The sequence below is a fragment of the Brevibacillus sp. HB1.3 genome, from assembly GCF_013186635.1.
Lineage (GTDB): Bacteria > Bacillota > Bacilli > Brevibacillales > Brevibacillaceae > Brevibacillus > Brevibacillus brevis_D.
In genome coordinates, this window is record NZ_JABMIT010000002.1 from 519,042 (window position 1) to 576,712 (window position 57,671).

Consider the following 57,671-nt stretch of genomic DNA (forward strand, 5'->3'; position numbering starts at 1 on the left):
CAAGAAAACCGTTGATATCAACAAACTGCCCATCGTGCCCGTAACGGATGGCATTCGTCATGATGTTCTCGAAAACGCGTGCCAAGAGCTCACCATCCCCACAAACCGTCAATCGTGATGCCACATTCATTCTCGTTTCCAACTGATTTTTCTCCAAGGAAGGATATAGCTCCTCGTTTAACTGCATGAGCAGTTCACTCAGGTCTATCAAGTTCTGTTGGATGGTGAGCATGCCGTAGTTCATTCTCGTAATTTCGAAGAGCTCATCGATCAGCTTTTCCAAACGCTGCGACTTGGTAAAAGCAATATTCGTGTAATGTCGGGCTTGTTCCACCGTTAACTGCTCGTCCCGCAAAATGATGTCCAAATACCCTAAAACAGAAGTCAGTGGCGTCCGCAGGTCATGCGCCAGGTTTAAAACCAACTGATCCTTGCTGCTTTCGGCAAAATCTCCTCTTTGTACGGCTTCTTGCAACTTTTCACCCGCCAGATTGATGTCCTTGGCAATATCGCCAAACTCATCGTTCGACGGTATTTGAACATGATGGGTAAAGTCGCCGTTTGCAAGATGATGAATTCCTCTGGAAATCTCCTGAAAGTAGACGGCATACCGTTTGGTTAGCAGGAAGAAAAACAGTATGGCTAGTGGAGCAAAAATAATCAGAAAGAAGTAAATGTCCCCTATTTCTCGCATAAAATAGCGAATCGGCGTCAACAAGCTTTCAAACCTTACCTGTGTTCGATAGTAGAACTGTAGCGTTTTAAAGATCACATAGGTAACCGCACCAGATAGAAGCAGACTTAGGCCCAGTAGCTTGACCATTTGGAACCGAAAGCTCCGTATCATCTTAGCCATGAAAAGAATACCCTACTCCCCAGACCGTTTTGATCCACTTGTTTTTCGTTTTTTCTTCTCCCAGCTTCTTTCGCAAGGTGCGAATGTGCACCATGACTGTATTGCTACCTTCATAGTACGCTTCGCCCCACACCATCTGAAAAATATTGTCCGCACTAAACACCTTCTTTGGATATCTGGCCAGCAGGTAGAGAATATCAAACTCTTTCGGTGTTAACTCAATCGTTTCTCCGTACAGGCTCACAGTTCGCTGCTCTGGATAAATGACAAGTCCCCCTGCCTCTAAGACCTTGTTACTCGCTACTGCTACTGCTGGTTGATTCAGCTGCTTAAAGCGTCGCAGCTGGGCATTCACACGAGCGACCAATTCCATTGGATTGAATGGCTTGGTCATATAATCATCTGCGCCCATCACCAATCCCGAAATTTTATCCAGATCGGACGTCTTGGCACTCAAAAAGATAATCGGCATATTGTGCTGTTCACGAATGAGACGGGTGACCTCGTAGCCATCCAGTCCAGGCATCATAATATCGAGAATCGCCAAATCAATCGAATGCGTCTGCACCGCTTGGAGTGCTTCCTTTCCATCCGCTGCGATAATTGTGTGGTAACCTTCTTTTTTCACATGTAAGGCAACGAGCTCCGCAATCTCCGCTTCATCGTCGGCGATCAATATGGTGACGTGCTTCATCGTTTTCCCATCCCTTGTATACATTTCCTACCATTATAGCAGGTATAAAAAGACTTTTCTGTTATCTAACCATGATATCATTCATACAATTATGGATAATAATTACTTTCAGTTTGTTTTGACTTTGCAGACTTTTCTATATTACTATATTCATGTCCATATCATATCTAATATAAATATACTTGGGGGTCATTTATGAAAAAACTAATGTTTGCTGTGGTTTCTGGTTTGTTGGCGCTTACGGTAAGTGCGTGTGGCACTGGCACAGATCAGGCTACCTCAACATCCGGTGCAAAAAAGTACGTGTTTGGTACAGATGCAACATACCCACCCTTTGAGTTTGAAAAAGACGGAAAATACGTAGGAATTGACATCGACCTGATCAATGCAATCGCCAAAGAAGAGGGCTTTGAGGTAGAAATTAAGCCGATGGACTTCAAAGGAATCATTCCAGCTGTTCAAGCGAAGCAATTGGATGGTGCCATTGCGGGGATCAGCATCAATGATAAGCGCAAAGAAATTTTAGATTTCTCTGAACCCTACTATCAAGCAGGTCTTTCCTTGGTCGTACGTGAGGACAACACAACGATCAATGGAGAGGCAGATTTGGCTGGCAAAACGATTGCAATCAAAAAAGGCACGACTGGCGCGACCTTTGCTGATGAGCTCGGGCAAAAGTACGGAGCGACTGTCAAATACTTCGACGATAGCCCTTCCATGTTCCAAGAGGTTCAAAACGGCAACGCTGATTTAACCATCGAGGACTATCCAGTTATCTCTTATAAAATTACGGTAGACCCTGCTTCCAAGCTGAAAATTGTAGGTGATCGTCTCAATGGTGACCACTACGGCATCGCGGTTTTAAAAGGGAACAAAGAGCTGCAGGACAAGCTCAACTCCGGTCTGAAGAAGCTGAAAGAGAACGGGAAATACGACGAAATCATCAACACATACTTGAGCACGAAAAAGTAAAAGGCGCAAGACGCGCCTTTTTTTCACCCTAGAAAGAATGGAGTTGTCCAAATGAGCAGTAGTTGGGATGTCATTGCCGACGCACTTCCTGTCTTGGCCCAAGGCTCTGTGGTCACGTTAAAAATAACGATCATTTCCCTGTTTTTCGCTCTCTTGATCGGATTGCTTTTTGGCTTAATGAGCACCAGCCGCTCTAAAATACTCCGCGGCATTGCAACCGCTTACGTTGACTTTCTCCGCGGCACACCGCTGTTGGTTCAAATCTTCTTTATTTATTTTGGATTGCCGCCTGTCCTGGATATCAAAATTCCAGAGACAACCGCAGGTATTCTTGCGCTCAGCCTCAACGCCGGAGCGTATCTGGCTGAAATTTTTCGCGGAGGGATTCTCTCTATCGATAAAGGACAGATGGAAGCTGCTCGCTCCCTCGGACTATCCCACGGAAAAGCCATGCGCCTGGTTATCTTGCCTCAGGCTGTTCGCCGCATGATTCCTGCTTTCGTCAACCAATTCATCGTCACGCTAAAAGACACCTCGCTCTTAACGGTCATTGGTATCCGTGAGCTGATGAACAGTGGTGAGATTATCATTTCTAGCAACTTTCGCTCATTCGAAATTTGGGCTGTAGTAGCGGTCTTCTATTTCCTGATGATTTACATCCTCAGTCTGCTGTCCCGTTCCCTTGAGAGGAGGTTTGCGAAATGATTCATGTAGAGAATTTGAAAAAGAGCTTTGGCTCGTTGGAAGTTTTAAAAGACATCTCGACTACCATTAAAGAGCGTGAAGTTGTCTGTGTCATTGGTCCCTCCGGCTCGGGAAAAAGTACGTTTCTGCGCTGCCTGAACCAGTTGGAAGAAGTAACATCTGGCAAAGTCACTATTGAGGGCATGGAGGTTACTTCCCCCAAAGTGGACATCAACAAGCTGCGAGAGCGTGTCGGCATGGTGTTTCAGCGGTTCAATCTCTTCCCGCATCTCACTGTTTTGGAAAACATCATGCTCGCACCCAAGCACGTCAAAAATTCAGCGCGTCAGCAAAATGAACAAAAGGCGCTGCAACTCCTCAAAAAAGTAGACTTGGCGGACAAGCGAGACGTGTACCCTGATCGATTGTCTGGTGGTCAACAGCAGCGCGTAGCCATTACCCGTGCGCTCGCCATGGACCCTCACATCATGCTCTTCGACGAGCCTACCTCTGCACTCGACCCAGAAATGGTCGGAGAGGTTCTTCAGGTGATGAAGGATTTGGCCAAAGAAGGAATGACAATGGTCGTGGTTACACATGAGATGGGCTTTGCTCGTGAAGTAGCCGATCGGGTGATTTTCATGGATGGCGGATACATCGTCGAAGAAGGCACGCCTGCCGAGATTTTTGACAATCCCCAGCATGAGAGAACCAAGGCATTTCTCAGTAAAGTGCTATAGACAAGCAACGGGCATGATGCGATTTTCCATCCATCATGCCCTCTTGTTTTTCCTATAAAACTACCTTACACATACTCATGCGCCAGCATCAAAAACACGCTGGACGTCCACGTAAAGGCCCGGTCCCTTAGTCCATCTCCTGTCAGCGCATCGAAGTTTTCTGCCATGCCACTGCGCGCTGCCATTCGGCAAAAGCGTCTGGCAATCTCCTGAGAAAACGCTACTTCACCTGCTCGCCGCAATCCATCGACCAAGAGCATCGTCACTGGCGCCCAGATCGGGCCTAACCAGTAGCCATCAGGGCGGTAGAAGGAGCTGGTTGGACTCTCTGTAGCCAGTCCATTCTCTGTCAAAAATCGCTCCTGCAAGTCCGTAATCAGCTTGGCCCGGATGTCCTGCGGCAGCTTTTCGCCAAGCACGAGAGGCATATAACGAATCAAGCTGTCTCCTTGGGTGGGCTGGTCGCTGCCGGAGTGGGTCGCGAAGAAGTTTTCGCCATTCCAGTGCTTCTCCAGCAGTCGTTGCAGCGTCATTTCGGCCTTTTCCTGCCACCTCGCTGCCTCTTCGGGACGGCCCAGTCTACTCGCCAATTCCGCCAGCACATCCATTTGCAAAATCAAATACGCAGGTAGGTCCGGGCTTTCAATTGGCGCTCCATCGAGGAAAATCGTGCTGTTGTCCCAACCGCAGTCATAACCGTGATTGTACTGCGGAATCCCGTCCTGATCATCATCGCGGTAACGGAACCACCAGTCGGTCCAGCGACCAAGCGGCTCGTACATTTCTTCCAGCATCGCGTTTGTAATCGTATCGTTCCGATCCAGCATCCAGCGCAGCGTCCAGCCGTGAATCGGAGGCTTGCAGCAATTCCACAACGCATACCGATCATTGATAAAATCGGGGAAGACACCACTCTCATCCTGCCTGTCGATAAAAATCATGAGCTGATCCCACGCTAGCGGCAAGTTTGCTTGCGTCAGTGCCATCGCATTGAAGCAATGATCCCAGCTCCAGATATTCGTCATCCAGTTTTTGGACATGTACATCGCAGACCGTGGTAAATAACCTTCAGGTCTCACCACACAAGACCAGGTGATGTACGCCGCGAGTTCTCTTGCTTCATTCAAGCCTTCGCGATGCTCCTCAGATACAGAGAGTGTCCGTTCCAGCCACTCGTCGTACTCTTTTTTTACCTGTGCCCATCCATCGGCAAAGGCAGGGTAGCTGCGCTCCTTCCATACCGTGTGGAACTCCTCCAACACGCCTTCCAGTACACCCGTTTCCTCGTCGGGAAGAAAGGTTACGCCCACTTGCTGTTCACGCGATGCCTTCGTAGGGTTGACCACAAGTGATCCGGCAAGCGGAATCACTCTCAAGCGAATTTCCGTGGAAAAGTGATTGATTTCCCAACATCCGGCTCCAGCTTGAATCGCATAATCTGCCGCCATCGATTCGAGCACCAGTCGTAAACCAACGCCTTGACCACGTACCTGCACCAGCTGCGGCTCGCTCATGCACAGCTTCACTTCGCCTTTATCCCCGTACAGTCGCAGCAAGGTTGGTGTAGCCTCCGTCTCAAATGGAACTGCCACACCATCGGCTAACATTTCGATTCGAAAAATCGCGCCATCGTGGTTGTCTCCTCCACGAATATTGCGCAAATACAGCCCTTCTGCTCGCTTGGCGTTACCCAGTCGCGAGAGTACGAGATACGACCCGTATCGGCTAAAAGGAACCATTCCTAAATCAAACTGCATATGTCTCACCTCGAGGTTGCTTGGTCGATCGTTTATGATCGCGCTTTTCCAACAAACGACTCATTCTCGCGTTCATCCACCAGACAGGCAGGCTCGCCCCCAGCAAGATCGGCAAAACAGGAATCGCCAGCAAGAGAATCAAGAGAAGGAGCAAGCCTCCTAGCGTGACGAGCGAATGCAACGGAAAGGCCGCGACTAGCCAAAACGACTGCTTGAGCGTCTGCTTCACATCTGCATCCTTCCGAACAAGCAGGGAAAAAGCGTGGCAGGTGGTAGCCGCATGCAAGAATCCAATCCCCGCAAAAACAGCCGCGATCGAGAGCCCCCACAGAGAACCCATGCGAAGAAAAAACACCACATCGACCCACAGGATTGCCCCCGTTAGCACCGTTCCCCAGCCAAGCCATTGGCTCCTCCAGAAGTAGTGGCGAAAAGCATGCCAGAAGGCAGACGGAAGCCTACGGTCATTCCACTTGCCGCTAAGTACGTCGTACAGAGCCGCTGTCGCTGGAAAGATTCCAAAGACGATGCCTCCCATGAGCGTGCACACCACCCACATGAGATGCGCTACCGCCATCCGCAACAATCGCTCACCAAATTGATGAAATGACCATGCCCAGCCTTCCCACTTCGCCCGATTCCCCACTCTGGCTCCCTCCTTACTTGATAACTGCTTACTTAATAGCAACACCAGCTGAATTGTCTACGATATATCGTTGTGCGAGGAAAAAGAGGAGTAACGGCGGAAGCGAGATCAGGAGCGTTACCGCCATCAGCCCGGTAGCCTCTACTTCATACATCCCTTTAAATTGCGCCAGTCCCAGCGTCAGCGTGTACTGACTTTGGTCATTCAAGAAAATGAGTGGACCCAAATAGTCGTTCCAAGTGCCCAAGATGTTGAATACACTCACCAAAATCAGAGCAGGCATCATCAACGGCATAATAATCCGGGCATAAATCTGAAATGAACCCGCACCATCAATACGCGCCGCTTCATCCAGCTCACGAGGAATAGTCAAAATAAACTGTCGCATGAGGAAAATATAAAACGCTGATCCAAAGAACGAAGGGACAATCAACGGCTTGAGCGTGTTGATCCAGCCCAGATAGTTGAACTCCATGTACAACGGAATCATCGTCACTTCCCACGGAATCATCATCGTCGCCAGAACAACCATAAACAGAAAGTCTCTTCCTTTAAACGTGAACCGGGCAAAGCCGTACGCGACCAGCGAAGACGATATCAACTGCCCAATCGTAGTCAGGATCGTCACCGTCAACGAGTTTTCCAAATACAGATTAAACGGCTGCGACATCCACGCATTCCCGAAGTTCTCCCAATGCAGCACATCCGGAATCCATTTGGGTGGATACTGCAAAATCTCAGCGTCCGACTTGAGCGCAGTAGAGATCATCCAGTAAAACGGTGCGAGAAACAGGAAAGAGAAAAAGATCAAGCTCGCATAAGCGATTGTTTTGCGTATCAAGCTTCTTCCCCTCCCCTGCGGTTATCGCCCTCGTAATACACCCATTTGCCGGACGTTTTAAATACGAGGAAGGTCAATATCAAAATGATCGCAAACATAAACCAGGAGTTCGCCGAAGCATACCCCATCTTGAAGTATTTGAAGGCATTGTCATACGCGTACATGGCATAGAAATACGTGGACTGCAACGGTCCGCCTCCCGTGAGCAAGAGTGCTAGACTCAGCTGCTGGAACGCACTAATGATCGTCATAATCAGGTTGAACAAAATTGTGGGGCTGACCATCGGCAGTGTAATGCGGAAAAACTTTTGCACCGCCCCTGCCCCATCAATCGAAGCCGCTTCATACAAGCTCTCCGGGATGCTTTTGAGCCCCGCCAGGAAAATCAATACCATGGAGCCCTGCCCCCACAGACTGGCGATTACCATGGCAACGAGTGCCCACGACGTATCGTTTAGCCAATCTGGACCTGTAATCCCAACCAGACTGAGCAAATAGTTGAAAATACCGTATTCCCCGTCGTATACCCACGCCCAGATCATCGCCAGCGCCACACCGGAAATCACGCTCGGCAAGTAAAACACTGTGCGGAAAAAGCCGCTGCCTTTCACCTTCTGATTCAGCATCATGGCCAAAAACAACGCGATGAACAAATTCAACGGGACAAACAACAGCGCAAATTTAATCGTGACCCAGAGCGATTGCCAAAACAATGGATCATCCGTAAACATATTGATGTAATTGTCCAAGCCGACAAACGTAACCTCACCAACGACAGGCCAATCAAAAAAGCTCATGACCAGCGAAAACAGCATCGGTCCCAGCGTAAAAGCGAGAAAGCCGAGAATCCAAGGCAAGATAAAAAGATAGGGCGTAAGAAACGCCCTTCCCCCCAGTTTTTTCGGTTGAACGGTCATGGCAGGCTGTTTGTGTGTCACAACACTCTCTGTATTCAATTTCCTGACCCCTTCCCGTTATTTCAAGAATTTCTGGGAGTCTTTGACTGCCTTATTCAGTAATTCCTCGGCGTTTTGTCCCATCATGATCGCATTAACCGCTGCGGAAAGGTTCCGATTGATTTCGTTCCAATGCGGATTCAACAGGAAGGCTGGCGTGTCAGTCGATTGCTCCAATGTCTTATAGAACGGCGCGTAGAGCGGGTCCTGATCGAGCTTCTTCTCTTGTACGACGCTAATACGCACAGGCAAATCAGATGTACGCATCTTGATCGCATCGCTGGAAACGAAGAACTTCAAAAACTCCCAAGCCAGTTCTTTGTTTTTGGAATCCTTGGCGATCGATACGGAGGAGGTTGCAATGACTCCCTTGCCAGGCTTACCAGGGAATTGCGGCATCACGACCGTACCAAAATCGACATTCGCCTTCTTGTACGACTCGAGCGACCATACGCCGTTGTCATACATTGCGAGCTTGCTTGCTTTGAACAAGTCGTTGCCACTTTGCTGGTTTTTGCCACCGACGAGCAAAGCGCTCTTGTCCTTCGCCAAATCACTGAAAATTTGCAGGGCTTCTGCTGTTTCCTTGCTGTTCATGTAGCCTTCGATGGCTTTTCCATCGGGGCTGATGAAGCTGCTGCCGTTGCTCCACACGAACTGCTGCAAATCGTACGTATCCGGCTCCGACCGAACAGCGAAGCCGTACTGCTTCTTCTCACGAACCGTCAGTTGTTTGGCTGCCGATTTGAAATCCTCCCACGTCCAGTCGTCTGTCGGGAGTGGTACATTTGCTTCGTTAAACAGCTTTTTGTTGTAGAAGACGACCCGCGTCGAGAAGCCCGCTGGGAGTCCGAACAATTTTCCATCGAATCGATTATAGTTTAAGAGGCCTTGGTAAAAGTCGGCGATTGCCACTGATGGGTCCTTCTTTACGTACTCATCCAATGGCTCGAGCGAGGCGTTGTACGTGGGGAAATCCCACATGTACATGACATCCGGTGGGTTTTTCGCTCCGAATGCCGCTACCAGCTTCTGATCAAAACCATCTGCATATGCCTCGACTTGTACCTTCACACCCGGATTTTTCTGTTCGAATTGTTTCGCGATATCTTGTTGGATCTTCAGCATTTGGTCCGTATCCCATGTCGCGAAACGCAATGTAACCGTTTCCTTTTTATCAGACGACGCTGGCGTTGTCGTACCTGTGCTACTAGACGTGCCGTCTGTTCCTGCTGGCTGGGCTTGTGAACAACCAGCTACGATGGCCAAAAGAAGTGCCATGCCAGTTGCCATCCATTTTGACGCAACCTTCTTCATCTGTGATCCCCCCTAGATTTACCCCACATTTTTCTTTATTTTAATGAAGGGGAAAAAACGGTGAAACCGCTAATTGTTCGCAATAGTGTGTGAATTTGTTTCCTTTTTTTCGTTCTGATCAGGTTTGCGCGGTGGAGTGGACGATTGTTCGACTGGACTCCTCCTTTTGTTTGAAACGGTAGTGGCTGGGGGTCATCCCTGTATATTTTTTAAACCATTTGCTGAAGTATTTCGGGTCAGGAAGACCGACTCGCTCAGCTACCTCCTGAATGGACAGGGTTGTTTCATTCAGCATCGCTTGGGCCATTTTTACCCGGCGCTTATCGAGGAACTCCCCAAAGCTCTCACCCACTCCCTTTTTAAACATCACGCTAAAATGACTGCGGCTCAGTCCCACCTGTGAGGCTACCTCACTAACGGTCAATGGCGTATCCAGACGATCGAGTGCGTAATGAACAGCCTGCTTGATCGGTTCCTGCCACGGGTCTTGAATGACGCCGTACTTGCGCGCCCGCTGCGTGCGCTGGTAGAGCATCCGTATCGTCTGAATCCAAGGTTCGAGACCAGCTAACGGGCTTGCAGTCTCCCAGCTCGTCACCTTTCCAGCCAGCTTCCACTCCACGAGCAAGGATTCTACCTGCCTGCCAGTACTTGCGGGGGTCAGCAAAAAACGAATATCACCACATGCAAGCCATTCCCATTCGCCTTCCAGCTCACTTGCTACCCATGCCCGCTCCTGTTCCTCCTGGTTCGCACTGCCCATCCCTTCCAAGAGCCAAACACGCATGGAATCGTTCATCCACGACCAGTGTGTTTGCAGGAGGAAAGACAAGCTTTGCTCGAAATCCCGGCTTAAGCCAGTCAACCACGCACCGAATTCCCGCTTCCATTCATCCGGGCGTTCACGAACGTTTTCAGGTCGCGCACTCTCGCCTGCCAGCTCAGTCCGCAGCTTTTCCAACAACGTACCCCATTCCTCATCCTGGAACTCCGTCTTCAACAAATATCCGGACACCCCGAGAGAGATTCCCTGCTGGGCAAAAGAAAAATCGCGGTGACAGCTGAGCAGAAGCACCTTTGTTTGTGGTGCGTGCTCCTTCACCCGCCTGCACAGCTCAAGCCCATCCATTTCTGGCATCACGATGTCCGTAATCACCAGCTCGGGCTGTATTTGCAGGAAAGCCTCCCAGCCTTTCCGACCATTCGGTGCATCTGCTACCACTTCCATCCCATAGCGACTCCATGGCACCATTGCCTTCAATCCTCTTCGCACCAGCACTTCGTCATCCACAATCATTACCTTGATGTTCATCAGGAATATCCTCCCTTTTCGGCCACGTGATTTGAATTGTGGTTCCTTCTCCTCTGACAGATGAAATCTTCATGCCGTGCTCCATACGGAAATGAAGCTTGAACTTCTGATCGACGTTGTACACGCCGAGTCCCCGTTTACTAGAACGCTCCAGATCAGGATCGAGAAGTCTGGCCAATCTCTCCGGCACAATTCCTGCACCGTCATCTTGCAACAGCAGCGTCACAAGCCCTTCTTTTTCACTAACACTGATCCGGATCGTTCCGTGCCCGTCTTCGAATGCGTGGAAAAAGATATTTTCCAAAAGCGGCTGAAGAGTCATTCGCGGGATCAAATAGCGGCGGCAAGCCTCTACTCCGGTCTGTTCAAATTGAAAAACAGGTCCGTACCGCAGCTCTTGGATTTGCAGAAAATGCTCGACGGTTTGCAGCTCCTTTTCCAACGGGACGAGCTCCTGCGTGATATCGAGGTTACCCTCTAGCACTTTGATGAGATGATAGAGCATATTGCCGATTTCATTGGCACCAGATAATCTCGCTTTCCACTGGATAGAATTGAGTGTATTGAACAACAGATGTGGATTGATTTGGTAGTGAACGGCACGCAGCTCTGCTTCCTTTTTCAACTGCTCGGTTCGACTCACCTCGGCGATTAGCGTCTGAATCCGCCTCACCATTTGGTTGAAGCTCACCCCTAACCGCCCCAGCTCGTCTTCTGTATCTACCTCTGCGCGAGTTTGTAGCTCGCCTGTTCCTACCAGCCGCATTGTTTCTTGCAGACGCTTGATTTTTCCTGTAATTCGTCTGGAAAATAAATACGCCAAAAGAAGGGCCAGCACTGCCGAAAGAATCAGCGCCGCGATAAAGAAGGATTGAATCACTTCCGCAGAGCGGTTCATTTGTTCGTACGGTAAGCGCACCTGAATCATCCAGTTGTTGGACTCCAGCGGTTTGTTCCAGACGATATCGCTCTCTTGCTGGACGAACGTACCCGCAGTCTGGTAAATCAGCTCGCCATTTTTGGCAGTGATCGTCACATGCGCACTCATGTCCTTTTCCAACTGGGAAAACAATTGAAACAGCTTGCCTGCTTTCATCTCGATCAAAATCCGGCTGTCCTTCAACACGCCATAACCGCTGAGAACGGGAACGACCAGACCGAGTACCTTCTCCTGATTGCGCAGCTCCGCCTCATCCTGAAACCCGACATAATGCCTGGGCGTGTAAAAACCGATCCATCGCTCTTCATCCAGCTTGGCGGGCAGCCCCTTCCACCACCATTCCCGCATCAGATCCTTTCCATTGATCACATTTTCCCCGAAAAAGTAACCGGAGGGCGTCACGATAAAAATGCCCTTTGTATCAAGGTTGCGGTGCGCCCCCAGGTATCGCTCGAAGTTTTTCTGTTCCAGGAAGCCCGTGTAGGTCTTCGGTTGTTCCTCCCGCATAACGACCAATGTCGGGTCTGACACGTACGTATTGATGTCATAGGCCATGTATCTCATTTGACTCAGGTAGTTGTCGATCTGGATTTGCAGCTGTGTCGCGATATACTCGCCTGACTTGCTAAATTGCTCGCGAACGACCATCGACGATTTCCAATACGCCATACTCCCCAGAGTAATCAGCGGAATAATGGCTGCAATCAGCATAAAAGCGAGCAGCTTGGCATGAATGCTTCTGCGCGGGAAGAGCGACCATGACTTCATGTGACAAACCACCACCGTATTTCGATTAGTTGCACTATTCTATCTTCAACTAGATTGTACAACGTTTCGGCGATGCCTTCGAGAGCAATCAGCGGTTAGTTACTCAAATTGAAATTCCGCTTATACAGATGAACCGGAGAAATCGTATCCTTCGAAAAAGGCGTTAGCCTCATCTGGAACTGGAACTCCTCTGGACGCAAGGCATGCTGCTCGGATTGCTTAGGTCCGCAGCTATTGCTACCCAGCCCGTTTTGTCGATAATCGAGATGCAGTGTAACATACTCTCGTTTTACGAGATCTGTCGTGTGCTTTGCTTGCTCCAGATCGTCCGTATCATAGCGAAGTGCGCTAAATTCCAATGTCGGTTGACCCATCGCGAAAAGTCCAATGCCCCGCTGATCCGTGATCGACATCCATTTGACGTCCGTACGATTGCCATTTTCCTGTGGGAACACGTACGGCGTGTACAGTTCATCTACGCTCGCGTGATAAACCCCGAAGCGATTGGCTTCCTTGCTGTCGATATACGCCTCTCCCGGGCCGCGACCATACCACGAGACGCGCTCCATATCTTTGGCGACCAATAGCTTCAAGCCGATTCGTGGCAGCATTGCTGGCGGGGTACCTTTGGGTGTGCCTAGAACCTCTACCTGCACTTCGCCATTTCCGAATACGGTATATGTGTAGCGACATGCAAAACCCCAGTCGTATACAGGCGGAGCAATCCGTACATCGCAGGTAATGACCACACGATCTTCTCGATCCTGCTGGATGCTTACATGCTCCACCCGGTTTTGCAAACGATCGAGGTACACCTTGCGCCACTCTTCCACTACGTACATGTCATTGTCAATCGGAGCACGCCAAAACGTGAGGCGAGGTCCTGCCACCAACAGCTCCTTGCCTGCAAACACCCAGCTCGTCGGCACCCCGCTCACTTTGTCAAAAACGAACTGAAAATCTGCTCCTGTAAGGGTCACGTCCGTTTTCGTTTCATTCGCATCTACTCTGCCAAACACAGGCTGGTAGGGAGCGACCGTAACCTGCTGGGCAGCGGTCACTGGCAAGGAAAATTGTGCCCAAGCCAGCTCATGTCCAGCCTGCACCCAGCTCTCATCTTGATCCAGCACAAAGGAGAGCGTCAGCCAGTAGTCGGTTCGATCCTGCACCTGCGCAGGCAAGGTATACGGAACAGCTACATTGGTACGACTTCCTGCTTCTGTATGTGGCAGAGACAGTGTTCCGCTCTGCACCACTTGTCCGTCTGCTGTCACACTCCAGACCATTCTCACGTGCGCAAGCGTACGGAAATCATAGCGATTTGTAATGGTGACAAGTCCGCTTTCTAGATCAGTTGCTTCTACGACGATCGGCTCTATCACTTTTTTGTATTCGAGCAGCCCTGGGGATGGGGAGCGATCCGGACGAATCAGTCCATCGATGACGAAATTGCCATTCGTCGGGTAGTCCCCGAAGTCGCCTCCGTAGGCATAATACTCTCGCCCATCCGGCGTATATTGGCGCAAGCCGTGATCAATCCATTCCCACACAAAGCCGCCCTGCAAGCGTTGATATTTGTCAAACACATTGGCGTAGTCGCGCAAGCCACCGGGTCCATTTCCCATGGCATGAGCATACTCGCACATAATATGCGGCTTTTGCAGATGTTCATTTTCACCATGCTGGATCATTTTTTCAACCGAGGAGTACATAGTGGAAAATACGTCGCACACTTCTGCTTCGCGATCCTCTTCATAGTGGATGAGTCGAGTCGGGTCCGCTTGTCGGCACCAAGCGGCCATTGCCCGGAAATTGCAGCCAAAGCCGGATTCGTTGCCAAGCGACCACATGATGATCGACGGATGGTTTTTGTCGCGCTCCACCATGCGCTCCATGCGCTCTACGTATGTCTGCTCCCACTCTGGATCATCGCTTAGCTGACTGATGTTGCCCGTCAACTGGAAGCCATGCGTCTCCAAATCGGTTTCGTCCATGACATACAATCCGTACTGGTCGCACAAATCGTAAAAACGCGGATCATTCGGATAATGTGCGGTACGAACAGCGTTGATGTTGTGACGCTTCATCATGAGCACATCTTCACGCATCGTTTCATACGGGACAGCACGCCCGAGATCAGGATGATGATCATGGCGATTCACGCCGTTCAGGCGAATCGCTACACCGTTCACGTAAAAGTTGTTTCCCTTTACTTCGATTCGTCGGAAGCCCACGCGAATCGGGATGACTTCTGTCTTTTCGCCCGACTCCTGCTCAATCGCAAGCAACAGGTGATACAGGTTCGGCTCCTCCGCCGACCATTTTTTCGGCTCCTGCACCGGAAGCTCCAAGGTCACGACCTTTTCCTGTCCGGCTGCCAGCTCGCCTGTTTCGGTGTTGGTTAGCGAAGCGATAAACGTGTAGGATTGATCCAGCAGCTTTGCGGTCACGCTCACCCTGTCATAGGCAACAGTGGAACTGTTTTCTACATGGACACGTACGCGCAGCACACCATGGCGGAATTCCTCATCCAGATCAGTCACGACTGCCAGATCTCTCACATGCAGCTTCGGTCTGGCAATCAAGGAAACATCCCGGAAAATTCCGCTCAAGTACCACATATCCTGATCCTCTACATATGTACCGTCCGACCATTGGTACACTTGAACAGCCAAGCGATTCCCGCCTTCCTGCAACAGCTCCGTCACATCAAACTCAGATGGCAAGCGGCTTCCTTGGCTATAGCCGACTTCCTTTCCGTTCAGCCACACATGAAAAGCGCTGTCGACCCCTTCAAACCGCAGGATTACCTGCTGATCTTTCCACCCAGATGCTACGGTAAACTCTCGCAAATAGCAGCCTGTCGGGTTATCTGACGGCACATGCGGCGGATCGACTGGAAACGGATAGTACAAGTCCGTGTAATGCGGTTTCCCGTACCCTTGCAGCTGCCAATGCCCCGGCACCTGAATTCGCGCCCACTCCGTCGCATCATAATTAGTGGCAAAAAAGTTTTCCGGCACACGCAATGGTGATTCTGCGTAAGCAAACTGCCAATGCCCATTCAACAATTGAAACCACGGTGTCGCGCCTCTTTCATACGTCATTGCTCCCGATTCTTCCGGGTAAGACAAAAAGTAAGCCCGCGCCGCCAAGCGATTTCGCTCTAGCAGCTGATGATTTGCCCAGTCATACCGTTGCTGCATCGATGTACACTCCTCTTTTTACAATTTCACGGGTCCTTGTTCCTTACTCGTTGCTTGCAGGGCCAAGGCGCCAGCACCGAGCATGCCCGCATCTGCACCGAGCTCGGCCAAGACGATCTTTGTCTGTTGGTGTACGACATCCATGGCGTACTTTTGTACACTCGCTTGTACGGGGGAGAGTAAAAGCTCCCCAGCCCGGCAGACGCCACCGCCGATCACTACCAGTTGTGGGTTGCATACGTTCACCAACACAGACAGAGCCCAGCCCGTTACTTCACACGCTTCGTTCCATGCACAGGTCGCCACCGCATCACCTTTTTCCACTGCCATAGCAACCTGCTCAGCCGTAATCCGCTCAAGCTGCCCATCACACAGAGTAAACAGAGGAGAGGCTTTTGCTTGCCGCGGATTTGCATCGAGCTCCTTGTCCAAGTGTTCACGGGCCAATCTGGCAATACCTGTAGCAGATGCGACCGTCTCCACACAACCGAGCTTGCCGCAATTGCATGGAGCAGTCAGCCCTGGATAACGCACATGACCAATCTCTCCCGCGAATCCGTGACTGCCCCGAACCAGCTTGCCTTCGTTTACAATCCCTGCCCCCACCCCTGTACCAAGCGGCACGAAAATGAGGTGACTTACCTTCCGACCCGCACCGAATGTGGCTTCTCCGAGCGCCGCTGTCCGTAAATCGTTTTCAAAAAAAAGCGGCAGCTCCACCAGCTTCGTGAGCGGTGTCCGCAAGTCTGCCTGATGCAATTGAAAGTTGGGCGAGTGAACCGATATCCCATTTTCCGCATCAAAAGGACCAGGAAATCCGATCCCTACTGACTCTATGGGAACGGGTGATTGATCCCGCAGTTCCTTAATCAAGGCAGCCATTCGCTCGATCAAGATAGGCAAGTTGTTATGGACTTTGGTCTCCTTGGCAGCCTGGAGGAGAATTCGCCCATTCTCGTCCATGACCGCCCCTTTCATTGTCGTACCACCGACATCGAGGCCAATTACATGGCGCATGCTACTCCCCCCTTCTGAACCAGCTATTTTACTCGACTCGCTCCACATGCATCGGTTGACTTCTCAACCTCTGCACATCGTCGGGCGCGATCATACCCGCTCCAAACGACCGTGTATTCGCGGCGCCGCATGCCATCCCCAGCCAAATCGCATCTGGCCAAGCCAAGCCTCGCAGCCTTCCGACAAGGACACCCGCAAGCATGGAATCACCGCAGCCCACTGTATTTTTCACTTCGGCATCTGCTAACGGGATCGCGGAAATACGCCACGTCTCCTTACCATCACCAAACCACGCGCCCTCCTCGCCTAATGAGAGAAGGACTCGCTGGGCACCGCGCTCACGCAGCTCGGATATCGCTCTACAACGTGCCTCCTCGCTATCCAGCGTAAATCCGAGAATCGCTTCCGCTTCTGGTCGATTGGGCTTGATGAGCGCGGGTGTAGCTTTTAATCCTTCCAGTAGGGCCGGGCCGCTCGTATCGAGCACGCATGCGGTTCCTTTCTCGACGACACCTCGGATGAGCGCAGCGTATGTTTCTGCTGGAACGCCACCTGGCAAGCTTCCGGAAAAAACCATGTACTGTGCCTGATCCGCCAGCTCGATCAAACGCGTTTGCAAGCGACCGATCTCTTCTTCGCTGGGCGCAGGACCTTGTTCAAGCACTTCTGTCACCGTTTTCTCCTGATCGTCGAGAAAAGCGAGACACAGCCGGGATTCTCCGCTCGTTTCAATAAAGGAGGACGTAATCCCCTCACGTTCGCAGCCTTCCACAATGAACCTCCCGTTGTGACCAGCGACAAAACCGCTTGCGACAACATCCTGCCCCAATGCTTTTGCTACACGCGCTACATTTATCCCTTTTCCGCCCGGCAAGCTCAGTACATCAGCCGTGCGATGCAGCTCTCCAGAACGAAAATGCGAGAGGCGATACGTCTTATCGATGGCCGCGTTCAGTGTTACCGTTACGAGCATGCTATCTCACCTGCACAGTAACGAGCGGCTGCCCCATTTTTTGTTTAAACAAATTGATCACTTCTACCGGGGTTGGATCAACACCGCGAATCAAAGCAGCGTAGAGCGACACGAAGTCAGCCAAGTACACGATAGAAAACAAACGAGCCATTCGAGACACGCCGTGGGAATGAACCACCCTTACCCCACCAGCACGCTCACGTAAAATATCAGCGCTGATCTCTACACGTTGTGTCGTCTTCTCGCTGTCCTCCTGATCGCGAATGAGTGTAAAATGAACGCCCTTCAGCAACGCGGACGGGGAATCCCAACCCACAGCCTCGTCGTGGTGAAGGCTCGGTATGGCGTTCCAAAATGCCATCAGCTTGCTGTTTTCCCCGAGCTGGTTTTTCCAACGCCATGCAGGAGCATCGAAAAACGGAAGCGTTCCGTACACGACAGGTACCAATCCATCCATCTCGATGGCGATTTGTTTGGCTGCATTTTTCTCGATCGGAGAATCGGTTCCATAGATGTGCTTCCACTCCTCGAACAGGGCTATCGTCTCTTCGACCTCCGCGCGCTTGTCGGAAATCAGCCCGAGCTTCGTCAGGATGGCGAGAATCGGCAAAAAAATGTAGCCAAGTACAATTCGCGGCATCATTCCACCCGGCACAAGCAAGCACGCATGATTGTGTTCACGAGCCATCTCCAACACTTTTCCGCCCGCCGTAATGACAGCGATCTGTGCTCCTTTGGCGATAGCCGCTTCGTAGCCGCTGACGACTTCTTCTGTATTGCCGGAGTGGCTAACGACAATGACAAGCGTTTTCGCATCCACAAAAGCCGGAATGGTGTAGCCTTGATTTAACTGAAGTGGCACTTGCAGCTCGTCAAACAAATACGACTTGATCAAATTGACGCTCGCAGCCGAACCGCCACCAGTGCCAAGCACGACAATATTTTCGATTTTAACAGAAATATTCGATACATCTAAACTATCAGATAATTTTAGACCTGTTTTAAACTGTTCATCGTAGCTTTCCGTATCTTGCAGGGCAGAAATCGTGTCCAGTTCGCGCAACGCTTTGGCATCATCGAGGTTTATACGCATGTAAAATCGTCCCTTCCTATTCTTTTTGGATTAACGTACATTCGCTTTTCCGATACAACCACACATCTCCATCTTGGCGAGTGCGACTTCTTTGACTGCCTGCTTGGCCTGCTTCATATAGGTGCGCGGGTCGTTTTCCTGCGGGTTGTTGTCAAAAACGCTCTTGATCGCCTGTGAAAACGCGATACGCAGCTCTGTCGCTACGTTCATTTTTGCCATGCCGAGCTGAACTGCCCGCTTCACCTGCTCCTCGGGAATTCCTGAGCCCCCGTGCAACACGAGTGGCACAGAAACACGACGGGCAATCTCTTCGATGCGAGCAAAATCAATGCGCGGCTCCCCCTTGTAAATCCCGTGAGCCGTACCAATCGCGGGTGCCAACGTATCTACGCCAGTCAACTCGATAAATCTCTCGCACTCGATTGGGTCAGCTAGTGCAGCATCTGCATCATCGACGACGAGATCGTCCTCCACGCCCCCGACCTTGCCGAGCTCTGCCTCCACATTGACACCGCGCTCCCGAGCCAGCTCCACTACACGCCGCGTCATCTCCGCATTTTCCGCAAAAGGATGCATCGACGCATCGATCATGACCGATGTATAACCCGCTTCGATACATCGCATGATCAATTCCTCTTCATGACAATGATCCAAATGCAGAGCAATCGGCACCCGGGCCTCCTCTGAGGCTACCCGGGCAATTGCTGCTACATACTCCGGTCCGAGATGCCGGACCGTACCGACTGTCGTCTGTAAAATGAGCGGTGCGTTTGCTTCGCAAGCCGCCTCCACTACTGCTTGGAGCATTTCCATCGTGTGCACGTTGAATGCCCCCACACAATACCCCTGCTCCCTTGCAGTGCGCAGCATCTGTGTCGATGATACCAACGCCATATTGATCCCTCCGTTTCCTTTCTGATCTGGTAGTTTACCTGGTTACGCCCTGCAAGCTCGCCAGCTCCAGGTTGATGCCCAGCTCCGCATACTTACTGACAAGATGCTGTGCCGCCGCATCCGTAATAATCCGATCGACATCGGACACCCCGGCGAACTTCGCCAAATGCGTCTCTCCGAACTTGCTGTGGTCAGCCAGCACGTAGACTTTTCTGGCGCGTTCCATCATGACTTGGTTAATTTGCGCTTCGGCCAGATTGAGCGTTGTTAGCCCATTTTCCGGATGAATTCCATCTGCTCCGATAAAGCATTTGAAGACAGAAAGTCCTCGCAAATTGTCCGCTGCGACAGAACCAACGAGAGCAAAGGATTTGTGGCGCATCTCTCCACCGATCAAGATGACGTGATGCTTACCTTGACTGTTCAGCTCCATTGCGATGTTGACCGCATTCGTCACGACCGTCAGCTCATTCAAGCCGCGCAGCAGCTTGGCGAGCTCCATCATCGTGGTCCCTGCCCCGAGAATAACCGTGTCCCCCGGCTGTATGTGCGATAGCGCCTGATGGGCAATTGCTTGCTTCTCTTCGCTTCTCTCTTCCAGCTTCTCTGTAAAACTGCGCTCCAATGGCAAGAAATTCGTAATCGTCGCACCTCCGTGAATGCGCGTCAACAGACCATCGTTTTCGAGCTTGATCAAATCTTTTCGGATCGTTACTTCCGACACATCCAGCGCCAGACTCAATTGGCTGACGGTTACGCTCTGTTCTGCCTTCAATTGTTCGAGGATTTTGCTGTGCCGTTCGGCTGCCAGCATATGACTTCACTTCCTTACGATCTTAAATTGTATCGTTTCGTTTTGTTTCTGTTTACCTTTCGTTTACTTTCATTTCGATCTTAGCATTGAAGAAAAACGAATGTCAATTAAGTTATGTACTTTTCAGAAATTTATCCAAACGGTCATGCAATGAAAACGTTTTGCCGATTTTACATCAAAAGGGAATTGCACGAAAAATCCGTACAACTCCCTTTTTTCTTACTTTCTAATTTTTTTCATCCACCGATTGTGCTTTTATTAACTCAGCGACAATATCTTGTTGCTGTGGAATGTCTTCAATAAACGTTACCTTGTAGCACAAATCATTCTCTACCCAAAAATAACTGATATTGTCGTGCTCGTCTGGTGAACTCAATGCTTCATCTATTTTATATTTTTCTGTTTTAAATACTTCCTTCCCCTCTAGTTGCAGACGATTTGCTTTCACGTTGAATGTTTGACCATCGATTCTCTCGAAAGTAGCACTGCCGTTCTTTTTGATCGCTTGAAACATGCTGGTGTCCTTATCTTGATCAAGATAGAAGCTTTCTTTAAATTTTGCTTGCTTATTGGTTCTTTCATAACGTACGAAGAACCCCTTTGATGTATGGTCCGTATCTCTGTAGTATACATCGGCACCTATCGCTTTAAATGTCCCAAGCAGTTGCAATGGCAGCTTAGGAGCAAATCCGAGCGAATCTTGAGCGTAGCGCAAATCCTCTGTGTCATAGACAGGCGTTTTGAACAGGTCATCCGTTTTGTATCGTTTTAACATGTTTTTATCCGGGAATTTCATGGAAGAAATCACGTTTAGCATTTCTTGCTGTGAATTAGATGCAGGACCATCAAGCTTATACTGAAGGCCTTGTTCCTCCCAGAAATATACAGACCGCGAGAACGAATCTTCATTATCCGTTAGTTTTAGGATTTTCAATCCATTCAGGTTCAGGGTTTCCTTCTTGATTTCTGAGGATTGTCTCTGAGTCCATATGATGTCGTTATGCTCAACTCCACTTGGGATAACCACGACATCAAAATAAGTCATTGCATCCCTTCTAAAGTCCATTGCCACCCCGGAAAACTTTTTACCCGTTAAATCTAGACGAACTGCTTTAAGCTTTAACTCTGGCAAATCGGGCACTTTAAACGCAGTAGGAGATACCTTAACCGCTTTCTCCAAATTGTTATAGACTCGGTGAGAGGAATCAAAGAGAATTTGGTCTCCTCCCGTTTGTGCAGCACTGTCAGAACTGCTTGCCGGATCCGACGTGGCAGCGTTGGTTAACGTCGCTGCACCCAGACCGATCATGCAGACAATCGCGAGCGCAGAAAATTTATACGAACCCTTTTTAAATGCTTTTATCATGGTGATTCTCCTTACCATTTCATTTTGGTTGGTTGTTCTCCCGAAATACAGCAGCTGGGGGTGTGCGGATTTGGACGCAAACAGCTTCAAAAAATCAATCATCGTCAATCCATAAGGAGTAGCTTCATTTTCTCCGAGAACATCCAGCACGTAGGCGTCGCATGCGATCTCCCTGTCGGCTTTCATTCTCTTTATACTTATCCAAACAATCGGGTTCATCCAGTGAATCGCCAGGACAAAGGAACTGAGCGCATTCCACCACGTATCTTTTCTTTTCAAATGGGCCAGCTCGTGCGAAAAAATATGCAGCAGCTGAGTGGAGGTCAGCTCTTTTACGACCGCCTCAGGAATAAATATCCACGGATGAATCAATCCGAAAATACAAGGGCTTTTTGCATAGTCACCTGTATATAGCGGGACTGGCTTTTTGATGTCGAATTTCCTTTGACATTCTTCCAAGACTGACAAGATCCGTGGGTCTGTTACAGGAGTGAGCCTTTTTGCTCGCTTTCTCATCCTCAAAAGATAGGAGCACAAATAGGTGATAAACGTAACTGTCCCACCAAACCATATTGTCGATATGATTGGCAAGACTAACGGATATTGATCGGAAAAGGAGAGGAGTGGTTGCGCTCCTTCCTGCACTGATAACGTTTCAGGCATGGCATGATTTTTTTCAGTTGCCATGTTAAGATCATTTTGTTGTATTTTTTTCTCTTCGCTGTTTCGAGAGATTTCATTTGATGAGTGGTATTCATCCAAATGAATGATCGAAACGGCATTTTTTATGTGTAAAGCAATATTAAATATACTTGCAGAGCTGTTGGGTAAATCAGGGAAAAGCAGTCTGACCAACACAATGAGCCACAGCGCATGCTGAAGGCGTGCACTCAAATGATGATGAAACAATTTTTGAATGGTCATCACTAGCAGGGCAACGGTACTCGCCGCTAGTGTAGAATAGAAAAACCATAAAAAAATGTTGCATAGGATCTCCATGTTTGTTTACCTCTAACGATGGACTCTGGGAGGTTGCAATCTATGTAGCTGCTATCGTTTTTCTTCCTTTTTTTCTTCCAGTATCTTCTGTAGTTGCTCAATCTCCTTCTTGGACCAATCCACCTCTTCCAAAAAGTTGGTTACCATCAGCTTTGAGGCTCCGCCAAACACTCGGTTTAAAAACGATTTGCTTTCCGCTTTGACACAATCTTTTTCGGAAACCAGCGGGTAGTACAGGTAGCTTCTTCCCGACCGCTCAAACCTGATCGCCTTTTTTTTCAACAGTCTGTTCAGAAAAGTACGGACCGTCTGATCGCTCCATTCGATATCAGTCGGCAGTTGAACAGCGATTTGCTCAGCGGTACTCGGATTTTGCTTCCAAATCACCTTCATAATTTCCCACTCAGAATCGGATATTCTCGGAATATTGGACATTGTCTTCACCTCCAATCACTAGGCAATTTTGATTTACAAATGTAAATACAAATAACGAAGTAAATTTTACAAATGTAAATTTATTTTGTCAAGCAAAGCAGCATCTTCCAACTGAAACCTCTATAAGCCATTGCTGAGGAATAAAGCCAGGCTGGTTACTTGCCTCTCTACTCTATATCCCGACTTTCCAGCATGAAATCAATAAACTTTTTATGCGCCCGTGAGAGCCACTTGTTTTTATGGTAGGCAATTTGCGCATAGAACAACAGCTCTTCCTCGCACGCTATCATTTTCACTTTTTGTTCATTCAACAAGGCCTCGACGCTAATATACGGCATCAAGCTCACACCTAGCCCGTTCGCCACGCTCTGCTTGATCGCTTCCATACTGGAGAACTCCAGGTGATGCTTCGGCTTGATCTCTCTTTTTTCCAAGAAGCGTTGAAAAAACCGCCGCAGAGCACAATGCTCCCCGCTGAAAATCATACATTCCTCGCCAGCATCCTCTATTTTTTCAAACGAATGATCGCGCCCTCCGATAAAAACCAAACGTTCCGTAGAGAACGGCTCCACGACCAGATTCGGATCATCGAGCTTTGGCTCCAGCGTGATCACGATATCCAATAGACCATCATGCAGCTTTTCCCGCAGGCGACTGCAGTCGTCCATTACAAACGAAATATTCACACCCGGGTAGCTCGCTCTATACCTGGACAAAATGTCACCCAGCCGATAGATCGTAATCGTCTCCGATGCTCCGATGCGTAACTCGCCTTGCAACGATTGCTCATTCGCTGATATATCCTTGATCTTGGCATAGGAAACCAGCAGCTCCTCCACATACGTGTACAGCTCGCGGCCATAGGCGGTTAGCTGAATTTTCTTTCCCAGTCGATCAAACAGAGGGACACCCATTCCTTCCTCCAGCTGTTGAATATGGGATGTAATCGTCGCTTGTGAATATTGCAGCGCTTGTGCCGCCTTCGTAAAGCTGTTGAAATCGACGACTGCCTTGAAGGTTTGAAACTGGCGAATCTCCATCCTCGCTCCCCCTTGCCCACATGTTTTATTATTAGAAATCCTGAAGATCATCTTCAGAACTTTCATTTTTACTAATAACTAATGATAGCATATGATTCTTGGTAAGTACCGGTACGGCTTGAACGATTCGAACAGAGGAGCTGATTTTCGATGAAAAAAGTGTGCTTGTTATTACCGAATGGCTTTGAGGCAGTAGAGGCTAGCGTATTTACAGACGTAATCGGCTGGAACAAGGAAGAGGGCGACGGGACAACGGAGCTGGTGACGGTGGGAACGCGCAAGGAGTTGAAATGCACGTGGAATTTTACTGTGATTCCCGAAATGGTGATCGACGATGCGGATGTAAATGACTTCGATGCGCTGGCACTGCCTGGCGGTTTTGAGCATGCAGGCTTTTATGAAGATGCTTATCGCGAGGACGTTCTCGCTTTCATACGTGAATTTGAAAAGCAGGGCAAAGTGATTGCCTCCATCTGCGTGGGTGCTCTGCCCCTCGGGAAAAGCGGGATTTTGCAAGGACGAAACGCAACGACCTACAACCTGAACAACCAATTGAGACAAAAGCAACTAGCTGCGATGGGCGCCAATGTCATCCCAGACCAATCCATCGTGGTCGACAACAACCTCATCACCTCGTACAATCCATCGACCGCTTTTGATGTGGCATTCACCTTGCTGGAGTCGCTGACATCCCGCGAAAACACCGACAATGTTAAACGCTTGATGGGGTTTCTTGTATAATAAAACCGGCATTTTGCCCAGTGCTCTTGGGTAAATGCCGGTTTCTTTCTGCTATTTAACGAACAAGCTCGCCAGCGCTCACTGTGTCTATATGAATGAGAATATCAAATGCTTGCCCAAGCGAAGTTGTTATAGAGTTTGGTTTGCTTGGATCAGCAGAACCGAATCCAATCAAAAACGGCCGTTCTTCCTCTAACCATTTTTGGGTGAGACCTGTAGCATTCCGTAAATCAACAAAGTATTGATCCTTTGAGACTTGATCCAGAGTATGATTGAATGTTTTTGGATCATTCGATTGAATGGTAGCTGGAACAATTTTATTTTCAATGTTAAACGCGTTATATTCGCCTTTCCCGAATGAAGTTCCAATCGTTACATATTCCTTTCCATAATGCTCCAGTAAATACTGACCGGCGAGCTTCGGGTATACCTCTTGCAACATATTGTTCTTTGCGATGTGCCCATTGTGACCCCATACGATTGTTTTTCCCAGCTGTTCATGAGCCCACTTCGCATTCTCAAACATCGCGATATCATGCTTCAAAAATAAATCAGATGGATTCTCCGAGAAGTTGAAATACATGCCAGTAAATTGCTCAATGACCTTGGCGTGTTGCTTAATCCTTGCGAACTCCTTGGATTGGCCGTTCAGACTGCTTTTGTTTTGTTCCAATATTTCCGTGATTTCTTTCGCTTGCTCCTGATGTTTTTTCTGAATGGCCACTGGCAAAGCTGAATAGGTTTCCAGGTCCTTTGTAACTTCGGCAAGTTCCTTCATTTTATTATTCACACGGGGCAGCAGGTCAGGCTTATATTTTTTATATACTGTCTGATCTCATCGTATACATTTTCGCTGACATTTTGTACATCCATTCCGACCACCCGCAGTTTCCTTTCGTTCTCGGGATCGGCATTGTACTCACGCATCCATTCCAGCATGTCTACGATTTCTTTTGTTTGAAATATAGGCATTAGGAATTTACTCGGATTCCCTTCTCCTGTGAGAACGTAATGATCAAGTTTCAATGCGTTGCCCCAGTTTTCTTCTAATACAAGGGTGGTAAAGCCCATTTCCATGACGAGAAATTCAACAAACCGGTGTTTCATCGTATAAATTTCACGACTTCCATGATTTGCCTCACCTAAACCTACGATTGAAGCAGAACCGATCATTTGGCGCAGCGGTTCAATATCTTTAAGATCAGTCCCAGGCTCAGCGCTATTCAATTGAAAAGAGTTCAGCTCTAACCATTCTTTTGGACTTAGATTTTCTGCCTTCTTCCCTTGTTGTTGTTCGCTGTCCGTCTCGGTTAATGGAGCTGTATTCGTGCATCCTGTTATGAGTAGACCACAAATCGATACCGCGACGATGCTACTTCTGTAAAAGACCGTCAAGTTCATTTCTTTTTCCTCCAAACAACTTTGTATGCTCAAAGTATGGCCCGGGCACTGCCTGTACAACAAGTAACGTTTTGTCATAAGGTTCAGACGCCCTGTTACCAACGGTTTCTCCCTACCCCATATGACAATTTGTCATCAAAAAAAGCACCGGATCTTGAAGATCGGTACTTTTGAAATAGCATTTCCAATGTCATATGCTGCAATCGGGGATAAGAATAAGCCATCCATCACACCCTACTGGCAAAAGGAGTGGTGAATCATGGAGAAAAAGCGAGGTTCTGCCGAGCACGAGCCCACAGTAGCGCCAAGCATGTACGGTCATGATCCTTTGGAAGAAAAGGCGACGGAAACAGAAGTGGAAAAGGGGGATTACACAAAGGTAACGCGGCTGTTCCTGGATCGAACGCCGGAAGAGTAAAGACGGGATTTCTCCCGTCTTTTTGTCATTTATAGGATACTCTCGGTTCTCGCCAGCTCAATTGCTTCTTCCCGGTTGCTGACACCGAGCTTCGAGTAAAGAGTGGAACAGTAATTCCGTACCGTTCCCTCCGATAAATATAGTTTGGTGGCAATCGATTTGTAGCGAAGCCCATCCGATAAAAGCTGTAAAATCTCCTTTTCCCGTTTCGTCAATCCATACGGATCATTCGGGCTGTACTTCTCTAATTGCTCACGTTGGCGCTTCATCTCTTCGAATACGCGCGTGGCGATCGACTGATCAAGCCACGTTCCCCCGCTATAGATGAGCTTCAGCGCTTCCATCATCTCTTTTGGACGAGTAGACTTCAGCATATATCCTTCCGCCCCATGCTCCAATGCTGTTGCTGCCTGTATCGAATCCTCGAACGTTGTCATGATCACAACCTTCATGTTCGGCCAGCGTTCTTTCATTTGAAGAATGGCCTCCAGTCCGTTCATCCCTTGCATGTGCACGTCCATTAACACGATATCCGGCTGGTGTCGCTCACACTGTTCTAATGCTTCTCGCCCATCACTCGCTGTACCCACAACGAGAAAGTTGTCCTGCTGGCTTAAAATTTGCTGTAAGCTGTCGGCAATCATCACCTGATCATCAACAATAAGCAGGCGGATACTTCCCTGTCCAGCTTCTGCCTGTATGGGAACATTACAAATGACAACGGTTCCTTGCCCTGATTGTGAATGAACGGACAGCGTACCTTGCTGTTGCTCAAGCCGTTCTTTTATTCCCTTTAGTTCTAAGCCGAATTCGGTGGATTCCAGTCCGTTGCCATTATCTTCGATTTGTAAACGGAGTTGCTGACTTTCGAAATACAGATCAACAGCTATCACACTTGCTTGGCCGTGACGAACCGCATTTGTAAGCAATTCTTGCAGGCAACGATATAAAGAAATGCTCATTTTTTGCATAACGAGCGTCTCACTGCCGATCACACGGAAGTTGACCGTTACACCTGTTGACTTCATAAATTCTCCCGTCAGTTCCAGGAGCACCTCACTTAACGACTGGTTGAACCGAGCATGAGCATGAGAGAGCTGATGCAAATGCTTTCTGATATCATCCAGGCTACCCTGTGCTATGGAGACAAGTTTATCAACTCGTTCGACCTGTGAATCAGGAACCGAGGATCGGAGCGACTCAACGCCAACAATCAGAGAGGTTAGCGAATGGCCAATCGTGTCATGCAACTCATGTGACAACCGATTACGTTCCTCGATCAGTGTCAGCTCCTCGATTTGCTTAATATGCTGCTCCAATAATTGCTTCTGTTCATGAATGATACGGCCTTGCTTATGAGACTCAATTAATATGCTAAACGCCATCCCCATCGCAAAACCAAAGCTGCAACTAAACATGAACTCGTACGGGAGACGATTGGTAATCAACCCGTTTAAAGCCGGAAAAATAATCCCACTAGAGATTCCCGTCCACATATACGTTCGGCGACTACTGGCCACACCAATAATGATTACTAGTAAAACGAAAGGCCAAGTCAATCCAGGCGCTACAAAGGCCATAAATAGATAAAAAAAGCCTGTCATTACGACTTCGACTGCCAGATACCAATCTTTTTTTCTAGATTGAACGATCAATGGAATGGCATAAACCAAAAGGGCACTAAGGATGATGACTCCGAACGGAACGGCTATCATTTCCGGATACATAATATCTGCGATGACGATGATGCCTAGCCAAATCGTTCGCAAGGCTAAAATCACCCAATTGTACCAGAACCATTTTTTTATGTTGAATAACATTTTTCATGTACTCCTGCTCATTTAAATGGTAAGGGGTTTCCCGAATGTTTCTGACTCATCATGCCTCACCAATTCTCGATCCGTCAAGCAAAATGCGCCGTGTCATATAGCCTTTATGACATTCTATCATGCCGTAAATATGATCAGTTAACACGATGTCATCCATAGATCGAACGGTATTGTCACTATGTGATTTTACAGCCCTGAGAATAAGGTGGATGTGTAAAGACAACACAATTCAACTTACAGGAGCGATGAGAAATGAAACCATTCCCTATGCAAAAAGGAGCGTCCCTTACGTTATCTGCATTATTGATAGGAACGCTGATACTTCCTACTTACGGTTGTGCGGAAGCAAGTGTGGACCAAGCAATCACGCAACAAAAGGAAACGGATCATACAAAAAAACCATCCACCCCGGATCAAGCAGCTCAAAAACAGGGGAAAGAAATGAAGGACTTCATTGATCAGAAAGCAAAAGTTGAGGGAGTCCCTGGAATCATTGCTGCTGGGTTAAGAGACGGAGAATACTGGTCTTATGCAGCCGGTGTAGCCAACCTCGATCATAAAAATCCGATGGAGCCAGACTTTACTTTCCGTATTGGCAGTGTCACAAAGGCGTTTGTTGCTACCGTTGTCTTACAGTTGGCTCAGGAAAAAAAGCTAAATCTGGAAGACTCGATAGAAAAATGGCTCCCAGGTGTAGTAAAGGGTAATGGGTATGATGGCAACAAAGTCACAATTCGTATGTTATTGAACCAAACGAGCGGGATTGCAAGCTATACGAGTACAGACATGCGGTACGCTACCTCATTCCCTCAATATACCGTTGATGACCTTGTACGTATGGGACTGGCTAAGCCGCCAGTATTTCAACCAGGGGCAGGCTGGGACTATTCGAATACAAATACCGTACTAGCTGGTCTTGTTATTCAAAAGGTGACAGGAGAAACATACGATGTGCAGATGAAGAAACGGATCCTCGACCCGCTCCACATGACAAATACCTCCTTTAGTGGTAGTAATCCAAAAATCCCGGGCCAGCATGCCACAGGCTATAACATGAATAAGGAAGGTAAACTGTATGATTTCACAGAGTATAATCCTTCATGGGCGAATGCTGCGGGGGAACTGATCTCGACAGGGAAAGATTTGACCACCTTTTTTAGTGCCCTTTTGAGTGGGGAACTATTAAGTGACGAGATGATGAAGCAGATGACAACAGGTGTGGAATCGCCTATTGGCAAATATGGACTCGGACTTTATGAGGTGACACTGCCGAACGGAAAGACCTATTGGGCTCATGGAGGCGGCATACATGGGTTTGAAACGTTAGCGGGTGGTACCTTAGGCGGGAAGGATATTTTGGTGACGAACATCAATGCGGTCGGTCCAGAACCTGTCGTCGCTAATAAAGCCATGTTCGAAAAGGAATTTAGCCGTTGAGTTAAAAAGGAAAAATGATAGAAGGCTTTTGCTTTTGGAAATCCAAGAGCAATAAGCCTTTTTCCTATTCAATGATTATCTATAAATTTATTTATGGATATGCTATTAAAACATAATTTGTTTTATAGATAACTCGACCTTAGAATAGCAACTGTATCCCAATCAAAAAATACAGGAGGCAATATAGTATGACCCCATCAATTAAATAGGTACTGACATTGCTCCTTCATGTGGCTGCGGAATGTTTATTGATTCAGAATGTCACGTATGGCTGCATCGATCTTCTGGGCAGTTACATGTCGGCGGTTTAAAAATGAGAGCATCTGGGGTGTAACTAAACTTCGCATATGTTTGGATGTTTGGGCTGGCCCAAGATTGCACCCGTATCCATCGGTAATCCAATCAGGAAAATGTCCCATGTGTTCTCGCAGGTGTGAGTTATAACGTAAATTGAGACTGTTTATAAGATAGTTTGAGACTGTTTATCTCGGGCATTCCGTCGCGGGCAGAGGGAACGGTCGGGGCCGAGATGGCAGCAAGCTGGCACCGGAATAGGAAATTTCCAGTGCCAGCTTGCTGGTGTTCTTAATGTGATGAAGAGCCAATGAGTTGCTCGGCAATGCTTTTGGAAAGAGTCAACGTATTAATTTCAGAAGGCATCGCATTGATATTAAGGGTTTGTACATAATCCCCGCCGCGAGTTCCACCTGTGAAAGTTGCGAATCCTGGAACGTTGCCGCCATGCCCCCAAATCGTAATACCATTCGTCAGCTTTGTTCCAACGATCCCCAAGCCGTATTCACCTGCTGGAGTTTCAACCCCAGTTAACATCTGATCTAAAGTAGCTGGTTTTAATAGCTTGCCACTAAGTATAGCACTGAAGAATGTATTCATATCATCCGCTGTGGAGATCATAGATCCCGCAGCATCTGCCCAAGAGGGATTCATTTCGGTTCTGTCTATGAATTGACCGTCGAGTACGAAGTATCCTCGTGCATGTTCACCTGGAATAAACGAGTAGTCGTCGGGTACATAAGTGCTCGTTAGGTTAAGGGGAGCTATGAAACGTTTCCTAATATGTTCCCCGTATGTTTCTCCAGTAGCCTTCTTAATAATCATCCCTGCCAGTACCGTATTCGTATTGGAATAAACCCATTTCTCTCCAGGCTTAGAGATTGCCTTCATGTTCAGTCCAGTACGAACTAATTCGTCAGCAGTAAAGGAATGTAACGGGTTTGGGAGAAATTTATCGAGAAAATCCTTGTGTTCTGAATAGTCAGGAATACCGCTTGTTTGGTTTAATAGTTGCCGAATCGTGATATGATCCCCTTCATATTCAGTACCCTTAACAACATCAGGCAGCCATTTTTCTATCGTGTCATCCAGGTTCAGTTTTTGTTCATCAACAAGCTGAAGAACGACCATTGCAGTAAACGTCTTTGTTAGACTACCGATCCGGAAAGTAAAGTTCGTCTTAACCGGGTCAGTACCGTAAATGCTTGCTTCACCGGAAGCATATGCCCATTTTGATCCTTTGTTTGAGGAAGCTACAATTATGCCCGGTATATTTTGATGGTTAGCAGCTTCATCGATAAGTTGCTTGGCTTTGGTCTGCGAAGCTTGACTGTAAGTAGTAACGAGGGGATCCGCCTGCTTTGCAAAACCAGTTCCTTGTAATGGCAGTAATAGAGTCGCGGTAATCATTGTCGATACAGTGAGCATAGAAATTTTGTTCATTTCGTTTCTCCTTTTGATTAAAGAATCGTATTATTCATTCATTCGTTGCGAAGCGATTTGTCTCCCCGAGTATTACAAAGTAATTGTCATACTGCCAAGATGCCATTATGTCACCATGATGCGTTTTTACTGTCATATGACAGCTTATCGCCCGATTAGGACGGGATTATGATGGTATCATTAGAGAATGGAAGAAAATCACAGAAAGTTAATGGAGGATCAATTTTTAAGCCTTCTTTCCTACGTAGCTGATTATCCGGATAATGGTCAAGTAATCATTAATGAAAAAGGGGAACCTACCCTCAAACGTATATCGAAAAAGGAAGGTTCTCCAACTCTAAAAGCGCTGGAATCTACGATTACTCAACGATTACAAGAAAGAAACATTCTTGGCATCCTCTGTAATGTTGAACACTGGACTCAATGGACGAGGCATTTTGGACCTTTATCTGGCTCGGCTGTACCCCATATAGATGGCAAAACAAATCTTGATGGTAGTCACCAATTATACAGACATGCAGGAAGGCAAAAAGACAGGAATCTGGCTGTCCGAGTTTGCAGAGGCTTATCTGACCTTTGAAAGCAAAGGCTTTGAAGTAACCGTAGCAAGTCCATTGGGCGGAGTTGGTCCGATTGACCCTGGCAGCGTGGACGACCAAACACCGCAAGAAATCTTGGACGCCGCCAAGTATCTGGAAAACACCAAAAAGCTGGATGATGTAACAGCAGACGGCTTCGAGGCCATTTTCCTTCCTGGTGGTCATGGCACGATGTTTGACCTGCCAGATAACCAAAAGCTCCAGCAATTACTGCGAGATTTTTATGAAGCAGGAAAAATCGTAGCCGCTGTTTGCCACAGTCCTGCCGGGCTCGTGGGTGCGACCTTGTCGAATGGTCAGCCGCTGGTCGCAGGCAAGCGCGTGAATGCTTTCACGGACAGAGAAGAAGAAGCGACGGGCTTAGGCTCCTATCTGCCTTTCCTTTTGGAGAGCAAAATCCGCGATCTCGGTGCCATTTTTGTGGCGGCACCAAACTGGGGCACCCATGTAGAAGTCGACGGCAACCTGATTACTGGACAAAATCCCCAATCTACACTCGCTGTCACAGAAGCAGTAATAAGCAAATTAGGTGAATAATACACGTGAGGCTGATAGATGAAACACCTATCAGCCTTTTCTTTAAACGAAAGGAGGGCTACTCACTACCATGGCAACAGAAAATATGGCCCGTCACTCTGAACAGGCACAAGCCACTCGCAAAGGATCAACTCTCGCCTTGTACGCTCTGACACTTGGGGCATTTGCGATCGGGATGACAGAGTTCATCATTATGGGGCTGCTTTCGGAGGTAGCCACCAGTCTGAACGTTTCTATCCCGATGGCTGGATTCCTGATTACCGGATATGCATTAGGTGTCGCTATCGGCGCTCCCATCATTACGATGGCAACCCACAGAATGCCGCGCAAAGCACTTTTGCTATTTCTTATGATTTTATTTATCGCGGGAAATGCGCTAGCCGCTCTCGCACCGAACTATACGATTTTGATGTTGGCTCGCATCCTGGCTGCTCTTACCCACGGATCGTTCTTCGGTGTGGGTTCGGTCATTGCCGCTGAGCTGGTTCCCAAGGAAAAACGCGCGGGTGCCATCGCGATTATGTTTACAGGACTGACACTGGCCAATATTTTGGGGGTACCGATTGGAACATTTCTGGGACAAGCGTACGGCTGGCGCTCTACCTTCTGGGCGATCACGATTATCGGGATCATTGCATTAATCGGAATCGTTATGCTCGTTCCGAAGGTTACCAGTGCAACATCTAGTCTGCGTCAAGAGCTCGGCGTGCTCAAACGCCCAGCGGTTCATATCGCGCTTTTGATGACCGTATTCGGATTTGGTGGTGTATTTACTGCGTTTACGTACATTTCACCAATCCTGGTGGATATCACGGGCTTTTCCCCCAGCTCTGTTTCGTACATCCTCGTCCTGTTCGGCGTAGGGATTACGATCGGGAATATTTACGGAGGAAAATTGGCAGACCGCAAGCTATTTCCTTCCTTGCTCGGGATACTTGTCGCACTGGCACTCGTTCTCGCCGTGTTCAGCTTTACAGATCAACATAAGCTCCTCACCTTGATAACCGTATTCCTTTTGGGGATTGCTGCATTTGGTACGGTTCCTGGCTTGCAGCTCCACATGCTGAACACAGCCAAGGAAGCACCTACGCTCGCCTCGACACTGAACATCGCGGCCTTCAATCTGGGAAATGCGCTTGGTGCCTATATCGGGGGGGTTGTGATCGATTTTAACTTTGCAGGAGGTCTTTCTGCCGTTCCTTGGGTCGCTTCACTCGTGACGGTCATCGGAATTTTGTTTACGATATGGGGAGCGCAGCACCAGAAACGTCACAGGTAAGAAAGGATAGCCAACATGGTGGACTTTGAATGGTACCGTAGCTTTATCAGCATCTATAAGCATAGCTCTGTATCGGAAGCTGCCAGAACGAGGATGATGACACAACCAGCCATGAGCCAGCACCTGGCCTCCCTGGAAGCAGAGGTTGGGGAGCCATTATTTACACGAGCTCCCCGCAAAATGATTCCTACCGAGAGAGGCAAAGCGCTCTATACACAGGTGATTCCGCTCATCGAGGCTTTGGAAGAAACCACACAAACGCTCAAATCGAACGCAGCCACAGCTCTGCCCATGATTCGGATCGGGTCGGCGCATGAGTTTTTCCGGGAGAAGCTAGCTCCGCACATCGGAAGCTTCCAAATGAGCGTCATCGCCTATCTCGGTGTCGCTTCCAAGATACTCGAATTCCTGCTGGAGGAAAAAGTAGACCTCATCGTCATGTCGCAAAAGCTTACCGCGCCAGGCGTCGAATATATTCCGTACATGCAAGAGGAATTCGCTTTGGTGGCACCTCCCGATTTCAGGGAACCAACGTTTGACGACAAGGAGTCTTTTGAATCATGGTTATGCTCCCAGCCATGGATCAGCTATGATTTGGATTTGCCGATCATCCGCCGTTTTTGGCGCGAGCATTTTCAAAAACGCCCACAAACGCATCCGACACACGTCGTACCCGATTTGCATGGTGTACTGAAGGCTATTGAGCACGGCGCTGGCATCAGCCTGTTGCCTACGTTCATGCTGGAAGACCATTTATCCAGAAACAAAGTAAAGATCATGTACCCGTCCTATACTGTTTTTAATGATTTGTATTTGGCTTATCATATGAAGAACCGGAATTTGCCCCTCTTGAAAGCATTAATTGAAACGATGAAGAAGACGGTTGAAAACAACAATAGATAAAGATACTGCCGCTCCTAATAAAGGAGCGGCACATTCTTACAAACAGTTTAAAGTTTTAACATCTCGTTTATCCAGGATCTAAAATTTTCTTGCATATTTGGATATGTTCCATCAATATTTTTCCTCAATGTCACCCACTGTAAATGCTGTAAATGCTGAGGGAGATTGCATATTTTTAATCTGAGATCATTCAACTCTCCTGTATAATCTTCTAATATAAGCAACCGTTCACCATCTAGCGTTTCCTTCCCATATGCTTCATATTTTACTTCATTGATTTCTGCTGTCGTATGCCAGTGTTTGTATGTGCACCAACGGAAGTTCCCTGGTAGCCCTTTTAATTTCAAATTCAATTCTTCTATGTCTTCTTTTCTTACATAAGACCCAATTATTTCAGTATCTAATTCAATTCTTGGATCGAACTCTTTACAATCAATGGTAATTTCATAATCTGCATTTTCTTCAGTATGATAGTGAAATAGGATATCTCTCAAGTTGTTTACGGCAATTTCTTTGCCAAAGTATACTCCTGATTTTTTCTCCATAAATGATCCCCTATTTCATAAATAGTGTGCATTACCTTATTAATCCGTACCCCACTTGGGCAACGTTCCATTCCGAGTAATTGTATATATCTCATAGTGTTCTTCCATATCAGGATCAGAATCCGTCTTTTTATGGTAGTGGAAGTCTAGATGCGTTTTCCCCCGTAGTTCTCTTTTTCTAATATCAAACCTAAATATATCTCCTCCTCTATCATCATAAAGTGTAAATACTTCTTCTCCCTGTTTTATTCTCCCATTAGAATTTTCGGGACCAGAATAGTCAATTTTTCCTTTATGCTCATCATATACAGCCTCTGCAGCATTGCTAATTTCATCCCAAACTCTATCTTCAAATTCATCCCAAATCTCACGCATGATTTTTTTTCCGAATTTCGATTTTACAAATCCCTTTAATGCGAGCGCCACAACTGGCCAAAGTAACGGAAGAGCGAGGGCTTCTACCTTATCTCTCGAACTATATTGAATCGTTTCGCTTCTTGGGTCATTTATGTTTTCACTACCATATTTTAATACAACGGAGGTGATACTCGGCAAAATTGTAGGAGAAAGCTCGTTAGCGTTAAACTCTTCTTCGATATCTTCTCTAATCTGATCAACCAGTGAGTATAATTTTTCACTTTTCTTTTCTTCACTCTTTATTTCTAATACAGATTCTAACTCTTCCTTTAGATCATCGTTTATGGTTGATTGATTCATAAACAACTCTCTATATTCTTGATCCTCCTGTAAAGCAAATACGATGTATTCCAAATGGTTAAATACAAATTCAGTTGAGTAACGCAACTCGTCTTCACTTAAATTAAGGTCAACGCCTGTATCTTCCAAGTATTTACTATTAGTTATTTGCTTTAAAACTTCGCTATCTATTTTGGGGATTTTATTAATTTGTGTATTTGCAGATGCTGTTGATAGTAATACTGTGTTAAATAATAAAGCAAAAGCTAACACTATTGCTGTGGAATATCTTAGTTTAAGCAGCAGCCCTTTCATACTATCCCTCCGTAGATCAATTAAAGTTTTAGCTAACATTTGAAAATGCATGAATTACAAGAAAATAGATCACCCTTTCATTCGAGTTAATTGAATAATTTGTATACAGTTACAAAATATCACGCTTTAAACTGTAAATAAATACCAAATATTCGACATAAAATCATACTTGGAAGAATAAATGGGTGTGGAAGGAAGTTAGTAAACGCTTGCCTTTTTATCAATTGAGTAGTAAAGTGATAATAAGCTCAGCGAAGGGAGGCAAACTAACATGCGTAATAACACCATCGGCTCATTAATCTGGTTACGCTTGATGCGGTTTACCACCCAAAGCAACCAGCTGTCAAATGAGTTTCTCAAACGCTTCGACTTAACAACAGCGCAATTCGACGTCCTGATGCAAATAAGTGTCTACCAGCCTCTCACCCAGTCGGAGTTAGCTGAGAAGGTAACCGTTACACAGGGTGGTATTTCTCGGATGCTCGTAAGACTTGAAAAAGAGGGCTACATTGTACGCAAGCAGGATTGGAAAACGAAAACGATTAGCCTTACCGAAAAAGGGGAAGCCGTACTGGAACAAGCCTTTCCTGAACAACTAGCGTTTCAGTCGTCATTCTTCGATGAGGTACTAAGTGAAGAAGAACAAAAAACGCTTTACACCCTAATGACACGCGTCCATAGGCATAGCCAAAAAAAGGAATTACCGCCTGAGTAATTTTTTTACACCATCACTTGATTAGTCAAGTTAAACGAGGAGGAACTACCATGCACACTATTCCAGGCCATCACCATGTATCTATGTTAACCAAACATGCTCCATCGAATAATCACTTTTACCAAAACGTATTGGGACTGCGCAGAGTGAAGAAAACCGTCAACCAAGACGATCCTTCGATGTATCACCTGTTTTATGGAGATTTGACAGGCAGTGCCGGAACAGAGTTGTCGTTTTTTGAAATGCCAATGGTAGGAAAAACCGTACGCGGTACGAACGCGATCACTCGAATCGGACTGCTCGTTCCGTCACTGGAGAGCTTGACCTTTTGGAAAAAGCGCTTCGAGCAACTAAATGTTCACCATGGCGCCATTACCAAGTACGCTGGCCGCGATGCCTTACATTTTGAAGACCCAGAAGGCCTGCGAATGATCCTGATCAATAACAACGGCGAAGGAGTTCCATCGAATTGGGCTCCATGGGACGAATCCGTGGTCGAAGAAAAGCATCGCATCTTGGGAATCGGCACGGTTGAGATTACTGTCCGCTCCTTGGACAAATTAGCCAGTTTGTTAACAGACACATTCGGTTATACCGAAGTATCACGCTCAGAACAAGAAGCCATTTATCAATCCGTCCCAGGGAAATCCTTTGGAGAAATTGTCATTAAGCAGGAAGACGGCTCACCTGAAAAACCCGGTCGAGGAAGCATTCATCACTTGGCGATTCGTGTGAGCAACGATGACGAGCTGCAATACTGGGATGACGCCGTTCGAAAACTCGGTTTCCGCTCAACAGGGATCGTGGATCGCTTCTACTTCAAAAGCTTGTATTTCCGTGAGTCAAACGGCATTTTGTTCGAAATTGCAACAGACGGTCCTGGCTTCACAGCAGATTCAACCGTCGAGGAGCTCGGAAAAGCTTTGGACTTACCTCCATTCCTCGAAGAACGCCGTGCAGAAATTGAAGCGAAATTGACACCGATAGACTAAAAGGAGTGAATCAACATGGAACAATATCGTATCGACGCCAAAAAGGGACTTGAATTCGGCTTATATTCGATTGGCGACCATGTCCCGAATCCACACACAGGCTCCAAGATTTCTCCTGAACAGCGCATCAAGGAATTAATCGAGGCAAGCAAGCTGGCAGATGAAGCAGGCCTTGATGTATTCGCTGTCGGCGAAAGCCACCAGACGTATTTTACGACGCAAGCACATACCGTCATTCTGGGTGCGATCGCACAAGCTACGAAGAATATTAAAATCGCTAGCTCCGCCACTGTATTGAGCACATCGGATCCTGTCCGCGTGTATGAGGATTTTGCTACCCTGGATCTGATCTCCAATGGTCGGGCAGAAATTGTCGCCGGACGCGGTTCCCGAGTAGGAGCATATAGCCTCCTCGGCTACGATGTGCGCGACTATGAGGAATTGTTTGAAGAAAAAATGGACCTTCTTCTCAAGCTAAATAACGAGGATCGCGTTACGTGGGAAGGGCAGTTCCGTGCACCGCTACAAAACGCTACGATCCTGCCGCAGCCTTTACAAGGACGTCTGCCCATCTGGCGTGCAGTAGGGGGACCACCTGCAAGTGCGATTAAAGCCGGTCAAGCTGGCGTGCCTATGATGCTGACCACACTTGGAGGTCCAGCCATCAACTTCAAAGGCTCCGTCGATGCTTACCGAGAGGCTGCGAAGCAAAATGGTTTTGACCCAGCGACTCTGCCAGTAGCCACAACGAGTTTGTTTTATACAGCCGACAAAACTTCGGATGCGCTTCGCGAGTTCTATCCGCATCTAAATGGTGGTTTTATCGCATTGCGTGGCGGTGGCTACCCGAAGCAACAGTTTGCACAGTCTGTCGATTATCGTGATGCATTAATGGTAGGCAGCCCTGACGTCATCATCGAAAAAATGCTTTACCAATACGAAATGTACGGACAACAACGCTTCATGGCGCAAATCGATTTCGGCGGTGTACCTTTTGATAAAATTGCGAAAAACATTGAACTAATCGCAACGAAAATCTTGCCAGAAGTCAAAAAGCATACCACCAAATCATAATAAAAAGCCCATGAAAATCGTCGTCTTCAGTGACGGTTATCTCAAATTAGAGATACTCTACGGACCGAAAGCTTCCAAGACGCAGATCTTCTTCTCACAAGGAAAGAAGGTCTGCGTCTTTTTTATTTTTCCATGATAGTTAAAATTATCCTCATTAGATTATAATCATGAAGCAACAGATGAATCACACGTAAAAGGTGCGTGACGACTTGTGAATATTTGGAGGATACTGGACATTGATCCTACCGAAGATATTTCGACGATAAAAAAAGCCTATGCGAAAAAGCTAAGGCTGCATCACCCGGAAGATGATCCAGAGGGCTACCAACAACTGCGAGAAGCATACGATCTGGCTATTAAAATGGCGAAGAAGGGCCAGGGAAAACCAAAGGTAGAAATGACATCCATAGCCGATGCAGAAACCCCTGAACAACCGGAAGAGGATACCCCCATTCTCACTGTTCCACGTCGGCTGTCCTTTCAACATATTGACGCCGCACCAGATCGCCATGATCCGGTTGAACAGATAGACACTTTCATAGAAGAGGATACTCCCATTCTCACTGTTCCACGTCGGCTGTCTTTTCAACACATTGACGCCGCACCAGATCGCCATGATCCGGTTGAACAGATAGACACTTTCATTGAAGAGGATCCTTCCATTCTCACTGTTCCACGTCGGCTGTCCTTTCAGCATATTGACGCCACACCAGATCGCAATGATCCAATTGGACAGATAGACAGTTTTATGGAGCAAGTAAAAGCTTTGTACGACGATTTCCCTTCCAGGATCAATCCTGAAAATTGGACAAAGCTGCTCCGTTCTGACTTCGTGTGGAATATACATCTGAGGAGAATCGTCAGTGACCGCCTGTTTCACTTTCTACACGAGCACCACCATTTGCCCAAAAGCGTCTGGTTAATACTAGAGGATGGCTTTCAATGGCGGGAGCTTATTCAAGAGCCTTTTTATATGGACAAGCACTCGAAAAATTTTTGCCAATACTATCTGAAGCAGCTAGACGAGCCAGGATTGCGTTTTGACACTTTGCTTGCGGCGCCCCATCTCGATCGTGATCTATTCTTGTCTTACCGCGATGCAGCTTATCAAGCCTTGAAAGAAAATCAACTGGAGCAAGCAAGCAACTCACTTAACGCGGCTATTGCCTTATTTGCGGATGACCCCGAATTGCTTCGCCTTCAGGGAGAGTATTGCCAGCGAGTCGGTGACACGGCTGGTGCACTCGACGCATATTCCCGTATCATCTGCATTCAACCAGACGATATCGACAGCTACCTGGCTCGAGCCTACATATGGTACCACAAGCAACATGTCACCGAGGCTCAGAAGGAATGCGAGTACATCTTGTCTCAACTCCCAACCCATACGGAAGCACTAAGCCTGCTCGGAAAGTGTCAGCTAAAGCTGGGTAATGAAGCTCAGGCAAAAGTCACATTTGAACAGCTGCTCGCAGCCAGTCCACACGATTACGAGGCGCTCATTTTGCTCACGCAGATTCGTGGAAACATGCTGAAACAAGTCAAGAAGCTACCAGCCAAAGAACGAAAGCATGCCTTGCAGCAATTGACTTCGGAGCTGGGAGAACGGAAAGACTTGAATAAACAAATAAAGCCAGCCATTCATTTCCAAGTAGCCATAGCTACAGTGACACTTGCGCTCATCATGCTTTTTCAATCTCTTCTATACAACGCGTTTGTGGATCATACAAAATTAACTCCCATTTCATATATACAGCTTCACCAGAATGGACTGGTCAAATTATCTTCGCCAGAGGATTTAAAACAGATTGGACCCAACCAATTCGTTCAGGCCAAGTTAACGAATCTCCGTTTTCTGAAAATCTATCAGTATACGAAAACAGATAAAGACGGAAATAGCTACACGGCATACGAAAATTATTTGACGCTTAATGAAACCGGAGACATAGGAAAAGTTAATCCTTCAGGCTACGTAAAAATCGGCTACTTGGGGGATACACCCATCCTCGTCATTACGAAGTATAGTACGATCGAGATTGAAAAAACCGGAATCTTAGAATTTGAAATGGGCCAGGTAATGGATATACCTCCTAAGGTACTGACTGACACAAAGAAAATGTTACTGGATTTGGAACTGACTTCTTTGTTCGATTTCAACAAACTCAATCAAAATCAAATGATCGACGTAAGGTATATGACGATTCCGAGCCCTCCGTTGGAGATTTATTTCTATGGGCTGATTCTTTTGGTCTTGTGTCGGTTCTTCTTTGGTTCACTGTACAAGCTGTATATCATCACTCGAGTCTATTAACAAGGAGTGGACTTTTCATACATGTTCACATTCAAGCATAAAAAGGAAAAACAATTTCACTTCTTCACCGGCAGTATGAATTCAGCTATTGGGATTGGGTCAGATTCGATCTACATCGAAATTAAAGATAACTATACCAAACGGGGAATAAGAGACGCCGCGAGTCAGAAAGAGAGACTATCGTGGATGCTAAAAGAAGGCGAGCGGAAAGAATTTGCCCGGCTTCACCATTTCTTATCAGCGTTATCAGAGTCAGGACGCGTGGAATATATCAACTCTCTGGAACCAGATCGGGATCGCGTCGGCAAGGCAAAGATCGTTCATTCCTATCTGCGAAGACTCCCAGATGAAGGGATCGCCGCCTATGATTATGCCTGGGTCTCCCACTTGAGTGGTACGAGACGGGAAGGCGGCTATATCAGCAAAGAGGAAGCTCGGCAGTTTAAGCTACAGGCTGTGAGACAAGCGCAGCAAGCCTATAACAGCTGGAGCGAGTTTATTACGGGATATATCGCCGGCTATCAATTTATGACTGCGCAAACATCGCTGGATCACCTGCGCCAAAGTGATTGGAATTTTTCACGTTCCTTTGTTTCCAAACACTTCATGCTATCGAAATCTAACTGGCATACCGACTTTTCAAATTTTCGCTAATCAATAAAAGCTCTTCCCATTTTGGGTGAAGAGCTTTTTTACTTTCGTCCTACTTCTGCTTCTGTCCAACCAAACCAAAGAAAAACATATCCACCCATTGCTCCATACTCAGCGTTACTCGCTCACGATTCGATACTTCCCACTGGCGTCCCAGCTCATTTTTGTACATCGTGAAGTACATCATCATCATTTCTTCTGTCAGATCACGCTGAATATAACCTTCCTGCTTCCCAAGCGCGACAAACCTCGTAAAAAAATGCCTGATTTTTTGCTCGTATTCGCCTTCAATTCGTTGCAGCAAGCCACTTAGTTCAGCAAAGGGGGCGTTCTGAAGCTCGTCCGTGAGGGTATGCAAATTCTTGGCTTCCAACAGCATGATGTCCTTTGTCTTTTCTGGAAAAGAACTCCCCGAATCGAGAATTCTCTCGTACTGCTCCAACTGCTTGTCCATCCAGTTCATTAGCATGTCTGCGTAGAGCTGTTCTTTTGTCCCAAAGTAGTTATAAATGGTCGCAGGGGAAACCTTCGCGTTCTGCGCAATTTCATTTACACTGACTTTTTGAAAGCCATGTCTGGAGAACAATTGTAAAGCGGCGCTGTATATTTGATCGATTTTGTTCTGTTTTCGTCGTTCGAATCCATTCATCTTCTCCACCTCTTTCTGTAGTGTAGTTCAGGTTTTAGAGTATTTCAATAAATTAACTACAAAATGATTGAAATGGGGTGGTTTTGATAGTTATAATTATTTTGTAGTAAATGAGTATATTCACTACATATTTTTAAGGGATAGGAGTGAATTTATCATGAAACAAATACGGATCCCCGCTTTTTTGCATGACGTCTTCGGTGAAAAGCAGAGCATTGGCTCGATCGGAGCTATCCTGCTGTTCGGCGGAGTGCTGACCACTGCTCTCTATTTGCGATTCCCAGAACTCACGGAGAGCTTGCCCATTTGGCGCAGCACGCTGGCACTGTTGCTTGTATTCGATATATTTTCTGGCTGTCTAGCGAATTTTACGATCTCAACCAGCAATTTTTATGCCGCACGTAAAAAAAATCGCCTCGTCTTCATTGCCATTCACGTCCATATCATCCTGGTTGCCCTTCTCTTACAACAAAACCTCGCGTATTCCATAGGAGTATGGGCTTATACGATTGTAGGAGCTTTTGCTGTGAATGCTCTTTTTGGGAATCGTTCGCAGCTGTTTGTCGCAGGCATTCTCCTGTCCGTTGGCCTTGGCTGGATACCATTGCTCCCAGGGATGCATCCGTTTCTGTTGATCGCCTGCTTATTCTTTATGGTAAAAGTGTTATTTAGCTTTGCTGTCAATCATTATGGGAAAGTAATCGATGACACAGGTACAGAAAAATGAAGACTTCCTACCGCCTTTCCAAACTCACAAAGTCGGATAAACCCGCATTCGTATCACTCATGAGCAGGGCATTTTCGCGTGATCCTTTCTTTTTGCACGTATTTGGGGATTCAGAGCTCGATCATACAGCAAGAAAAAGCGTTACAGCCTTTCTATCTTTTCTGTTTGATAAGAGCTTTCTGTTTCACGAGGAAGTGTGGGGCATTTTTGACGAGGACAGCTTGCTAGGCACTTACGTCGTCGAGAAACCACAAACAAACAAGCATTCGAATAGAAAAGGAGGATTCCTGTTAATCGGTAGATTGATCCCGTTAGTATTTCAACTTTCTGGAAAAACGCTGATACTCCTTAATTCCTATATGCGCATCACACGTTCTGCCGCTCCTCCATGGAAACATCACTACCTCATTATGATTGGCGTAAAACCGGAGGCTCAAGGCAAGGGAGTCGGCAAAGCCCTGATGCAACACCTGTTTCAAAGCATAAAAGAGGACCACGAATCGCAGGGAATCGCGCTGGATACGGAAAAGGAAGAGAATGTGGGTTTGTATCAAAAGCTCGGATTTACGTTACAAGAACAAACCAAAATCGATGATGTCCCTGTGTATTGTATGGTATATCAAAAAAATCGATAAGAATGACGGATACATGCTGCCGCCACCTTGCATTATGTTACAATTATTGTAAGAAATATGTACATCGATGGAAGCGAGTTGATCTTATGAAAAAGAAAGTGATCCTGGCTGGCGGCACTGGCTTTATCGGCAAGTATCTGGCAGACAAATTCAATCAACTTGGCTACGAAGTCATGATCATCGCAAGAACTTCCCCTCATATCACATGGGACAATCACGCGAAAATCGTAGAAGCTTTGGAAGATTCCGAGCTACTCATCAACCTGGCGGGCAAATCCGTCAACTGTCGTTACCATGAGAAGAACAAGGAAGAAATCCTGAAATCTCGGACAGAGACCACTCACATACTCGGCGATGCTGTTTTGGCTTGCAAAAACCCGCCCTCGCTCTGGCTCAATTCCAGCACAGCCACCATCTATAGGCATGCGGAGGATCGTCCCATGACAGAAGCGAGCGGGGAGATTGGAACAGGCTTTTCCGTTGATGTCGCCAAGGAGTGGGAATCTGCCTTCTTTTCCTTTGATTTGCCGCATACGAGACAAGTAGCCTTACGCATGGCGATCGTGCTGGGCGAAAACGGTGGGGTTATCGATCCATACAAAAATCTCGTTCGATTTGGGCTCGGGGGTGTACAAGGGTCTGGCAATCAGCGTTTTAGCTGGATTCATGTCGAAGATATCTTCCAGATCATTCTCTTTTTGAAAGAGCGAACGGACTTAAGCGGCGTATTCAATTGTTCTTCTCCCCATCCCGTCACAAACCGTGAATTCATGCAGCATTTTCGCAGCGTGATGAATCGGAGCTTCGGACTGCCTTCTCCCAAATGGATGCTGGAAATGGGAGCTATAATGATCGGAACGGAAACAGAGCTGGTGTTAAAAAGCCGCTGGGTCATTCCAGAAAGGCTTGAGCGTGAAGGGTACCAGTTCCGTTTTGCCCATATCGATAAGACGTTGCAGGATATCGTGAAATGACCGACAAGCCTTCCAGGAACTATGTTCTTCACGCAAAAAGCAAGCAATTTTACTGGGAAGGGGATGGGCAGCTTTCCATTAAAACATTTCGTAATGGAAGGGCACATTACAAGACGAGTAAAGGCTTTTTTGCTGTGGATGAGGGTAGGTATCTCTTGCTAAACGAGGGGGAGTATACCATTTCCATTGACGAAGATGAGGATGTGGAATCGCTTTGTATTTTCTTCCGGCATGGTTTTGGCGAGGAGATTTTAAGCACGTTCGTGGATTCAACCGATCGTCTTCTCAGTGATCCGTATAAGGAAACGGCTTCGATCGGTTTCTTTGAAAAAACCTATCATACGAGCCATACACTGGCATTTCAGTTAGCGGCTTTGAAAGAGCGTCTCACCATCCTTGATCCGGAATCCATTGGTTATGAAGAACAATTTCACCAGATTATGCGGACCCTATTGCTCGGGCATCTCGATGTAAGAAAAGAAATGGACGCTTTGCACGCGCTTCGGCAATCAACGCGCGAGGAGCTATATCGAAGAATCAGTACCGCCCACGATTATATCCGGGCTTTTTATGATCAACCAATCAAGCTCGATGAGATCGCACAGATTGCTTGTTTATCCCCCAACCATTTATTGCGAACGTACGCCCAAGTGTATGGAAAAACGCCCCATCAGCATATTTCGGAATACCGGATACAACGAGCCAAGCAGCTGTTAGCCAAACTGGACTTCAGTATGACCGACATCGCCTTTGAGGTTGGATTCAGTAACCCTGTTTCCTTTAGCAAAATGTTTAAGCAGCATGCCGGGATTTCTCCTCTGTCATTCAGAAAAAAAGTGATTTTGGATAAGAAATAATCATGGGATTCGTTTATGCTGATAAGGAAACGCGAACAAAAGGGGGACTTTATCATGCAAACGAACCTGATTCAAAAAGTAGGGCAAATCGGCATCCCGGTCAAAAACCTAGAAAAGGCCGTCCATTTTTACAAAGAGCAACTCGGGCTCCCTCTTTTGTTTCAGACAGGCAATATGGCGTTCTTTGAATGTAACGGACTTCGCCTCATGCTGAGCCTACCGGAAAAAGAACAATTTGCACACGCCAGCTCCGTCCTTTACTTTCAAGTGGATGACATTCAAACCGCTTTTGAAGATTTTAAAAAAAGGGACGTTACGTTTATCGACGAGCCACATCTCGTAGCCAAAATAGGGCAAACGGAAACGTGGATGACCTTCTTCAAAGACACAGAAGAGAATACGCATGCCTTCGTGAGTGAAGTACAAGGAGAGACCGTTTCATTCTGAACGGTCTCCTTTTTTCCTAACAAGAAGAAAAGCCTCCGAATGCTCGGAGGGGAGGTTCCTATCTAGCCTTTCACGGTAGCAATCGGAGCCACTTCGGCCACAATCTCAGCCATCCCATGATCCACATGCGACTGAATCACCGGAGTAATATCTTTATAGGCATACGGCGCCTCTTTTTTCAGCTCTTCTTCCCATTTCTTCAAAATATCACTCCGTCCACGCAAGTCCGCCCGCTTCGGATCAATCGGATTAATCACGCGGAAGTTAGCGAGAAACTCGCGAAATCGGTCATCGTCCACTTTCACAGCATCCCCGCGAGAGAGCGCACGACCTGCGCCATGGCTTGCGCTATACAAGCTGTCCCGATTGCCTAGCCCCGCCAAAATAAAGCTGTGCGAGCCCATGGAACCAGGGATAAACACAGGTTCGCCGGTATACTGAAACGGCGTGCCCATCATTTGCTCGGCCGATTTCGCCGTACACGACCCTTTTCGATGCAAAAATCCGCCCACCTGCTCCAGCTGTTCTTCCCACAAATAATTATGTGGCGCATCGTACAACAGCCTGTGTTCAAAATCGCCCAACACATCGGAAATCGATTTGTACATCATCAGCCCCAGCATCAATCGATTTGCAAATGCAAAGTTCGCCGCATTGTGCAGGAGACTCCAAAACATTTTCCACTGTGGAAGGGAACGCTCCGAAAGAGGCAGTGGATACATGCCGTTATCTGGGTGCTTCAAGGACGTCGGGTACATCTTTTTCAGCATCTCCTTGATCCATGCCCCGCTGTGATAACCTATGGAAACCGAGCCGGTATGAATCATGAGGACGACTTGCCCTTCCTTCAGCCCCCACTGACTGGCGATAAAGCCCTGATGCACTTTTTTGACCACCTGAATCTCAAAAAAATGATTCCCGCCTCCAAGCGATCCGATTTGTGCATCCCGGGAAAGCTCGGCAGGACCGAGAAAGTCATCGAGTCCAATCGTCGATTCCGCGATAAAGGACCCCATTTTATTGACATGGTTCAAATCCAGCTCCTGCTGCTTCTCGTTGTAATAACGCCAAATTCCTTCGCCATTCGCTTCCTTGTGGCTGTCCAGTATGCCAATCAGACCTTCCTTGAACATTTTTTCGCGCATCTGCCGCGTCATGGGAATATTGCGGCCCCCTTCGAAAAAAACATGGCGTACATTCCGCTCAATCGCATCCAGATTTGTGCGAATCTGTTCCTCGTGCAAATCCGTGACATACAGACGCATCCCGCAGTTAATGTCGTTGCCAATCGCTTGCGGCAGTACAAAACCACGTGTAAACAGCGTCGTGCCTACAGGAATGCCACTTCCTTTGTGAAAATCGGGTGTAATGGCTACTTCCAAAACCCCGGTATTCGGATCGTCAAAATAATCGGGTGAATGCTTTTGCAGCGTTGCAATTGTTTCATTCACTTCTAAAAGTCGATGAAGCTCCTCTACCGCATTGTTTTCCACTTTTACTTCCGGATTGATGAAATATTTGATCGGCGTGTTGCTCAAAAGAAGACCACCTTTATTCTCTTTATAGGAACGTACGTTCTTTATTTTTCAATAGAAAAAGCCGCTTTCATGCTCATTTCTTCCGTCTGGATGAAAAAATGCAGCATGGTATCGCAGCCTTTACGCTTGGGGCTATTGTGTTATCGTAGGGGCGTTATCCGCAGTCTATGGGAAACGGAGTTGGCTCACCCTTAAACAGCGCAATTGCGTAAAAGGCATACCTATGGAGTTAGATTTTATCGCTACATGGTTTGTTTCAGGCTTGATTACGTATGCGAACATGTTTAATCCTCCTCCTTTCGTTTCTTGCTCACGATCTTACCATTGGATAAATTTTACTGTCAAGCCCCCGAATGATCGAGGGCCCTTGTGATCTTTTCCTTTTACATCGAATCTAATTCGCCTTCCATAAACTTGATCAGATACACCTCCGGCTGCGCAAGGAACTCCGTAAAGCTGCAAAAATCCGCATACTCCTTATGCTCCTCATCATAGCAGCCGATACTCCCTTTTTTCTTCGGATTCCACACGAGATGCAGATGGGAGTAGTTGTCGATTTCGGCAGACAAACGCAGCAGCTTTTGCCGTCCGATTTTCATCTCAATCGTATCGGTCAATGTGAAAAAGTCGATATACGCGATGTCATACTCATTGTCCGCCAGCTCAAGACGCAGCTCTTCTCCGGTAAGAAAGCCAATCAGTTCGTCGGTCAGTTTATATTTTTGCAGCTCGTACTTCCTGTTCTCCACATCATGCAGCTCGGCAGGTTCCAGCGATTTCAAATACGCAGCCAACTCCGTATTTTTATTGCTGACCGCGATGGTATAAGGCCGCTCTCCACCCTTTTTCGCAACCATAATGTCCGCACCGCGTTCAACCAAATACTTGACCATGGCGACATTCCCCATGCGCGTGGCAACTGTTAATGGGGTCGCTTGATACGGATACACCATATCCGGTTTGTTGTAATTGATGTCCACCCCATGATCGAGCAAGTAGGCCGTGGTCGTAAGGTCATGATCCGACACGGCTTTACGCAATACATCGCCGCCATGCAGTCTTATATCCAGTCCCAGCTCTTGAATGAGCGGGATGTTCTTTTTGTTGCCGTAGTAAGCCTCCGAATAAGCGCCTGAGCCCACCTGATTGACCATGTCCAGCTTGGCGCCTTGCGCTACTACATAGCGAACGATCTCTTCCTTGCCATAACGTACGGCCTTCAAAAAAGCCGGTTTATTTTTGACATTCAGATTAACGCCATGCTCTACCAGCAGCTTAACAACTTCTAGCTTCTCCGATACAAGTGCCAGATCCAACGGACTTATCGTCGTATATTCGCTTAGCACGATCCCCTTTTCTATATCCAAGCCTGCCGCAATCGCTTCTTGCAAAGCCGTGACATTTCCTTGATAAATATGCATCGCGATTTCCGGCAGCTCTTGGAAACTCCCGATATTTTTCAACTTGATCATCGAATATCCTCTCCTGACCTATGTCTTATGAAAAATATAGAAAATAAATTGTCAAAAAACAACAAATTTCTACCATATTCTCCTTGAATAGATCGAAAATACAGTCGATTTTGTCGATTTTTGACGAATTTACCCGATAAAAAGTATTTTCTCAATAAAAGGAATAGTCTTACGAGAAGAGAAATACTTATGCAAATCGTCTTATACATATTTTTTAAGGAGAGTGGACTGATGAAGAAGATGCGTACTCTCGCTTCTCTTACGCTTGCAGCATCACTCATGCTGAGTGGCCTTCCTTACAATGCACTGGCAGCGGCGGAGTTTAGTGAACAGGATTGGGAAAAAGTAAACGAGTATACCAATGCGGAAGTAGAGATTGGCTCCGAAATCTCGAAAATCTCCCCCCTGCTGAACACCAGTTCTAGCAAAAACGTCAGTGTCATTATTGAGCTGCAAAGTGAACCTTCAATCACAGCTAAACACGACGAAGGTTCAGAATCTTCCGTTAGATCATTGCGGGCGAAAGTAGAGGATGAACAAGCCTCCTTCCTCGATGAAGCAAACGACAACAAGGTCAAACTGAAGGTAAAGCGCAAGTTTGAGCATGTATTCAACGGAATGGAAGTAACGGTGTCAGCTGACGAGTTGGAAGAGCTGGCTGCACTGCCACAGGTGAAACGCATTTATCAAAATACGTATTATGAGCTTCCCGAAATAGATGCTGTCAGCGAGAAAGCATCGTCCACCAAATGGGATCAGGCCCCTCTCCAACAAATTGGCGTGCTCGATATGTGGAAGGAAGGTTTGACAGGGAAAGGATTGAAGGTCGGCGTCATCGATACGGGTGTCGATTACAAGCACCCTGATCTCAAGGATGCTTATAAAGGCGGATATGACTCCTTCGACAATGACAAAGACCCTTATGAACAAGCGCCAATCCCTGTGGAAGAGGATCGCGATGGAAAAGGATATGAAGGCTCCAGCCATGGAACTCACGTATCCGGCACGATCGTAGGACGCGCCAAAAACAAAACCTCAGATGTGCAAGTAAAAGGGGTTGCCTACGGTGCAGACCTCTACGTTTACCGCGTATTGGGCCGAGGCGGCGGTAGCTCCGCTCAGGTCATCGACGGTATCGAAAAAGCGGTGAAAGACGGCATGGATGTCATTAACCTGTCACTTGGCTCCGCTTTGGAGAAGGACTCTGACTCTCCAGATGCCATCGCTGTGAATAACGCGGTGCTGTCTGGTGTGATTACGGTTGTATCGGGTGGGAATTCCGCCGACGATGAGCGCGGCAGACATTTCTACACGGCTGGCTCCCCTTCTGGTGCGAGGCTGCCGATCACAGTTGCAGCGGTAGACTCCCCTACTGTGCAATATGACGGCTCAGCAACCTCGTCCTTCGGAGCCAATTACGAGTTCCCTGTGATGGCATGGCAAGTCAGAAAGGATAACTTCGCCTCCATCCTCGGAACCAAACCGCTGCCAGTCGTCTATGCCAACCTTGGCTCTCGCAGCGATTTTGAAAAGGCAAATGTAAAAGGCAAAGTCGCTCTCGTTTCCCGCGGTTCTCTCGGCTTCACGGAAAAAATCGAAAACGCCCGAAAAGCTGGTGCTGTCGCTATCGTAGTCTTTAACGGTAACGACGTCGACGGGGATGGCGTAGCTGACCTGGATATCCGTGATCGCGAGGGCTACGTCAGCACGATTCTGGGTGACCAGATCGAAGCGATCCCTACCTTTGACATGAAGGGTCTGGAAGGCCGTACACTGGCAAAAGAGCTGCTGGCTAACCCTGAAAAAGCGAAAACACTGACATTTACGTTCTCAGAAAAATACCCAAGCACAAATGACCCGGGCGACCGCATCGCCGGATTTAGCTCACGCGGTCCAATCATGGGCGACGATTACAGCATCAAGCCGAATCTGGCTGCTCCAGGTGTAGCCGTTCTGTCCAGCTATCCATCTTGGAGCAAGCTGATCCCTGACGCCAAGTACGACAAGGCATACGCCCGTCTAAATGGTACAAGCATGGCGGCTCCGCACGTTTCCGGTCTTGCCCTGCTGATGAAACAGGCACATCCGGACTGGACACCTGCCGATATCAAGGCAGCGCTCGCGAATACCTCCAAACCGCTGTATAGCCCAGACGGCACGCTGTACGATGTGTACTCCCAAGGTGCAGGCCGCGTAAACGGCCATGCCGCGTCGAAAACACCTGCTGTTCTGACAACAGTAGAGCAGCTCACCATTTTGGGCGAAGATTTTGAACCGAAGACCATTCCGTATTATGCGGATAACGTTTCCTTTGGCTTGCTGAAGGCTGGTAGCAATACCGTCACGAAAACGCTCCAGCTGAAAAACCTGTCCAAGAAGGAAGTTTCTTACGATGCAAAAGTGATCATGCATCCGTCCGTCACGACGGATCCGTACAAACCAGGCTCCAAAACGCCAGATGTCGATGACATCGATGTGGAAATCTCCAATGATTCCATCTCCGCTAAAAAAGGCGATGCGACCACATTTGAGCTCAACCTGTCCGTTGACTCCGATGCAAAAGACGGCGTGTATGAAGGGGAAGTCCTGCTGACAGCGAAAGGAAACCCTGACCTGCGCCTGCCGTTTGCTGTACACGTGGGAGAAAAGCGTGAGGATACCAACTTCGGTTTCGACAACCTGAAGTTGTCCGATACGACAATCACGCCTGATGGCGATGGCAATGAGGATTCGTTCACACTCGAAGCCGAGCTGCAAGCCAAAGACGTGAACCAGATCTCTGTTGAGGCATGGAGCTTGGACGATAAATACGTCGGTACGCTCGCATCCGTGTTCAACAATTACGCGTTGATCGCGCCAGGCCCTATCACCTTCTCTAATCTCGATGGTACCTACTACGATGGTGGCCAAGTAGCGAAGAAGCTCGATCCAGGCAAATACAAGCTGAAGCTCGTAGGTCGAGTCGTTGACCAAAGCAAGCCAAAGGGTGAACAGATTGTAAAAGAATATGAAGCTTGGAAATCCTTCATGATTAAGGAATCTGATACAAACGCGGTCTTGTCTAAGGTAGTTGAAGAAGCCGAAGAGCAATTCGAGTTTGAGGTTGCGAACACTACAGAGTTGGATCAACCAGTGCTTGCCCTCCCGGAAGAAAGCGATGACGTGACTTTCCAGGTGACGAGAAGCTCTGATGAGACGCTTATCGACGATGAGGGGATTTTGAAGGAGCTGCCTGCCGAAGGTGAAGAGACCGTTACGCTGTATGTGACGATTACTTCTAAGGAAGATGAGTCGGTTACGCGGACTGTGAAGGTGGAAGTGACGTTGGAGGCGGTAGTAGAGTAGTTTGGTAAGACGTTTAATCGATGAAGGAAGGCTCCGCCATGAAGTGTGGCGGGGCCTTCTTCCTTCATTTCCCCCAATCCTACTCTGCAAAATCAAAAAGAACCTTCAATCCAAAACGGATCGAAGGTTCCAAAAATTGCCATTAACTAATTAACTATAAGCCAGTTCCTTCTTGCTTAGACCCAGCGCCTCGTCTGTCGAACGTTGAATCTCGTGGAGAAGCTCTTGGTTTTGCATGAGTGACACGCCATAAGAAGGAATCATTTCTTTAATTTTCGGTTCCCACTCTGCCATACGTTGCGGGAAGCATTTTTCTAATACCTCAAGCATAACCTGAACAGCTGTAGAAGCACCTGGAGATGCGCCAAGCAATGCAGCTACGGAGCCATCAGCAGCACTAACCACTTCTGTACCAAATTGAAGGGTACCTTTTCCTGCTGGTGTATCCTTGATAACTTGCACGCGTTGGCCTGCTACCACGATACCCCAATCCTCGCTTTTCGCATTCGGAATGAACTCCCGTAGTTCTTCCATACGCTTTTCATGCGATAGCATAACTTGCTCGATCAGGTATTTGGTCAATGCCATTTCTTTTACGCCTGCCGCCAACATCGTGATGACGTTGTTCGGTTTTACAGAAGTGATCAAATCCAAATTGGAACCTGTTTTTAAGAACTTTGGCGAGAATCCCGCAAAAGGTCCAAACAGCAAGGATTTTTTGTTGTCGATGTATCTGGTATCCAGATGCGGTACCGACATTGGAGGAGCGCCGACCTTTGCTTTACCGTACACTTTTGCATGGTGCTGCTCAACCACTTCCTGGTTTTTACAAACCATGAACAATCCACTTACCGGGAAACCGCCGATATGTTTGGACTCTGGAATACCGGTTTTTTGGAGCAGATGCAAGCTTCCGCCGCCACCGCCAATAAAGACGAATTTGGCAATATGCTCTTCGATGTTACCGGTGCCCATATTGTACACTTTCAATTTCCACATGCCGTCGCTCGTACGTTTGATATCCTCAACAGCATGTTTGTAGTTAATCGCGACGTCTTTCGTCTTCAGATAATCAAACAACATACGTGTCAAAGCACCAAAATTGACATCCGTACCAGAGTCGATTTTGGTTGCAGCTATTGGTTCATTCGACGCGCGGCCTTCCATGATGAGCGGAATCCATTCCTTCAGTTTCTCAGGGTCATCGGAGTACTCCATCCCTTGAAAGAGAGGATTGTTTGCCAGCGCTTCAAAACGCTTCTTCAAAAAGCTTACATTCTTTTCACCTTGCACCATACTCATATGAGGTATTGGCATGATGAAGTCTTGCGGATTCTGAATGAGATTGTTTTTTACAAGGTAAGCCCAGAATTGTCTGGACAGCTGAAAATGTTCATTGATTTTAATCGCTTTGCTAATATCTATAGACCCGTCAGCTTTCTCGGATGTATAGTTCAGCTCACAGAGTGCCGCGTGGCCAGTACCCGCATTATTCCATTCGTTCGAGCTTTCCTCGCCTGCTTTTGCGAGTTTCTCAAAAACTTTGATTTCCAACTCCGGTGCCAATTCTTTTAGTAATGCTCCCAGAGTTGCGCTCATGACACCTGCACCAATCAAAATAACGTCTGTTTTTTGCTGTATGGAGCTCATATTACCCTTCCTTATCTACTGTTTTTGTAAAAAAGAAGTAGTAGCTCCTTGCCCCGTTGCAAGACGCTACGAAAACATCTTACCTTTCACAACTATAACTATATCATAGAAATTATTTATTGATTCAATTATCTATTATAATTAGAGGATTAATAACTATTTAATGTTGGTAAAACAGGGAGGATTCCGCAAACGGTACCTGACGAACCCATAAAAACCATTGTCTTATCTCAATTTCTTGCAGGGATGAAGGATTTGGTTTGTTATTACCAGTGAGGAGATTAGCATATAAATTCTGCTGTGACCATGGTAAATACTGACAATATGTCATATCTAAGGAGAGATGGAGTTGAACTCTTTGACCCACCTGACAAACAACATTCCGTGGCAACGTTTGACGACAGCCTATGGCAGAGGGACGGACATTCCGCAGCTTATACAGACTGGGCAATATGAGGAGTTGGCCAATCTAATCGAGCACCAAAGCACTTTGTGGCAGACGACGCCGTGGGTGCTGCTGATACTCCTACAGGAGCTTTCCAAACAAAAGCCAGAGCAAGTCTCTTTGCAGGAAATTCAGTTGTATATGGCTGTAGCTTCTGCTATAAACGTGGACGAAATGGATTCACAAAATGCGGTTGAGACCATGAACGAGCTATTGGACGAAAAGTACTTATGGCCAGAGGACGAGGAAGACGATGAATTATGGTGGGAAGAAGAGGAGCCGCGGGGTTATGAGCAGGAAGCATTCTTCAGCTATTTTTCTTACAGTTATTTGCTGCTAAAGGACGCCATTCCCGTTTTCACTGCGATTATGGAAGAGAATGATAAGCTCGCTCCCGCTATTCAAGAGCTGCTGCTTATGCTCCAGTCAGAAGGGGAACGTGCTGTCGAATAGGTATCGGTGTCTCCTATGATAGTCCGTACCCACCCACGTCTCCTTATGACGGGGTGGGTATTCCCAACTGCTGTACGTAATATCGATGGGCGACTTCTGCAATGCGATCCTGGTCTTCCCAGAAGCTCTGATCAAGCTTATCCAGCCGTTCTGCCTCTTCCTCGGTGAGAAACTGTGGAATATCCCAGAGTTGCGTGAGGCGGTTGTCTTCTGACAAATGCTCGATACAGGCATATCCCGACTGGACGATTTCGAGTGCATGGACTGCCCCGATGGCTTGCAAGGCCCGTACTGCGTAGATATATGCCTCTTCTCCCCAGTTGCAAAAAAACTGCAAAAACCCGCCGTTATATACATCAGCTTCCAACAACCATAAGGCGGCAATCTCTTGTTCCTGTGAGGTCAGTGTGTTCCAGCCCGAAGCATTCTTTTTCTGTACAAAGGCTGCGGCAAAATCGAACCATACATCATGGATATCCATCTTACTCAATCCCCTTCTAGATCAGCTATGCACAAACAACACGAAATAAATTAATCTTATAGGAATACATAATCATTTGGTAGATGGTGGTAGCCCCTCGTGGCTGGCATCTAAGAAAAAGAATCGTTTAGGAGGTTGCAATGGATCAGGTACTTATCGAACAATTGAATCGCTGGCATGAAGAAGACGAACAGCAGCGAATTGTGGACTTGCTGTTAACCGTTCCCGAGGAGGAACGAGAGTATGAGGCAATCAGCCGACTGGGCAGAGCTTATAACAACTTGGGGCTATATGAAGAAGCGCTCGACCAATTGAAGAAAATTGCTGAAGCAGGTCAACAAGACCCAGTCTGGCACTTTCGGGTAGGTTATGCCCTCTATTATTTGAAAAGATATGAAGAGGCGACTCAGGCATTCCGCACCTCAGACAAATTAGAAACCGGCAATCAGAATACCGAATCATGGTTAAAGTGGAGCTTGCAAAAAGCGGAAAAGCAGAAAAGACAGGAGCTTCGGATGGCAGCCAAAAGGGCAGCCGCTGTTGAGGGTTCAGCATCGGAGGAAGTTCCTTTTTCGAACATGTCATTTGAAGACTTTTGGGACGACAGCGAGTACGCAAAAAAGGAATATCAATCCGCGCCACCCACGGATGAACTGATCGCATCGATCGAGGAAGAGCTGGGATACAAGCTCCCAGCCTCCTATCTTGCACTCATGAAGCAACAGAATGGCGGCATTCCGAAGAACACGTGCTTCCCAACAGAGGACCCTACCTCCTGGGCTGAGGATCACATTGCCATTACGGGTATTTTAGGCATTGGCCGCGAGAAAAGCTATTCGCTCTGCGGGGATCTCGGCAGCCAGTTTATGATTGAAGACTGGGGCTATCCCGACATTGGAGTCGTCATCTGCGATTGTCCCTCAGCAGGTCATGACGTAGTGATGCTAGATTATCGGGCATGCGGGAGAGATGGTGAACCCGAAGTCATTCACGTCGATCAGGAAAACGATTATGAAATTACTTTCCTGGCTGAAAATTTCGAGGAGTTTATCAGGGGCTTGGTGAGCGAAGAAGAATACGATACCTCCGAGGAGGACAAGGAAGCGGCTCTCTATAAAGTAGCCCACGGAAAATTCTCTTCCTTGCTGGAGGAGCTGTGCACGCCCGTATCGGAAGTGGAACAAATCGAACAGAAAATACGCAGCATTTGTACACGGATTGTAGAGGAAAAAGGCTTTTTCTCTTTTCATGCGGATGAACTCTCGTATCTGATGTACGATGTACAGTTTTGGCTTTACACGAAGTCATATCCCGATACCACTCGCGAACAGTACCTGGCTGTCTATGAGAAAATGATTGCCTTTGGCGGAGAATTCGGGCAAGGCGGCTATGCTCCGGGATGGATTAGCGAATGGCTGGATCGCCGCAAGGAGGAAGGCCGGATTGTACAGGAAAATGGATACATCAGGTTTACAGATCAGTTCGCTGCGGAAGTGAT

General features: G+C 47.3%; 48 protein-coding genes and 4 pseudogenes (2 of these 52 cut by a window edge). 23 read left to right on the plus strand and 29 right to left on the minus strand.

Going from position 1 to position 57,671, the window contains the following annotated elements; translation table 11 throughout:
* Positions 1-856: the 5' portion of a sensor histidine kinase gene (locus HPY31_RS06995; RefSeq protein ID WP_172139594.1), read on the minus strand. 251 nt of this gene lie to the left of the window's left edge; the window shows 856 of its 1,107 coding nt (coding positions 1-856); it begins with the start codon at positions 854-856; its stop codon lies beyond the left edge, outside the window.
* Positions 849-1,550, minus strand: a complete 702-nt coding sequence (locus tag HPY31_RS07000; protein WP_172139596.1) for a response regulator transcription factor — start codon at positions 1,548-1,550, stop codon at positions 849-851. Before HPY31_RS07000 ends, HPY31_RS06995 begins: the two co-directional genes overlap by 8 nt.
* Positions 1,551-1,745: 195 nt before the next feature.
* Between HPY31_RS07000 and HPY31_RS07005 the strand changes: the two genes are divergently transcribed.
* From HPY31_RS07005 to HPY31_RS07015, 3 genes are read left to right on the plus strand one after another with little or no spacing between them, the layout of a single operon-like run.
* Complete coding sequence (locus HPY31_RS07005) at positions 1,746-2,522, plus strand: transporter substrate-binding domain-containing protein (RefSeq protein WP_172139598.1); 777 nt, start codon at positions 1,746-1,748, stop codon at positions 2,520-2,522.
* Positions 2,523-2,573: 51 nt separating this feature from the next.
* Positions 2,574-3,227, plus strand: a complete 654-nt coding sequence (locus HPY31_RS07010) for an amino acid ABC transporter permease (RefSeq protein ID WP_172139600.1) — start codon at positions 2,574-2,576, stop codon at positions 3,225-3,227.
* Complete coding sequence (locus tag HPY31_RS07015) at positions 3,224-3,946, plus strand: amino acid ABC transporter ATP-binding protein (protein ID WP_172139602.1); 723 nt, start codon at positions 3,224-3,226, stop codon at positions 3,944-3,946. The genes HPY31_RS07010 and HPY31_RS07015 overlap by 4 nt, the downstream gene beginning before the upstream one ends.
* 65 nt (positions 3,947-4,011) lie before the next feature.
* Here the strand turns inward: HPY31_RS07015 and HPY31_RS07020 are convergent, their stop codons facing one another.
* From HPY31_RS07020 to HPY31_RS07095, 16 genes are all read right to left on the minus strand, one after another.
* Positions 4,012-5,703, minus strand: a complete 1,692-nt coding sequence (locus HPY31_RS07020; protein WP_172139604.1) for an amylo-alpha-1,6-glucosidase — start codon at positions 5,701-5,703, stop codon at positions 4,012-4,014.
* The gene (locus HPY31_RS07025; RefSeq protein ID WP_172139606.1) at positions 5,693-6,349 is read right to left on the minus strand and encodes a YesL family protein; all 657 of its coding nucleotides are present in this window, start codon (positions 6,347-6,349) and stop codon (positions 5,693-5,695) included. The genes HPY31_RS07020 and HPY31_RS07025 overlap by 11 nt, the downstream gene beginning before the upstream one ends.
* Before the next feature lie 28 nt (positions 6,350-6,377).
* Complete coding sequence (locus HPY31_RS07030; protein ID WP_081437287.1) at positions 6,378-7,190, minus strand: carbohydrate ABC transporter permease; 813 nt, start codon at positions 7,188-7,190, stop codon at positions 6,378-6,380.
* On the minus strand, positions 7,187-8,107 hold the full coding sequence (locus HPY31_RS07035; protein ID WP_253901726.1) for a carbohydrate ABC transporter permease: 921 nt from the start codon (positions 8,105-8,107) through the stop codon (positions 7,187-7,189). Before HPY31_RS07035 ends, HPY31_RS07030 begins: the two co-directional genes overlap by 4 nt.
* Positions 8,108-8,164: 57 nt before the next feature.
* Entirely contained in the window at positions 8,165-9,463 is a 1,299-nt protein-coding gene (locus tag HPY31_RS07040; protein WP_172139610.1) for an ABC transporter substrate-binding protein, read from the minus strand.
* Positions 9,464-9,581: 118 nt separating this feature from the next.
* Positions 9,582-10,775, minus strand: a complete 1,194-nt coding sequence (locus HPY31_RS07045) for a response regulator transcription factor (RefSeq protein ID WP_172139612.1) — start codon at positions 10,773-10,775, stop codon at positions 9,582-9,584.
* Entirely contained in the window at positions 10,747-12,483 is a 1,737-nt protein-coding gene (locus tag HPY31_RS07050) for a cache domain-containing sensor histidine kinase (RefSeq protein ID WP_172139614.1), read from the minus strand. The genes HPY31_RS07045 and HPY31_RS07050 overlap by 29 nt, the downstream gene beginning before the upstream one ends.
* 95 nt (positions 12,484-12,578) lie before the next feature.
* The gene (gene ebgA / locus HPY31_RS07055; RefSeq protein ID WP_172139616.1) at positions 12,579-15,689 is read right to left on the minus strand and encodes a beta-galactosidase subunit alpha; all 3,111 of its coding nucleotides are present in this window, start codon (positions 15,687-15,689) and stop codon (positions 12,579-12,581) included.
* 18 nt (positions 15,690-15,707) lie between these two features.
* Positions 15,708-16,706: an ROK family protein gene (locus HPY31_RS07060; protein ID WP_172139618.1), complete on the minus strand. Its 999-nt coding sequence runs from the start codon at positions 16,704-16,706 to the stop codon at positions 15,708-15,710.
* Positions 16,707-16,734: 28 nt separating this feature from the next.
* Positions 16,735-17,679 (minus strand): 1-phosphofructokinase family hexose kinase, encoded by a 945-nt coding sequence (locus HPY31_RS07065; RefSeq protein WP_172139620.1) that lies wholly within the window; start codon positions 17,677-17,679, stop codon positions 16,735-16,737.
* Between the two features lies 1 nt (position 17,680).
* A complete protein-coding gene (locus HPY31_RS07070) occupies positions 17,681-18,772 on the minus strand; it encodes a bifunctional phosphoglucose/phosphomannose isomerase (protein WP_172139622.1) in 1,092 nt (363 codons plus the stop codon).
* Between the two features lie 30 nt (positions 18,773-18,802).
* Positions 18,803-19,666: a class II fructose-1,6-bisphosphate aldolase gene (fba, locus tag HPY31_RS07075; protein ID WP_172139624.1), complete on the minus strand. Its 864-nt coding sequence runs from the start codon at positions 19,664-19,666 to the stop codon at positions 18,803-18,805.
* A gap of 34 nt (positions 19,667-19,700) precedes the next feature.
* Complete coding sequence (locus HPY31_RS07080) at positions 19,701-20,480, minus strand: DeoR/GlpR family DNA-binding transcription regulator (RefSeq protein WP_172139626.1); 780 nt, start codon at positions 20,478-20,480, stop codon at positions 19,701-19,703.
* Between the two features lie 226 nt (positions 20,481-20,706).
* Entirely contained in the window at positions 20,707-22,845 is a 2,139-nt protein-coding gene (locus HPY31_RS07085) for a M56 family metallopeptidase (protein ID WP_172139628.1), read from the minus strand.
* A gap of 51 nt (positions 22,846-22,896) precedes the next feature.
* Positions 22,897-23,280 carry a BlaI/MecI/CopY family transcriptional regulator gene (locus HPY31_RS07090; RefSeq protein ID WP_172139630.1) on the minus strand — a complete coding sequence of 128 codons (384 nt, stop codon included), beginning with the start codon at positions 23,278-23,280 and terminating at the stop codon, positions 22,897-22,899.
* 167 nt (positions 23,281-23,447) lie between these two features.
* The gene (locus HPY31_RS07095; RefSeq protein ID WP_172139632.1) at positions 23,448-24,320 is read right to left on the minus strand and encodes a LysR family transcriptional regulator; all 873 of its coding nucleotides are present in this window, start codon (positions 24,318-24,320) and stop codon (positions 23,448-23,450) included.
* A 150-nt stretch (positions 24,321-24,470) separates the two neighbouring features.
* Between HPY31_RS07095 and HPY31_RS07100 the strand changes: the two genes are divergently transcribed.
* Complete coding sequence (locus HPY31_RS07100; protein WP_172139633.1) at positions 24,471-25,061, plus strand: DJ-1/PfpI family protein; 591 nt, start codon at positions 24,471-24,473, stop codon at positions 25,059-25,061.
* 55 nt (positions 25,062-25,116) lie between these two features.
* Here the strand turns inward: HPY31_RS07100 and HPY31_RS29155 are convergent.
* Positions 25,117-26,540 (minus strand): annotated as a pseudogene (locus HPY31_RS29155) (erythromycin esterase family protein).
* 181 nt (positions 26,541-26,721) lie between these two features.
* Here HPY31_RS29155 and HPY31_RS07110 point away from each other — a divergent pair.
* Positions 26,722-26,880 (plus strand): hypothetical protein, encoded by a 159-nt coding sequence (locus tag HPY31_RS07110; RefSeq protein ID WP_016739470.1) that lies wholly within the window; start codon positions 26,722-26,724, stop codon positions 26,878-26,880.
* A 29-nt stretch (positions 26,881-26,909) separates the two neighbouring features.
* Here HPY31_RS07110 and HPY31_RS07115 read toward each other — a convergent pair whose 3' ends face one another.
* The gene (locus HPY31_RS07115) at positions 26,910-28,700 is read right to left on the minus strand and encodes a helix-turn-helix transcriptional regulator (protein ID WP_172139635.1); all 1,791 of its coding nucleotides are present in this window, start codon (positions 28,698-28,700) and stop codon (positions 26,910-26,912) included.
* A gap of 405 nt (positions 28,701-29,105) precedes the next feature.
* On the opposite strand from HPY31_RS07115, the pseudogene HPY31_RS07120 reads away from it, so the two are divergent.
* Positions 29,106-30,146 (plus strand): annotated as a pseudogene (locus HPY31_RS07120) (serine hydrolase domain-containing protein); the annotation flags it as partial.
* Between the two features lie 251 nt (positions 30,147-30,397).
* On the opposite strand, the pseudogene HPY31_RS29160 reads toward HPY31_RS07120, so the two are convergent.
* Positions 30,398-30,532, minus strand: a pseudogene (locus tag HPY31_RS29160) (Tn3 family transposase); the annotation flags it as partial.
* Between the two features lie 199 nt (positions 30,533-30,731).
* Entirely contained in the window at positions 30,732-31,883 is a 1,152-nt protein-coding gene (locus HPY31_RS07130) for a serine hydrolase domain-containing protein (RefSeq protein ID WP_172139641.1), read from the minus strand.
* 250 nt (positions 31,884-32,133) lie between these two features.
* On the opposite strand from HPY31_RS07130, the pseudogene HPY31_RS29275 reads away from it, so the two are divergent.
* The 4 genes and pseudogenes from HPY31_RS29275 to HPY31_RS07145 form a co-directional block, all read left to right on the plus strand.
* A pseudogene (locus HPY31_RS29275) lies at positions 32,134-32,340 on the plus strand (hypothetical protein); the annotation flags it as partial.
* Positions 32,341-32,356: 16 nt separating this feature from the next.
* Positions 32,357-33,019: a type 1 glutamine amidotransferase domain-containing protein gene (locus HPY31_RS07135; protein WP_172139643.1), complete on the plus strand. Its 663-nt coding sequence runs from the start codon at positions 32,357-32,359 to the stop codon at positions 33,017-33,019.
* 70 nt (positions 33,020-33,089) lie between these two features.
* Positions 33,090-34,298 (plus strand): MFS transporter, encoded by a 1,209-nt coding sequence (locus HPY31_RS07140; RefSeq protein ID WP_172139653.1) that lies wholly within the window; start codon positions 33,090-33,092, stop codon positions 34,296-34,298.
* Between the two features lie 15 nt (positions 34,299-34,313).
* Complete coding sequence (locus HPY31_RS07145) at positions 34,314-35,201, plus strand: LysR family transcriptional regulator (RefSeq protein WP_172139655.1); 888 nt, start codon at positions 34,314-34,316, stop codon at positions 35,199-35,201.
* 47 nt (positions 35,202-35,248) lie between these two features.
* Here HPY31_RS07145 and HPY31_RS07150 read toward each other — a convergent pair whose 3' ends face one another.
* Both HPY31_RS07150 and HPY31_RS07155 read right to left on the minus strand, forming a co-directional pair.
* The gene (locus HPY31_RS07150; RefSeq protein WP_172139657.1) at positions 35,249-35,746 is read right to left on the minus strand and encodes a hypothetical protein; all 498 of its coding nucleotides are present in this window, start codon (positions 35,744-35,746) and stop codon (positions 35,249-35,251) included.
* A gap of 39 nt (positions 35,747-35,785) precedes the next feature.
* On the minus strand, positions 35,786-36,808 hold the full coding sequence (locus HPY31_RS07155) for a YpjP family protein (RefSeq protein ID WP_172139659.1): 1,023 nt from the start codon (positions 36,806-36,808) through the stop codon (positions 35,786-35,788).
* 220 nt (positions 36,809-37,028) lie between these two features.
* On the opposite strand from HPY31_RS07155, the gene HPY31_RS07160 reads away from it, so the two are divergent.
* The 5 genes from HPY31_RS07160 to HPY31_RS07180 all read left to right on the plus strand — a co-directional run bounded on the left by HPY31_RS07160 (position 37,029) and on the right by HPY31_RS07180 (position 42,503).
* Complete coding sequence (locus HPY31_RS07160; protein WP_016739464.1) at positions 37,029-37,472, plus strand: MarR family winged helix-turn-helix transcriptional regulator; 444 nt, start codon at positions 37,029-37,031, stop codon at positions 37,470-37,472.
* Positions 37,473-37,522: 50 nt separating this feature from the next.
* On the plus strand, positions 37,523-38,464 hold the full coding sequence (locus HPY31_RS07165; RefSeq protein ID WP_172139661.1) for a ring-cleaving dioxygenase: 942 nt from the start codon (positions 37,523-37,525) through the stop codon (positions 38,462-38,464).
* 15 nt (positions 38,465-38,479) lie between these two features.
* Entirely contained in the window at positions 38,480-39,538 is a 1,059-nt protein-coding gene (locus HPY31_RS07170; RefSeq protein WP_087348596.1) for an LLM class flavin-dependent oxidoreductase, read from the plus strand.
* A gap of 211 nt (positions 39,539-39,749) precedes the next feature.
* Entirely contained in the window at positions 39,750-41,849 is a 2,100-nt protein-coding gene (locus HPY31_RS07175; protein WP_172139663.1) for a J domain-containing protein, read from the plus strand.
* Between the two features lie 75 nt (positions 41,850-41,924).
* Positions 41,925-42,503, plus strand: coding sequence for a DUF1266 domain-containing protein (locus HPY31_RS07180; RefSeq protein ID WP_253901706.1), 579 nt, complete (start codon positions 41,925-41,927; stop codon positions 42,501-42,503).
* A gap of 49 nt (positions 42,504-42,552) precedes the next feature.
* Here HPY31_RS07180 and HPY31_RS07185 read toward each other — a convergent pair whose 3' ends face one another.
* The gene (locus HPY31_RS07185; protein ID WP_172139667.1) at positions 42,553-43,149 is read right to left on the minus strand and encodes a TetR/AcrR family transcriptional regulator; all 597 of its coding nucleotides are present in this window, start codon (positions 43,147-43,149) and stop codon (positions 42,553-42,555) included.
* A gap of 157 nt (positions 43,150-43,306) precedes the next feature.
* Here HPY31_RS07185 and HPY31_RS07190 point away from each other — a divergent pair, with 157 nt between their 5' ends.
* The 5 genes from HPY31_RS07190 to HPY31_RS07210 all read left to right on the plus strand — a co-directional run bounded on the left by HPY31_RS07190 (position 43,307) and on the right by HPY31_RS07210 (position 46,789).
* Positions 43,307-43,876: a hypothetical protein gene (locus HPY31_RS07190; RefSeq protein ID WP_172139669.1), complete on the plus strand. Its 570-nt coding sequence runs from the start codon at positions 43,307-43,309 to the stop codon at positions 43,874-43,876.
* On the plus strand, positions 43,873-44,511 hold the full coding sequence (locus HPY31_RS07195; RefSeq protein WP_172139671.1) for a GNAT family N-acetyltransferase: 639 nt from the start codon (positions 43,873-43,875) through the stop codon (positions 44,509-44,511). Before HPY31_RS07190 ends, HPY31_RS07195 begins: the two co-directional genes overlap by 4 nt.
* 86 nt (positions 44,512-44,597) lie before the next feature.
* Complete coding sequence (locus HPY31_RS07200; protein ID WP_172139673.1) at positions 44,598-45,485, plus strand: TIGR01777 family oxidoreductase; 888 nt, start codon at positions 44,598-44,600, stop codon at positions 45,483-45,485.
* A complete protein-coding gene (locus tag HPY31_RS07205; RefSeq protein WP_172139674.1) occupies positions 45,482-46,342 on the plus strand; it encodes an AraC family transcriptional regulator in 861 nt (286 codons plus the stop codon). Before HPY31_RS07200 ends, HPY31_RS07205 begins: the two co-directional genes overlap by 4 nt.
* A 54-nt stretch (positions 46,343-46,396) precedes the next feature.
* Positions 46,397-46,789, plus strand: a complete 393-nt coding sequence (locus HPY31_RS07210; protein ID WP_087348604.1) for a VOC family protein — start codon at positions 46,397-46,399, stop codon at positions 46,787-46,789.
* Positions 46,790-46,851: 62 nt separating this feature from the next.
* Here HPY31_RS07210 and HPY31_RS07215 read toward each other — a convergent pair whose 3' ends face one another.
* Positions 46,852-48,327, minus strand: a complete 1,476-nt coding sequence (locus HPY31_RS07215) for an RtcB family protein (RefSeq protein ID WP_172139676.1) — start codon at positions 48,325-48,327, stop codon at positions 46,852-46,854.
* Between the two features lie 383 nt (positions 48,328-48,710).
* Entirely contained in the window at positions 48,711-49,799 is a 1,089-nt protein-coding gene (locus tag HPY31_RS07220) for an ankyrin repeat domain-containing protein (protein WP_172139678.1), read from the minus strand.
* Positions 49,800-50,030: 231 nt separating this feature from the next.
* Here HPY31_RS07220 and HPY31_RS07225 point away from each other — a divergent pair, with 231 nt between their 5' ends.
* A complete protein-coding gene (locus tag HPY31_RS07225; RefSeq protein WP_172139680.1) occupies positions 50,031-53,144 on the plus strand; it encodes a S8 family serine peptidase in 3,114 nt (1,037 codons plus the stop codon).
* A 150-nt stretch (positions 53,145-53,294) separates the two neighbouring features.
* Here the strand turns inward: HPY31_RS07225 and HPY31_RS07230 are convergent, their stop codons facing one another.
* Positions 53,295-54,794, minus strand: coding sequence for a malate:quinone oxidoreductase (locus HPY31_RS07230; protein WP_172139681.1), 1,500 nt, complete (start codon positions 54,792-54,794; stop codon positions 53,295-53,297).
* A gap of 343 nt (positions 54,795-55,137) precedes the next feature.
* Here HPY31_RS07230 and HPY31_RS07235 point away from each other — a divergent pair, with 343 nt between their 5' ends.
* Complete coding sequence (locus HPY31_RS07235) at positions 55,138-55,692, plus strand: hypothetical protein (RefSeq protein WP_371811683.1); 555 nt, start codon at positions 55,138-55,140, stop codon at positions 55,690-55,692.
* Positions 55,693-55,735: 43 nt separating this feature from the next.
* On the opposite strand, the gene HPY31_RS07240 is transcribed toward HPY31_RS07235, so the two are convergent.
* Positions 55,736-56,182: a DMP19 family protein gene (locus HPY31_RS07240; RefSeq protein ID WP_172139685.1), complete on the minus strand. Its 447-nt coding sequence runs from the start codon at positions 56,180-56,182 to the stop codon at positions 55,736-55,738.
* 131 nt (positions 56,183-56,313) lie between these two features.
* Between HPY31_RS07240 and HPY31_RS07245 the strand changes: the two genes are divergently transcribed.
* A protein-coding gene (locus HPY31_RS07245) for an SMI1/KNR4 family protein (RefSeq protein WP_172139687.1) crosses the window boundary here: on the plus strand, positions 56,314-57,671 show its 5' portion. Its footprint extends 22 nt past the window's final position; only the first 1,358 of its 1,380 coding nucleotides appear in the window; its start codon is at positions 56,314-56,316; the stop codon falls past the right edge of the window.

Excerpts from the sequence above, each read along its gene's own strand:
- HPY31_RS07000 (WP_172139596.1), bottom strand. The coding sequence starts at position 1,550 with ATGAAGCACGTCACCATATTGATCGCCGACGATGAAGCGGAGATTGCG.
- HPY31_RS07005 (WP_172139598.1), top strand. The coding sequence starts at position 1,746 with ATGAAAAAACTAATGTTTGCTGTGGTTTCTGGTTTGTTGGCGCTTACG.
- HPY31_RS07010 (WP_172139600.1), top strand. The coding sequence starts at position 2,574 with ATGAGCAGTAGTTGGGATGTCATTGCCGACGCACTTCCTGTCTTGGCC.
- HPY31_RS07015 (WP_172139602.1), top strand. The coding sequence starts at position 3,224 with ATGATTCATGTAGAGAATTTGAAAAAGAGCTTTGGCTCGTTGGAAGTT.
- HPY31_RS07020 (WP_172139604.1), bottom strand. The coding sequence starts at position 5,703 with ATGCAGTTTGATTTAGGAATGGTTCCTTTTAGCCGATACGGGTCGTAT.
- HPY31_RS07035 (WP_253901726.1), bottom strand. The coding sequence starts at position 8,107 with ATGACCGTTCAACCGAAAAAACTGGGGGGAAGGGCGTTTCTTACGCCC.
- HPY31_RS07040 (WP_172139610.1), bottom strand. The coding sequence starts at position 9,463 with ATGAAGAAGGTTGCGTCAAAATGGATGGCAACTGGCATGGCACTTCTT.
- HPY31_RS07045 (WP_172139612.1), bottom strand. The coding sequence starts at position 10,775 with ATGAACATCAAGGTAATGATTGTGGATGACGAAGTGCTGGTGCGAAGA.
- HPY31_RS07050 (WP_172139614.1), bottom strand. The coding sequence starts at position 12,483 with ATGAAGTCATGGTCGCTCTTCCCGCGCAGAAGCATTCATGCCAAGCTG.
- ebgA (WP_172139616.1), bottom strand. The coding sequence starts at position 15,689 with ATGCAGCAACGGTATGACTGGGCAAATCATCAGCTGCTAGAGCGAAAT.
- HPY31_RS07060 (WP_172139618.1), bottom strand. The coding sequence starts at position 16,706 with ATGCGCCATGTAATTGGCCTCGATGTCGGTGGTACGACAATGAAAGGG.
- HPY31_RS07065 (WP_172139620.1), bottom strand. The coding sequence starts at position 17,679 with ATGCTCGTAACGGTAACACTGAACGCGGCCATCGATAAGACGTATCGC.
- HPY31_RS07070 (WP_172139622.1), bottom strand. The coding sequence starts at position 18,772 with ATGCGTATAAACCTCGATGATGCCAAAGCGTTGCGCGAACTGGACACG.
- fba (WP_172139624.1), bottom strand. The coding sequence starts at position 19,666 with ATGGCGTTGGTATCATCGACACAGATGCTGCGCACTGCAAGGGAGCAG.
- HPY31_RS07080 (WP_172139626.1), bottom strand. The coding sequence starts at position 20,480 with ATGCTGGCAGCCGAACGGCACAGCAAAATCCTCGAACAATTGAAGGCA.
- HPY31_RS07085 (WP_172139628.1), bottom strand. The coding sequence starts at position 22,845 with ATGGAGATCCTATGCAACATTTTTTTATGGTTTTTCTATTCTACACTA.
- HPY31_RS07090 (WP_172139630.1), bottom strand. The coding sequence starts at position 23,280 with ATGTCCAATATTCCGAGAATATCCGATTCTGAGTGGGAAATTATGAAG.
- HPY31_RS07095 (WP_172139632.1), bottom strand. The coding sequence starts at position 24,320 with ATGGAGATTCGCCAGTTTCAAACCTTCAAGGCAGTCGTCGATTTCAAC.
- HPY31_RS07100 (WP_172139633.1), top strand. The coding sequence starts at position 24,471 with ATGAAAAAAGTGTGCTTGTTATTACCGAATGGCTTTGAGGCAGTAGAG.
- HPY31_RS07110 (WP_016739470.1), top strand. The coding sequence starts at position 26,722 with ATGGAGAAAAAGCGAGGTTCTGCCGAGCACGAGCCCACAGTAGCGCCA.
- HPY31_RS07115 (WP_172139635.1), bottom strand. The coding sequence starts at position 28,700 with ATGTTATTCAACATAAAAAAATGGTTCTGGTACAATTGGGTGATTTTA.
- HPY31_RS07130 (WP_172139641.1), bottom strand. The coding sequence starts at position 31,883 with ATGAACAAAATTTCTATGCTCACTGTATCGACAATGATTACCGCGACT.
- HPY31_RS07135 (WP_172139643.1), top strand. The coding sequence starts at position 32,357 with ATGGCAAAACAAATCTTGATGGTAGTCACCAATTATACAGACATGCAG.
- HPY31_RS07140 (WP_172139653.1), top strand. The coding sequence starts at position 33,090 with ATGGCAACAGAAAATATGGCCCGTCACTCTGAACAGGCACAAGCCACT.
- HPY31_RS07145 (WP_172139655.1), top strand. The coding sequence starts at position 34,314 with ATGGTGGACTTTGAATGGTACCGTAGCTTTATCAGCATCTATAAGCAT.
- HPY31_RS07150 (WP_172139657.1), bottom strand. The coding sequence starts at position 35,746 with ATGGAGAAAAAATCAGGAGTATACTTTGGCAAAGAAATTGCCGTAAAC.
- HPY31_RS07155 (WP_172139659.1), bottom strand. The coding sequence starts at position 36,808 with ATGCATTTTCAAATGTTAGCTAAAACTTTAATTGATCTACGGAGGGAT.
- HPY31_RS07160 (WP_016739464.1), top strand. The coding sequence starts at position 37,029 with ATGCGTAATAACACCATCGGCTCATTAATCTGGTTACGCTTGATGCGG.
- HPY31_RS07165 (WP_172139661.1), top strand. The coding sequence starts at position 37,523 with ATGCACACTATTCCAGGCCATCACCATGTATCTATGTTAACCAAACAT.
- HPY31_RS07170 (WP_087348596.1), top strand. The coding sequence starts at position 38,480 with ATGGAACAATATCGTATCGACGCCAAAAAGGGACTTGAATTCGGCTTA.
- HPY31_RS07180 (WP_253901706.1), top strand. The coding sequence starts at position 41,925 with ATGAATTCAGCTATTGGGATTGGGTCAGATTCGATCTACATCGAAATT.
- HPY31_RS07185 (WP_172139667.1), bottom strand. The coding sequence starts at position 43,149 with ATGAATGGATTCGAACGACGAAAACAGAACAAAATCGATCAAATATAC.
- HPY31_RS07190 (WP_172139669.1), top strand. The coding sequence starts at position 43,307 with ATGAAACAAATACGGATCCCCGCTTTTTTGCATGACGTCTTCGGTGAA.
- HPY31_RS07195 (WP_172139671.1), top strand. The coding sequence starts at position 43,873 with ATGAAGACTTCCTACCGCCTTTCCAAACTCACAAAGTCGGATAAACCC.
- HPY31_RS07200 (WP_172139673.1), top strand. The coding sequence starts at position 44,598 with ATGAAAAAGAAAGTGATCCTGGCTGGCGGCACTGGCTTTATCGGCAAG.
- HPY31_RS07205 (WP_172139674.1), top strand. The coding sequence starts at position 45,482 with ATGACCGACAAGCCTTCCAGGAACTATGTTCTTCACGCAAAAAGCAAG.
- HPY31_RS07210 (WP_087348604.1), top strand. The coding sequence starts at position 46,397 with ATGCAAACGAACCTGATTCAAAAAGTAGGGCAAATCGGCATCCCGGTC.
- HPY31_RS07220 (WP_172139678.1), bottom strand. The coding sequence starts at position 49,799 with ATGATCAAGTTGAAAAATATCGGGAGTTTCCAAGAGCTGCCGGAAATC.
- HPY31_RS07225 (WP_172139680.1), top strand. The coding sequence starts at position 50,031 with ATGAAGAAGATGCGTACTCTCGCTTCTCTTACGCTTGCAGCATCACTC.
- HPY31_RS07230 (WP_172139681.1), bottom strand. The coding sequence starts at position 54,794 with ATGAGCTCCATACAGCAAAAAACAGACGTTATTTTGATTGGTGCAGGT.
- HPY31_RS07235 (WP_371811683.1), top strand. The coding sequence starts at position 55,138 with ATGGAGTTGAACTCTTTGACCCACCTGACAAACAACATTCCGTGGCAA.